The 57,671-nt window shown below is 68.9% G+C and carries 48 protein-coding genes (1 of these 48 running past the window's edge); 20 read left to right on the top strand and 28 right to left on the bottom strand.

What is annotated here, in order from left to right; genetic code table 11:
* Nucleotides 1-184: 184 nt before the first annotated feature.
* The 3 genes from C8K30_RS14185 to C8K30_RS14195 form a co-directional block, all read right to left on the bottom strand.
* Nucleotides 185-1,198 (bottom strand): aldo/keto reductase family protein, encoded by a 1,014-nt coding sequence (locus tag C8K30_RS14185; protein WP_108493573.1) that lies wholly within the window; start codon nt 1,196-1,198, stop codon nt 185-187.
* Nucleotides 1,199-1,298: 100 nt separating this feature from the next.
* On the bottom strand, nt 1,299-3,161 hold the full coding sequence (locus C8K30_RS30975; RefSeq protein WP_199230487.1) for a SigE family RNA polymerase sigma factor: 1,863 nt from the start codon (nt 3,159-3,161) through the stop codon (nt 1,299-1,301).
* Nucleotides 3,162-3,217: 56 nt separating this feature from the next.
* Complete coding sequence (locus C8K30_RS14195) at nt 3,218-3,913, bottom strand: YitT family protein (protein WP_108493574.1); 696 nt, start codon at nt 3,911-3,913, stop codon at nt 3,218-3,220.
* 60 nt (nt 3,914-3,973) lie between these two features.
* Here C8K30_RS14195 and C8K30_RS14200 point away from each other — a divergent pair, with 60 nt between their 5' ends.
* Nucleotides 3,974-5,491 (top strand): PLP-dependent aminotransferase family protein, encoded by a 1,518-nt coding sequence (locus C8K30_RS14200; protein WP_108493575.1) that lies wholly within the window; start codon nt 3,974-3,976, stop codon nt 5,489-5,491.
* On the opposite strand, the gene C8K30_RS14205 is transcribed toward C8K30_RS14200, so the two are convergent.
* The 5 genes from C8K30_RS14205 to C8K30_RS14225 are packed head-to-tail and all read right to left on the bottom strand — an operon-like array spanning nt 5,476 to nt 8,388.
* Nucleotides 5,476-6,276 (bottom strand): putative hydro-lyase, encoded by an 801-nt coding sequence (locus C8K30_RS14205; RefSeq protein ID WP_108493576.1) that lies wholly within the window; start codon nt 6,274-6,276, stop codon nt 5,476-5,478. The genes C8K30_RS14200 and C8K30_RS14205 overlap by 16 nt on opposite strands.
* A 30-nt stretch (nt 6,277-6,306) precedes the next feature.
* The gene (locus tag C8K30_RS14210) at nt 6,307-6,516 is read right to left on the bottom strand and encodes a hypothetical protein (RefSeq protein WP_199230488.1); all 210 of its coding nucleotides are present in this window, start codon (nt 6,514-6,516) and stop codon (nt 6,307-6,309) included.
* Nucleotides 6,513-7,604: a quinone-dependent dihydroorotate dehydrogenase gene (locus tag C8K30_RS14215; protein WP_108493577.1), complete on the bottom strand. Its 1,092-nt coding sequence runs from the start codon at nt 7,602-7,604 to the stop codon at nt 6,513-6,515. Before C8K30_RS14215 ends, C8K30_RS14210 begins: the two co-directional genes overlap by 4 nt.
* A complete protein-coding gene (locus tag C8K30_RS14220; RefSeq protein WP_165919641.1) occupies nt 7,601-8,029 on the bottom strand; it encodes a hypothetical protein in 429 nt (142 codons plus the stop codon). The genes C8K30_RS14215 and C8K30_RS14220 overlap by 4 nt, the downstream gene beginning before the upstream one ends.
* Nucleotides 8,029-8,388, bottom strand: coding sequence for a hypothetical protein (locus tag C8K30_RS14225; protein WP_108493578.1), 360 nt, complete (start codon nt 8,386-8,388; stop codon nt 8,029-8,031). Before C8K30_RS14225 ends, C8K30_RS14220 begins: the two co-directional genes overlap by 1 nt.
* A gap of 144 nt (nt 8,389-8,532) precedes the next feature.
* On the opposite strand from C8K30_RS14225, the gene C8K30_RS14230 reads away from it, so the two are divergent.
* Nucleotides 8,533-10,050 carry a leucyl aminopeptidase gene (locus tag C8K30_RS14230; RefSeq protein WP_108493579.1) on the top strand — a complete coding sequence of 506 codons (1,518 nt, stop codon included), beginning with the start codon at nt 8,533-8,535 and terminating at the stop codon, nt 10,048-10,050.
* 32 nt (nt 10,051-10,082) lie between these two features.
* Nucleotides 10,083-10,757 carry a hypothetical protein gene (locus C8K30_RS14235; RefSeq protein ID WP_108493580.1) on the top strand — a complete coding sequence of 225 codons (675 nt, stop codon included), beginning with the start codon at nt 10,083-10,085 and terminating at the stop codon, nt 10,755-10,757.
* Nucleotides 10,758-10,818: 61 nt separating this feature from the next.
* Here C8K30_RS14235 and C8K30_RS14240 read toward each other — a convergent pair whose 3' ends face one another.
* Entirely contained in the window at nt 10,819-11,172 is a 354-nt protein-coding gene (locus C8K30_RS14240) for an oxidoreductase (RefSeq protein ID WP_108493581.1), read from the bottom strand.
* 270 nt (nt 11,173-11,442) lie between these two features.
* Here C8K30_RS14240 and lpdA point away from each other — a divergent pair, with 270 nt between their 5' ends.
* From lpdA to C8K30_RS14255, 3 genes are all read left to right on the top strand, one after another.
* Complete coding sequence (lpdA, locus tag C8K30_RS14245) at nt 11,443-12,861, top strand: dihydrolipoyl dehydrogenase (RefSeq protein ID WP_108493582.1); 1,419 nt, start codon at nt 11,443-11,445, stop codon at nt 12,859-12,861.
* 29 nt (nt 12,862-12,890) lie between these two features.
* Entirely contained in the window at nt 12,891-14,714 is a 1,824-nt protein-coding gene (gene sucB, locus C8K30_RS14250) for a 2-oxoglutarate dehydrogenase, E2 component, dihydrolipoamide succinyltransferase (protein WP_108493583.1), read from the top strand.
* A gap of 241 nt (nt 14,715-14,955) precedes the next feature.
* The gene (locus C8K30_RS14255; protein WP_108493584.1) at nt 14,956-15,888 is read left to right on the top strand and encodes a TIGR01777 family oxidoreductase; all 933 of its coding nucleotides are present in this window, start codon (nt 14,956-14,958) and stop codon (nt 15,886-15,888) included.
* 6 nt (nt 15,889-15,894) lie between these two features.
* Here C8K30_RS14255 and C8K30_RS14260 read toward each other — a convergent pair whose 3' ends face one another.
* Both C8K30_RS14260 and C8K30_RS14265 read right to left on the bottom strand, forming a co-directional pair.
* Nucleotides 15,895-17,361 (bottom strand): hypothetical protein, encoded by a 1,467-nt coding sequence (locus tag C8K30_RS14260; protein WP_108493585.1) that lies wholly within the window; start codon nt 17,359-17,361, stop codon nt 15,895-15,897.
* Nucleotides 17,362-17,493: 132 nt separating this feature from the next.
* Complete coding sequence (locus C8K30_RS14265) at nt 17,494-18,582, bottom strand: Gfo/Idh/MocA family oxidoreductase (protein WP_108493586.1); 1,089 nt, start codon at nt 18,580-18,582, stop codon at nt 17,494-17,496.
* 168 nt (nt 18,583-18,750) lie between these two features.
* Here C8K30_RS14265 and C8K30_RS14270 point away from each other — a divergent pair, with 168 nt between their 5' ends.
* The 6 genes from C8K30_RS14270 (at nt 18,751) to glnA (ending at nt 25,551) form a co-directional block, all read left to right on the top strand.
* Entirely contained in the window at nt 18,751-19,464 is a 714-nt protein-coding gene (locus C8K30_RS14270; protein ID WP_108493587.1) for an HNH endonuclease family protein, read from the top strand.
* Nucleotides 19,465-19,911: 447 nt separating this feature from the next.
* Nucleotides 19,912-20,925 (top strand): type IV toxin-antitoxin system AbiEi family antitoxin domain-containing protein, encoded by a 1,014-nt coding sequence (locus C8K30_RS14275; protein ID WP_108493588.1) that lies wholly within the window; start codon nt 19,912-19,914, stop codon nt 20,923-20,925.
* Between the two features lie 173 nt (nt 20,926-21,098).
* Nucleotides 21,099-21,815: a lipoyl(octanoyl) transferase LipB gene (lipB, locus tag C8K30_RS14280; RefSeq protein WP_108493589.1), complete on the top strand. Its 717-nt coding sequence runs from the start codon at nt 21,099-21,101 to the stop codon at nt 21,813-21,815.
* 151 nt (nt 21,816-21,966) lie between these two features.
* Nucleotides 21,967-22,968, top strand: a complete 1,002-nt coding sequence (gene lipA, locus C8K30_RS14285) for a lipoyl synthase (protein ID WP_108493590.1) — start codon at nt 21,967-21,969, stop codon at nt 22,966-22,968.
* Nucleotides 22,969-23,010: 42 nt separating this feature from the next.
* Nucleotides 23,011-23,748 carry a DUF4191 domain-containing protein gene (locus C8K30_RS14290; RefSeq protein ID WP_108493591.1) on the top strand — a complete coding sequence of 246 codons (738 nt, stop codon included), beginning with the start codon at nt 23,011-23,013 and terminating at the stop codon, nt 23,746-23,748.
* Between the two features lie 378 nt (nt 23,749-24,126).
* Nucleotides 24,127-25,551 carry a type I glutamate--ammonia ligase gene (gene glnA, locus C8K30_RS14295; RefSeq protein WP_108493592.1) on the top strand — a complete coding sequence of 475 codons (1,425 nt, stop codon included), beginning with the start codon at nt 24,127-24,129 and terminating at the stop codon, nt 25,549-25,551.
* On the opposite strand, the gene xerC is transcribed toward glnA, so the two are convergent.
* Nucleotides 25,548-26,711, bottom strand: a complete 1,164-nt coding sequence (gene xerC / locus C8K30_RS14300; protein WP_108493593.1) for a tyrosine recombinase XerC — start codon at nt 26,709-26,711, stop codon at nt 25,548-25,550. The two genes, glnA and xerC, sit on opposite strands and share 4 nt — an antisense overlap.
* Entirely contained in the window at nt 26,686-27,267 is a 582-nt protein-coding gene (locus tag C8K30_RS14305) for a helix-turn-helix domain-containing protein (protein WP_108493594.1), read from the bottom strand. The genes xerC and C8K30_RS14305 overlap by 26 nt, the downstream gene beginning before the upstream one ends.
* 93 nt (nt 27,268-27,360) lie before the next feature.
* Here C8K30_RS14305 and C8K30_RS14310 point away from each other — a divergent pair, with 93 nt between their 5' ends.
* Together C8K30_RS14310 and mobF are read left to right on the top strand one after the other, a co-directional pair.
* A complete protein-coding gene (locus C8K30_RS14310; RefSeq protein WP_108493932.1) occupies nt 27,361-27,564 on the top strand; it encodes an AlpA family transcriptional regulator in 204 nt (67 codons plus the stop codon).
* Nucleotides 27,565-28,005: 441 nt separating this feature from the next.
* Nucleotides 28,006-31,650 (top strand): MobF family relaxase, encoded by a 3,645-nt coding sequence (mobF, locus tag C8K30_RS14315; protein ID WP_108493595.1) that lies wholly within the window; start codon nt 28,006-28,008, stop codon nt 31,648-31,650.
* A gap of 47 nt (nt 31,651-31,697) precedes the next feature.
* Here the strand turns inward: mobF and C8K30_RS30330 are convergent, their stop codons facing one another.
* From C8K30_RS30330 to C8K30_RS14355, 9 genes are all read right to left on the bottom strand, one after another.
* Nucleotides 31,698-32,546 (bottom strand): hypothetical protein, encoded by an 849-nt coding sequence (locus tag C8K30_RS30330; protein WP_146197473.1) that lies wholly within the window; start codon nt 32,544-32,546, stop codon nt 31,698-31,700.
* Nucleotides 32,543-34,048 carry an AAA family ATPase gene (locus C8K30_RS14320; protein ID WP_146197474.1) on the bottom strand — a complete coding sequence of 502 codons (1,506 nt, stop codon included), beginning with the start codon at nt 34,046-34,048 and terminating at the stop codon, nt 32,543-32,545. Before C8K30_RS14320 ends, C8K30_RS30330 begins: the two co-directional genes overlap by 4 nt.
* Nucleotides 34,049-34,894: 846 nt before the next feature.
* Nucleotides 34,895-35,938 carry a serine hydrolase gene (locus tag C8K30_RS14325; RefSeq protein WP_108493597.1) on the bottom strand — a complete coding sequence of 348 codons (1,044 nt, stop codon included), beginning with the start codon at nt 35,936-35,938 and terminating at the stop codon, nt 34,895-34,897.
* 79 nt (nt 35,939-36,017) lie between these two features.
* Nucleotides 36,018-37,103, bottom strand: coding sequence for a glycosyltransferase family 4 protein (locus C8K30_RS14330; RefSeq protein WP_108493598.1), 1,086 nt, complete (start codon nt 37,101-37,103; stop codon nt 36,018-36,020).
* Nucleotides 37,100-37,636, bottom strand: a complete 537-nt coding sequence (locus C8K30_RS31825; protein WP_108493599.1) for a deoxycytidine triphosphate deaminase — start codon at nt 37,634-37,636, stop codon at nt 37,100-37,102. The genes C8K30_RS14330 and C8K30_RS31825 overlap by 4 nt, the downstream gene beginning before the upstream one ends.
* A complete protein-coding gene (gene dcd / locus C8K30_RS14340; protein ID WP_108493600.1) occupies nt 37,633-38,166 on the bottom strand; it encodes a dCTP deaminase in 534 nt (177 codons plus the stop codon). The genes C8K30_RS31825 and dcd overlap by 4 nt, the downstream gene beginning before the upstream one ends.
* A complete protein-coding gene (locus C8K30_RS14345) occupies nt 38,163-39,341 on the bottom strand; it encodes a metallophosphoesterase (protein ID WP_199230490.1) in 1,179 nt (392 codons plus the stop codon). Before C8K30_RS14345 ends, dcd begins: the two co-directional genes overlap by 4 nt.
* A gap of 23 nt (nt 39,342-39,364) precedes the next feature.
* The gene (locus tag C8K30_RS14350) at nt 39,365-40,705 is read right to left on the bottom strand and encodes a hypothetical protein (RefSeq protein WP_199230491.1); all 1,341 of its coding nucleotides are present in this window, start codon (nt 40,703-40,705) and stop codon (nt 39,365-39,367) included.
* Between the two features lie 192 nt (nt 40,706-40,897).
* The gene (locus C8K30_RS14355) at nt 40,898-42,028 is read right to left on the bottom strand and encodes an HAD family hydrolase (protein WP_158281012.1); all 1,131 of its coding nucleotides are present in this window, start codon (nt 42,026-42,028) and stop codon (nt 40,898-40,900) included.
* Between C8K30_RS14355 and C8K30_RS30710 the strand changes: the two genes are divergently transcribed.
* Together C8K30_RS30710 and C8K30_RS14365 are read left to right on the top strand one after the other, a co-directional pair.
* The gene (locus tag C8K30_RS30710) at nt 42,022-42,456 is read left to right on the top strand and encodes a hypothetical protein (RefSeq protein WP_158281013.1); all 435 of its coding nucleotides are present in this window, start codon (nt 42,022-42,024) and stop codon (nt 42,454-42,456) included. The genes C8K30_RS14355 and C8K30_RS30710 overlap by 7 nt on opposite strands.
* Nucleotides 42,457-42,578: 122 nt before the next feature.
* Entirely contained in the window at nt 42,579-43,757 is a 1,179-nt protein-coding gene (locus C8K30_RS14365) for a hypothetical protein (RefSeq protein WP_146197477.1), read from the top strand.
* Here C8K30_RS14365 and C8K30_RS14370 read toward each other — a convergent pair.
* The 4 genes from C8K30_RS14370 to C8K30_RS14385 form a co-directional block, all read right to left on the bottom strand.
* Nucleotides 43,737-44,297, bottom strand: a complete 561-nt coding sequence (locus tag C8K30_RS14370; protein ID WP_199230492.1) for an NUDIX hydrolase — start codon at nt 44,295-44,297, stop codon at nt 43,737-43,739. The two genes, C8K30_RS14365 and C8K30_RS14370, sit on opposite strands and share 21 nt — an antisense overlap.
* Nucleotides 44,298-44,344: 47 nt before the next feature.
* On the bottom strand, nt 44,345-45,166 hold the full coding sequence (locus C8K30_RS30335; protein WP_146197478.1) for a hypothetical protein: 822 nt from the start codon (nt 45,164-45,166) through the stop codon (nt 44,345-44,347).
* A 114-nt stretch (nt 45,167-45,280) separates the two neighbouring features.
* Nucleotides 45,281-47,074: a zinc-ribbon domain-containing protein gene (locus C8K30_RS14380; RefSeq protein WP_199230493.1), complete on the bottom strand. Its 1,794-nt coding sequence runs from the start codon at nt 47,072-47,074 to the stop codon at nt 45,281-45,283.
* 371 nt (nt 47,075-47,445) lie between these two features.
* Entirely contained in the window at nt 47,446-49,866 is a 2,421-nt protein-coding gene (locus C8K30_RS14385; protein WP_108493608.1) for an ATP-binding protein, read from the bottom strand.
* A gap of 268 nt (nt 49,867-50,134) precedes the next feature.
* On the opposite strand from C8K30_RS14385, the gene C8K30_RS14390 reads away from it, so the two are divergent.
* Nucleotides 50,135-50,578, top strand: coding sequence for a hypothetical protein (locus C8K30_RS14390; protein WP_108493609.1), 444 nt, complete (start codon nt 50,135-50,137; stop codon nt 50,576-50,578).
* A gap of 233 nt (nt 50,579-50,811) precedes the next feature.
* Here the strand turns inward: C8K30_RS14390 and C8K30_RS14395 are convergent, their stop codons facing one another.
* Nucleotides 50,812-52,338: a peptide ligase PGM1-related protein gene (locus C8K30_RS14395; RefSeq protein ID WP_146197479.1), complete on the bottom strand. Its 1,527-nt coding sequence runs from the start codon at nt 52,336-52,338 to the stop codon at nt 50,812-50,814.
* Nucleotides 52,339-52,498: 160 nt separating this feature from the next.
* Here C8K30_RS14395 and C8K30_RS14400 point away from each other — a divergent pair, with 160 nt between their 5' ends.
* The 3 genes from C8K30_RS14400 to C8K30_RS14410 all read left to right on the top strand — a co-directional run bounded on the left by C8K30_RS14400 (nt 52,499) and on the right by C8K30_RS14410 (nt 55,047).
* Nucleotides 52,499-53,341 carry a class II glutamine amidotransferase gene (locus C8K30_RS14400; RefSeq protein ID WP_108493611.1) on the top strand — a complete coding sequence of 281 codons (843 nt, stop codon included), beginning with the start codon at nt 52,499-52,501 and terminating at the stop codon, nt 53,339-53,341.
* Complete coding sequence (locus tag C8K30_RS14405; protein WP_108493612.1) at nt 53,338-53,763, top strand: hypothetical protein; 426 nt, start codon at nt 53,338-53,340, stop codon at nt 53,761-53,763. Before C8K30_RS14400 ends, C8K30_RS14405 begins: the two co-directional genes overlap by 4 nt.
* A 93-nt stretch (nt 53,764-53,856) precedes the next feature.
* A complete protein-coding gene (locus tag C8K30_RS14410) occupies nt 53,857-55,047 on the top strand; it encodes a sodium:proton antiporter (RefSeq protein ID WP_108493613.1) in 1,191 nt (396 codons plus the stop codon).
* Between the two features lie 48 nt (nt 55,048-55,095).
* Here C8K30_RS14410 and C8K30_RS14415 read toward each other — a convergent pair whose 3' ends face one another.
* Nucleotides 55,096-57,671, bottom strand: the 3' portion of a protein-coding gene (locus C8K30_RS14415) for a cation-translocating P-type ATPase (RefSeq protein ID WP_108493614.1). Its footprint extends 196 nt past the window's final position; the window shows 2,576 of its 2,772 coding nt (coding positions 197-2,772); its start codon lies off the right edge, out of view; the stop codon is at nt 55,096-55,098.

Genomic DNA, 57,671 nt, shown 5'->3' on the forward strand with positions numbered 1-57,671 from the left:
CCGCCAGCTCAAGCGCTACCTCACCCGCAAGATCTACCGACTCCTGACCCGGACCAACACCCTCGCACCCACCACTTGACGAACATAGAAGCGTCTGACAGCAACCGACCTCGGATTCGTCGTGTCACCCTGCCGGGTCGCTCCGAGGGACTACCTCGGAGCTACCCCGGCAGGTCAGGCCGGATCAGGCCGGGCGCTTCTTGGGCATGCCCTCGAGCGTCTTGGCCGGGTCGCGCACGACGACACCGTCCAGGGCCTCGTCGATCTGCTTCAGCAGCTCGGCAGGGATGGTCACGCCCGACGCCTTCACGTTCTCCGCTACCTGCTCGGGGCGCGACGCGCCCACGAGCGCAGCGGCCACGTTGTCGTTCTGCAGCACCCATGCGACGGAGAGCTGCGCCATGGACAGGCCCAGCTCGTCGGCGACCGGCTTGAGGTTCTGCACGGCGGCCAGGGTCTCGTCGGTCATGAAGCGGCTGATCGTCTGGGCGCCGCCCTTCTCGTCCGTCGCCCGCGAGCCGGCCGGCGCCGGCTGGCCCGGCAGGTACTTGCCGGACAGCACGCCCTGCGCCATCGGCGACCACACGATCTGCGAGACACCGACCTCCTTCGAGGCCGGCACCACCTCGTCCTCGATGACGCGCCACAGCATCGAGTACTGCGGCTGCGAGGAGATCAGCTGGAAGCCGAGCTCCCTCGCCAGGGCGGCGCCGTCGCGGATCTGGTCGGCGGTCCACTCGGAGACGCCGATGTAGAGGGCCTTGCCCTGGCGGACGACATCGGCGAACGCCTGCATCGTCTCCTCGAGCGGGGTCTCCACGTCGAACCGGTGGGCCTGGTACAGGTCGACGTAGTCGGTGCCGAGGCGCGTCAGGGAGCCGTTGATGGACTCCATGATGTGCTTGCGCGACAGGCCGACATCGTTGGGGCCCTTAGGCCCGGTGGGCCAGTAGACCTTCGTGAAGATCTCCAGGGACTCGCGACGCTCGCCCTTCAGCGCGTCGCCGAGGACCTGCTCCGCCGCCGTGTTCGCGTACACGTCAGCGGTGTCGAAGGTGGTGATTCCGGCGTCGAGAGCGGCGCGGACGCACGCCGTGGCGACGTCGTTCTCGACCTGCGAGCCGTGGGTGAGCCAGTTGCCGTACGTGATCTCCGAGATCTTGAGACCACTGTTGCCGAGGTACCGATAGTTGACCATGGCATCACCCTATGACAGCGTTCGAATCGCTTTGACCCGGTTTCGCGCACCGGAACGGCCAAGCCCGCGGAGCGCGCGGATCGAGGCCGCCACTTCGCGCTCAGTGCTCGAACCTGGCCCGGTACAGCGACGCCGTGCCGGCGTCCACGTCGCGCACCGACCAGGCGACGAGGTTCCCCGCGATCCCTACCGAGAAGCCCGAGGCACCCTCGTCCAGGACCTGGGGTCGCCCGTCGCCGAGCGCGTCGGCGACCAGGTACGCGGTGCCGGCGCCGTCACGCACCGTGCTCCACGCCACGTCGCCCGCCGATACGTCGATCGAGATCACGGCGTCCCCAGCGGCTCCCGGTTCGAAGGCCCGCTCCCGCCCGGTCCTGCGGTCCAGCACGTGGACCGCTGCGCCGTCGTTCCACGCCACGAGCCTGTCGGACACCGCGAGCCGGGTGCCCCAGCCGGAAGTCTCTCCGGGGCCGACCGGGGTGGCGGGCCGGATGATCTCCGTGCGCCCGTCGTCCCGGAAGGAGGTGATGACGTGCCGCGTGACACCGTCCGCGCCCGTCGTCGCCGTCGTGGTGACCACCTCGTCGTCGTGGGTCGCGAACGTCCGCGCCCCCGTCGCGACGACCTGCTCGTCTCCCTCGCCGTCCGCATCCTTCGCCCAGACCTTGCTGAGGTACTCGCCGTCCGGCCCCGCGCCGTTGGTCATCCAGACGGCTCGTCCGGCGGTGAGCCCGACCCACGGGTCGCCGAGGATCTCGCCGTCCGCCGAGAGGTCCGAGTCGAGGTGCTCCGCCACCGTGACCGGCGACCCGGCTGCTCCGTCGTACACGCGGATCGCCCACACTCCCGGGTCCCCGCCGTCGACCACCGGTGTCTCGACCCAGGCCAACCGGTCACCCTGGCGCACCGCATTGAAGAAGATCGGGGAGCTCCGGCCGTCGACCGTTCCCGACCCCACGTAGTCGCCGCGGTGCGGGATCCCATCCTCCTGGATCTCAACGGACTCGACGACGGACGAACCGGCGTAATCAGGCGCTCCGGGCGTCCCGGACCCCGGGAAGGTCTTCACCATGAAGTACGAGCCGTCCTCGGCGAGCGTTGCCGTGGAGGTGTCGTCGCCGAACACGGCGAAGGTCTCGCGCAGCGGCTCCACCTCCGCGGCAGGAACGGTAGGGGCGGCGGTCAGGCCCGGCGCGGGCTCCGCGTCCTCGAACAGCCGCTCGATCCCCGTCACCTCCCGGAACCACTCGCTCCCCGGCAGAGCGATCTCCCCCAGGCCCGGCACCCGCACCGGTCCCGCCAGGAACCACACCAGCAGCAGCGCGGCGGCGCCCGACGCCGCGCCCTGCGCCACGCGGCGACGGCGCAGCGCCGCCCGGCTACCGCGCAGCACAGCGGCGGCGTCGACGACCGGCGCGTCGACGACCTCCAGATCGGCGCCCGCGACCAGGCCACGCAGGCGTTCCAGCGCACGGGCGTTGGTCGCCTTGACCGTGCCGACGCTCCGGCCGAGCTCCGCCGCGACGTCCGCCTCCGAGAGGTCCAGCAGGTGCCGGAGCACGACGACGCGCCGCTGCTGTGGTGCGAGTCTCGAGAGGGCCCGCACGAGCGCGTCCCGCAGCGCCACCTCGCCGGATCCGTCCTGGGCGGCCCCTACCGGGATGTGGTCGTCGCCCGGTATCACCTCACGCCGGATGTGCCGCCAGGTGTCGATGCGCTGGTTCACCAGGATGCGCCGGGCGTACGCACGAGGTTCGCCGTCTCGCACCCTGTCCCAGACGCGGTAGGTGCGCTCGAACGCGGTCTGCACCAGGTCGTCCGCCCGGTGGCTGTCGCCGGCCAGGAGGTACGCGGTGCGGTAGAGGTAGGGTCCGGCCGTCTCGACGAACGCGACGAAGTCGTCGTCGCGCGACCGCGCCACACGGACGGTGGTGCGCTCGGTCTCTTCGGTATCGATGCTCATATCCTCCACCACGATCGAGGAGGCTCTGAGGTTTATCGGCCGACGGCGAGAGCCGCCTATCCCACGAGGCCGCGCGGCGCGAGCCACCGCGCGGCGATCTGCACGACCGGGCCGACCCCGAAGGCGAACACCACGGTCGCCCAGCCGAACGTGCCGCCCAGCAGCACGCCGAGCACCACCACCGTGACCTCGATGACGGTCTTGACCAGCCAGACGGGCCAGCCGGTCAGCTGCACCACCCCGGTCATCAGCCCGTCGCGCGGCCCCGGCCCGAGCCGGGCCCCCACGTACGCGGCGGTGCTCACCCCGAGGAGCACGATCCCGCCCAGGGCCAGGCCGGTCCCCGCCGCGAGCGCCGGGGTGGGCAGCAGCCGCTCCAGCAGCCACAGGGTCGGGTCGATCACCAGGCTGATCACGATGATGTTGGCGACCGTCCCGATGCCCGGCTTCTGCCGCAGCGGGATCCACGCGAGCATCACCAGCAGCCCGATCCCGAGCACCACCCACCCGTAGGCCAGGCCGGTGCGGTCCACGATGCCCTGGTCCAGCACCGCCCACGGCATCGCGCCCTGGCCCGAGTGCAGCATCATCGCCGTGGCGACGCCGAAGCCCACGAGCCCAAGCAGGAGCTGGGTGCCGCGGCGTACGGGGCGCATCGGGACGGGACGTGCGCCCTGCTCGGCGGTCTGCTCCGGGGAGGTGGCTGCGGTCTCCGAGGCGGGTTCGGCCGGGCGGCCGGTGGTCGTCGTCATGCACCCATGGTGCGGGGCATTGGCCTTGTCATCCATGGCCAATTCCGCAACAGTGGCCCCATGTCCGCCGCGACTCCCACCGTGCTGCGCCAGCTCTCCCCCGCCACAACCGCCCGCCTGCTCGGCACGTGGCACGCGGGCGGACCGGCCTACGTCGCCCTCGCCGACGCGCTGCGCGCCGCAGTGCTGTCCGGCACGCTCGCGCCGCACACCCGCCTGCCCAGCGAACGCGAGCTCGCGGCAACGCTCCGCGTCTCGCGCACCACGACGTCCGGCGCGTACGCGCGGCTCCGGGAGCTCGGCTTCGCGGTCAGCCGCGTCGGGTCGGGCACGGTCACCACGCTGCCGCAGCGCGCCGTCGGCCCGGGCCCGGGCAGACCGGCCGGCGGCGACGCCCCCGTGGCCGACGACGCCCTGCGGGGCGCGACGCCGGCCGGCGTGCGGTCCGGCGTCGGGCACCTGGACCTGTGGCAGGCGACGCCGCCCGCGCCACCCGAGCTGCACGAGGCGTTCGCGCGCGCCCTGGAGGGGCTGCCCGCCTACCTCGACTCGGGCGGGTACGAGCCCTACGGCCTCGCGCCGCTTCGCGAGGCGATCGCCGCCCGCTACCGCGAGCGCGGCGTGCCGACCACTGCCGACGAGATCCTCGTCACGACCGGCGCCCAGCAGGCGATCTCCTTGCTCGCGCACACGCACCTGCACCCGGGCGACCGCGCAGTGGTGGAGTCGCCCACCTACTTCCACGCCATGGAGGCCATGCGCGACGCCGGGGGCCGCGTGGTCGGCGTGCCCACCGGACCGCTCGACGTCGACCTGCTCGCCTCGACCGTGCGCCGCTCCCGGCCGCGGCTCGTGTATCTCGTGCCGGACTTCCAGAACCCGACGGGCTTCGTCATGTCCGAGAGCCAGCGGGCGGCGGTCCGGGAGATCGCCGACCGGTACGGCGTGACCGTCGTGGGCGACGAGACGCTCGTCGAGCTCGGGCTGTCCGGCGAGTGGGCGGACGGCGCGACACCGCCGGCGTTCGCCGGGGACGGCGCGTCGCCGCACGTGGTGTCGGTGGGGTCGGCCTCGAAGGCGTTCTGGGGCGGGCTCCGCGTGGGCTGGGTCCGGGCACACCCGCAGGTGATCGCGCACCTCGCGCGGGCGCGGCAGTCGGCGGACATCGCGACGGCGGTGCTGGAGCAGCTCGCCGTGACGGAGCTGCTCGGGCGCCGCGCCGAGGTCATGGCCGGGCGGCGCCACCTGCTGCGCGAGCGGCGCGATCTCCTCGTCCACAAGCTCCAGGAGTCGCTGCCCTGGGACGTCCCGACGCCGCCGGGCGGGCTGTTCTGCTGGGTCGACCTGGGCCTGCCGGTCGCGCAAGCCTTCGCGGCGGCGGCCGCGGCGGAGGGCGCGCTCGTCGCGGCCGGGCCGATCTTCAGCCCCGACAGCGCCGGCGCCACCTCACGCGTGCGGCTCACCTTCACGCGGTCGCCCGCGGAGCTGACCGAGGCCGTGCCCCGGCTGGTCCGGGCATGGGGGCGGGTCGCTGGGCGGCAGCGTTCCGCCGGCTCCGCTCGTCACGGCACCACGTAGGCCGAGTCCCGGGCGTCCGTGATCGCCATGTGCCCCGGTGCGTGGCCGATCGCGAACGACGGGCGCGACCGCATCACCGCCGCCTGCGGGGTCACCCCGCAAGCCCAGAACACGGGGATCTCGCCGTCGCGCACCTCCACCGGGTCGCCGAAGTCCGGGACCGCCAGGTCGGTGATGCCCAGCGCCGCCGGGTCGCCCACGTGCACGGGCGCGCCGTGGACGGCGGGATACCGCGAGGTGATCCGGACGGCGTCGGCCACCTGGCTCGCCGGGACCGGTCGCATCGACACCACGAGCGGTCCCGACAGGGCTCCCGCCGGCCGGCACTCGCGGTTGGTGCGATACATGGGCACGTTGGAGCCGGCCTCGATGTGCCGCACGGGCACCCCGGCGTCGAGCAGCGCGGCCTCGAACGTGAAGCTGCAGCCCACCAGGAAGGCGACCAGGTCGTCGCGCCACAGGTGCGTGACCGAGGTGAGGTCCTCGACCGGCTCGCCGTCGCGATACACCCGGTAGGCGGGCAGGTCGGTGCGCAGGTCCCCCGCGAAGATCGACGCCGACGTCTGCCCGGGCTCGGTCACGTCCAGCACCGGGCACGGCTTGGGGTTGCGCTGCGCGAACAGCAGGAAGTCGTACGCGTCGGCGCGCGGCAGGGCAATCAGGTTGGCCTGGGTCCAGCCCGCGGACCAGCCCGACGTCGGCACGCGCAGCCCGGCACGAAAACGTGCCCTGGCCTGGTCAGGGGTGAGCTGGTTCGGGGCGATCTCGGCGGCAGGGAGGTCCATCGGACCATCATGCCGCCGGTCGCCGCCGGTTCAGGGGACCCGCAGGTCCACGCCCGGTGCGGCCCGGGTGCCGTCATGCAGCAGGGTCGCCTGTACCGCACCGGCCTCGGCCAGCTCGCGCCAGTGCTCGCCGAGCCACTGCTCGGCGTCGTACTGCGCGGTGAAGACGGGCGTGACGGGCTCGCTCAGGAGACGCCCCTCGGCGTCGTCCAGGGCCCACTCCCACTGCGGACGGATCACTCAAGCCTCCCACTTGCTGTCGAGCCGGCCGAACGGGTCAGCGCGCGGTTGATCCGCGACGCCCACAGCGGCCCCTCGTAGACGAATGACGTGTAACCCTGGGTCAGGTCGGCTCCGGCGCGCAGGTAGGCGCGGACGTCGTCGGCGCGGGTGATACCCCCCACGCCGATGATGACCGGACCCGTGCCGAGCCGCTTGCGCAGCCGCGCGACCACCTCGATTCCCCGGCCCAGCAGCGGCGGACCGGACAGCCCGCCGGGGCCGCGGTCGTGGCCGATGGTCGTGTTGACCGCGACGACGCCGTCCAGCCCCAGCTCGAGCACGAGGTCGGCGACGGCGTCGACGTCGGCGTCCGCGAGGTCCGGGGCGATCTTCACCAGGAGCGGGACGCGCCGCCCGGCGCCCGTGGACACCGTGGCGTTGGCCTCGTCGGCGGCGGCGCGCACCGCCTGCAGGATGGGGCGCAAAGACTCGGTGGCCTGCAGGTCACGCAGGCCGGGAGTGTTCGGGGACGAGACGTTGACCACGAGGTAGTCCGCCCAGGGAGCCAGGAGGCGGGCCGACGTCGCGTAGTCGGCGGCGGCGTCCTCGGGCGGCGTCACCTTGGACTTGCCGATGTTGGCGCCGACCACAATCGCGCGCCCCGCGGCGGTGCGGCGCAGCGCGCGCAGCTGGTCCGCGGCGGCGGCCGCGCCCTCGTTGTTGAAGCCCATCCGGTTGCGCACGCCCCGCACGTCCAGCTCGCGCCACATGCGCGGCTTCTCGTTGCCGGGCTGCGGGCGGGCGGTGACGGTGCCGATCTCGACGAACCCGAAGCCGAGCATCGTCAGGCCCCGGACCGCTCGCGCGTTCTTGTCGAACCCTCCGGCGAGGCCGAACGGCGCGGGCACGACCCGGCCGAAGAGCCGCACGCTGCCCGGGCCCCCGGCGCGCTGGCCCAGGTAGGGGGCGACGGCGCCCTGCACGATGTCGCGCAGCACCGGCATCTTCCCTGCACGCTCGATCATCGAGAACGCGAGCTCGTGCGCACGTTCCGGGTCCATCCGACGGAAGGCGCCGTTGAACAACAGCGAGTACGGCCAGCTCATGCGGTCCTCTCCTCGGACGTGCTGCGCGACGTCCGCCACAGCCACCACAACCCCACGAAGGGCAGGACAAGCGGCACGTAACCGTAGCCCTGGCCGAACCCGGACCAGACGGTCGACTCGCCGAACAGGTCCGGGTCGGCGAGCGACAGCGCACCGACCGTGACGACGCCGACCGCCTCGATCCCGACGGTGATCCAGGCGGTCACCCGCCAGGCCGGGGTGCCGATCGCGAGCGCGAACGTCGCGACCACGTACACGGCGGCCGCGAGCGTGGAGAGCGTGTACGCCACGGGCGCCTCGCCGAACTTCACGACCAGCTCGTAGGACGACCGGCCGAGAGCCGCGAACGCCAGGATCCCGTACACGGTCACCAGCACGCGGCCGAAGCCCCGACCGGTCCGCCGTCCGGCTGTCCGTTCCGTCATCACGCCCCCATCCAGATCTGCCACATGCGCCACTCCAGGAAGGCCACCGTCAGGGACGCCACCAGCAGCACCACCGAGCTCCACTTGGTGCGCTCGGCAAACGCCCACGCGGCGGCGATCGGCAGGATCACCAGGGTGGTCGCGTAGTAGCCCCAGAACAGCAGCGGGTCGCTCGCACCGGCGCCGGTGGCGCCCTGCACGATCGCGACCACGCCCTGCACCAGCACGAAGAGCTCGATCGCGGCGCCGCCCCACAGCTGGTTCAGGATGACCGCGCGGTCGCGGGCCACGAACCAGCCGGCCCACCCGGCCAGGGCCACGCACAGCGCGACCACGAGGAGCAGGAGGGCAAGGATCACGTCCCGCAGACTACCGGGCGGTACCTGCGGGGCGGCAATCGGATCGTGCGTGACCTGCGCCTCTTCGAGGGCTGCCCGGCCCCCGCCCGGCCCCCGCCCGGCTCCAAGAACAGGGAGTCAGAGGCCCGGGATACGATCGGCCTCGTGACCGACGTGACCCTCTCCAGCAAGAATCCCACCGCCGTGAAGGCCGAAGCGCTAGTGGTGGCGACCGCCCAGACGTCGGACGGCGTAGCCGTCGTGTCCGACCTGCTCCCGACCGACCTGCTGACGCAGCTCGAGACGCTCGCGCCGCAGCTCGGCGTCACCGGCGCGCGCGACGAGGTCCGCAGGATCCCCGCCGGCTCCAAGCTCGCCGCCGACGTGCTGGTCCTGACCGGCCTGGGTGAGCGCGCCGAGGACGGCACCTTCACCACCGAGACCCTGCGCCGCGCCGCGGGCGCCGCGACCCGCGAGCTGGCGGGCCTCAAGTCCGCCGCCATCGCGCTGCCCGCCTCGGACGACGCCGAGATCACCGCCGTCACCGAGGGCGCGCTGCTGGGCGCCTACGCCTTCAACCGCTACCGCAGCACCGGCAAGGACGCCGGGAAGGACGCGAAGAACGGCAAGGACCCGGTCGCCGCGCTCGAGATCCTCACCCCGCTGCACAAGAACGCGAAGGCCAAGGTCGCCGCCGAGCGCGCAGAGATCGTCGCCGCGGCCGTCCACGCCGCCCGCGACCTGGTCAACACCGCGCCCAACGAGCTGTACCCGGCCACGTTCGCCGACGCCGCGAAGGCCGCCGCCAAGGACGTGAAGCAGGTCAAGGTGACCGTCCTGGACGACAAGCAGCTCGCGTCGGGCGGCTACGGCGGGCTCACCGCCGTCGGGCAGGGCTCGACCCGCGGTCCGCGCCTCGTCAAGGTCGCCTACACGCCGGCCAAGCCGGCCGCGAAGGTCGCGCTCGTGGGCAAGGGCATCACGTTCGACTCGGGCGGCATCTCGATCAAGCCGGCCGCCGGCATGGAGGCCATGAAGTCCGACATGGCCGGCGCCGCCGCCGTCCTGTCCACAGTGGTCGCCGCCGCGAAGCTGAACCTGCCGGTCGCCGTGACGGGCTACCTCTGCCTCGCCGAGAACATGCCGGGCGGCAACGCGCAGCGCCCCGCCGACGTCATCACCATCTACGGCGGCAAGACCGTCGAGGTGCTGAACACCGACGCCGAGGGCCGCATCGTCATGGCCGACGGCCTCGTGTCCGCCGTCGAGGACGGCCACGACGTCGTGCTCGACATCGCCACCCTCACCGGCGCTCAGATGGTCGCGCTCGGCACCCGCACCTCCGCCGTCATGGGCACCGACGAGGTGCGCGACGAGGTCAAGGCCGCCGCCGACGCCACGGGCGAGCTCTTCTGGCCGATGCCGCTCCCGGAGGAGCTCAAGTCGAACATCAAGTCCAAGGTGGCCGACGTCGCGAACTCGGGGCCGCGCTGGGGCGGCATGCTCAATGCCGGCCTGTTCCTGAAGACCTTCGTGGGCGACCACCCGTGGGCCCACCTGGACATCGCCGGCCCGGCCTTCAACGAGGGCGGCGCACACGGCTACACGCCCGGGGGCGGCACCGGCGTGGGCGTCCGCACCCTGCTGAGCTTCCTCGAGGGCCGAGCTTCCGCGACGAAGTAGCCGCAGAAAATACGCGTCTGGGCGACCGGAGAATGACGGAGTTCGAAGAGAATCTGGTGGCGATGCTGCATGAGCTGAGGGGCGCTCCTGGCATCGAGGTGGACATCGACAAGCAAGGTGATGTCGCCGACGAGTTCGGCGATGCCGAAAGCGCCTTTCAGCTGGTCGCCGACTGGTTCGGCATGCCCTTGCGTCCGTCGCTGCAGCGCCGCTACATGCGATTCTCGCAATTCTGGTGCCACTGGCGGTACAAGGCCGGAGGCATGACCTTCCCCGGCGAGATGCGCATGTCCTATCTGCTTGCCGCCCTGGGCACGCCCACCCCTCCGCTGGGCGGCGCCGGCTCCTCGACGTCCGAGCGGCAGCTCTACGAACAGCTGCGAGTTCTGGATGATCGTCCAGAAAGCGGCACGGGAGCCCTTGCGGCCATCAGGCTTCAGCCAAGCGTGGACAGCCCGGAGATCTGGTACTACGACCCGGCGCACGGGACCTTCAAGATGGATGTCGACTACTGCCAGTATCTTGACGCGATCCTGGTCACCAAGGGGACCTCGGGATGGCAGTACCTCTTCACTGAAGCGCCGCTTGCATCCCGTGAGTTCGTGGGGCCCGTCACCAATCTCAAGTCGATGCTCGAAGTTTTCCCCGAGGTATTTCCCGCACACGACTACGAGCCACTTCGGCAGCGACTTTTGGAGCGCTTGTAGCTGGATGTCAGGGCATCCCCAAACCCATTCGCTCCGGTCCCTGTCGAGGCCGCGAGCAGAACTACTTCGGCTTGCGCTGGGCGCTGTTCCAGTCGCGCATCCGCTGGGGGTAGCCGGTGAACCGGACGTTGTACACCGGCACCCCGAGCTGGTTCGCGATGTCGAACGCGGTGCGCTCGTCGGGCACCCGGCGTCGGGTCCACTCTCCAGTGCTCGCCACGAGCAGGATGGTGCTGGGGATCTGCGCCGTCGGGGGCTCCACGTAGGCCTCGACACCGACCCGCGACCCGATGAACTCACCGAGGTGCGCCAGGGTCTGACGGCGCGCGTCGTTGCCGCTGGGGCGCGGTCCGCTGCCGGGGGTGGACCGTCGCTGGAAGAAACGCGCGAGCGAGCTACGGGACTGGCGGGGCATGAAAAGAGGGTACTAGCGAGATCCGCGCCGGCCTAGGCAACCCAGCGCAGATCCAGGGAAACCCACACTCCTGTTACAGGCCGCCCACCAGTCACAGCCCAACTCGCCCGTCAATGTCGCCACGGTCACACCCGTCAAGCCGGGTACACGATTGGGGCCACGCCCGCTGAAGTGTCAAGATGGCATGCGGTACCAACTATCTGCACGCAGCCTGCTGGATCGCATGCAGGGACGCCCGCAGAGTCAACGCAGTCAACGAGGAGCCAGCACGTGCCTACGCATGACAATCCGGCCACGTTCGACGTCGTCGTGCTCGGCGGAGGAAGCGGCGGCTACGCCACCGCGCTCCGGGCGGCACAGCTGGGTCTGAGCGTGGCCCTCGTGGAAGAGGGCAAGCTGGGCGGCACCTGCCTGCACGTGGGCTGCGTCCCTACCAAGGCCCTGCTCCACGCGGCCGAGGTGGCCGACGCCGCCGCGCACAGCGCGCAGTTCGGCGTCCGGGCCTCGCTGGACGGCATCGACATGCCCGGCGTGCTCGCCTACAAGGACTCGGTGGTAGCCGGCCTGTACAAGGGTCTGCAGGGGCTGATCGCCTCCCGGAAGATCACCGTCGTCGAGGGGCACGGCACGCTCGCCTCCCCCGGCGTCGTCGAGGTAACCGCCGCGGACGGCGCGAAGAGCAGCTACACCGGCACCCACGTGGTGCTCGCTACCGGCTCGTATGCCCGGAGCCTGCCCGGCCTGGAGCTCGGCGGCCGCGTCATCACCTCCGACCAGGCCCTCACGCTCGACACGGTGCCCAAGTCGGTCGTCGTGCTCGGCGGCGGCGTGATCGGCGTCGAGTTCGCGAGCGTCTGGAAGTCCTTCGGCGCCGACGTGCAGATCGTCGAGGCGCTGCCCCACCTCGTCCCGAACGAGGACGTCGCCCTGTCGAAGGCGCTGGAACGCGCGTTCCGCAAGCGCGGCATCAAGTTCTCCCTGGGCGATCGCTTCGCCCAGGTCAAGCAGTCCGACGACGGCGTCAAGGTCGAGCTGGAGTCGGGCACCACGTTCGACGCCGAGCTGCTGCTCGTCGCCGTCGGGCGCGGTGCGCGGACCGCCGACCTCGGCTTCGAGGCGGCCGGCGTGCGCATCGACCGCGGCTTCGTCCTGACCGACGAGCTGCTCCGTACCGGTGTCGCGACGCCGGCCGGCGGGCAGGTCTGGGCCGTCGGCGACATCGTGCCCGGCCTGCAGCTGGCCCACCGCGGGTTCGCGCAGGGCATCTTCGTGGCCGAGCAGATCGCGGGCCTGACGCCCGCGCCGATCGACGAGGCCGGGATCCCGCGCGTCACCTACTGCGAGCCCGAGGTGGCGTCCGTCGGCGTCACCGAGGCGCGGGCCGCCGAGCTGTACGGACCGGACCAGGTGGAGACCATCGAGTACAACCTCGCGGGCAACGGCAAGAGCAAGATCCTGGGAACCCAGGGCTTCGCGAAGCTGGTGCGCCGCAAGGACGGGCCCGTGGTCGGTATGCACCTGATCGGCTCGCGGGTGGGCGAGCTGATCGGCGAGGGCCAGCTCATCGTCGGCTGGGAGGCGTTCCCTGAGGACGTCGCCTCGCTCGTCCACGCACATCCCACCCAGAACGAGGCACTCGGAGAGGCACACATGGCGCTGGCCGGTAAGCCTCTGCACGCCCACAACTGACCAGAACGAACAAGGAGACCCCACAGGTCATGTCTGAGAACGTGCAGCTGCCGGCCCTCGGCGAATCCGTTACCGAGGGCACTGTCACCCGCTGGCTCAAGGCTGTCGGCGACGAGGTCGCCGTCGACGAGCCGCTGCTCGAGGTGTCGACCGACAAGGTCGACACCGAGATCCCGTCGCCCATCGCGGGCGTCCTCGAGCAGATCCTCGTCCAGGAGGACGACACCGTTGAGGTCGGTGCCATCCTCGCCGTCATCGGCGACGGCTCAGGTTCGGGTGCCGCCCCGGCCGCGCCCGCCGCCGAGCCGGCCGTCGCCGAGGCGCCCGCCCCCGAGCCGACGCCGGAGGTGGCCGGGCCCGCTCCCGCCGAGGCGCCCGCCGCGGAGGAGTCTCCCGCGCCTGCCCCCGCCGCCGCGCTTGCCGAGGCCCCTGCTGCCGGTGCGGGTACCGAGGTCCCGCTGCCCGCGCTGGGCGAGTCGGTCACCGAAGGCACCGTGACGCGCTGGCTCAAGGAGGTCGGCGACGAGGTCGCCGTCGACGAGCCGCTGCTCGAGGTATCGACCGACAAGGTCGACACCGAGATCCCGTCGCCCGTCGCGGGGACGCTCCAGGAGATCCTGGTCAAGGAGGACGAGACCGTCGAGGTCGGCGCCATCCTGGCCCGCGTCGGTTCCGGCGCCGCCGCTCCGGCCGCTGCCCCGGCCCCCGCCGCTCCGGCGCCGGCTCCTGTCGCCGAGGCTGCTGCTCCGGCGCCGGCACCGGCGGCTCCCGCCCCGGCTGCACCTGCTCCGGCACCCGCGCCTGCCCCGGTCGCGCCGGCACCTGCCCCGGCCCCGGTCGCCGCGGCAGCCGCCGCACCCGCGGCTCCGGCACCCGCGCCCGCCGCCGCACCGGTGTCGGCCGGCCGCACCATCGGCTCCTACCTGACCCCGCTCGTGCGCAAGCTCGCCGCGGAGAAGGGCGTCGACGTCGCCGAGGTGAAGGGCACCGGCGTCGGCGGCCGGATCCGCAAGGAGGACGTGCTCGCCGCGGCCGAGGCCAAGGCCGCTCCGGCTCCCTCCGCACCTGCGGCGACGGCTGCCCCGGCGGCGACCGCGCCGTCGGCCCCGGCCAAGCTCGAGGTGTCGCCGCTGCGTGGCACCACCGAGAAGATGTCGCGCCTGCGCAAGATCGTCGCCGAGCGGATGCTCGAGGCGGTACAGACGCAGGCCCAGCTGACCACGGTCATGGAGGTCGACGTCACCCGCGTCGCGCAGCTGCGGGCCAAGGCCAAGGCGTCGTTCGCCGCGCGCGAGGGCGCCAAGCTGACGTTCCTGCCGTTCTTCACGCTGGCCGCCGTCGAGGCGCTCAAGGCGTACCCGAAGATCAACGCCACCATCGACACCGAGAAGGGCGAGATCACCTATCACGCCTCGGAGAACGTCGGCATCGCCGTCGACACCGAGCGTGGCCTCGTGGTCCCGGTCATCAAGAACGCGGGCGACCTGAACCTGGCCGGCATCGCGCGGCAGATCCAGGACCTGGGTGCCCGCACGCGGGGCAACAAGGTGGGTCCCGACGAGCTGTCGGGCTCGACGTTCAACATCACGAACACGGGCTCGGGCGGCTCCCTCATGGACACGCCGATCGTCCCGGTCGGCCACGCGGCCATCCTGGGCACGGGCACCATCACGAAGCGCCCCGTCGTCGTGACCGACGCCGACGGCAACGAGAGCATCGCGGTGCGCTCGATGGCGTACATCTTCCTGTCCTACGACCACCGCCTGGTCGACGGCGCGGATGCCGCCCGCTTCCTCACCGCCATCAAGAACCGGGTCGAGGAGGGCGCGTTCGAGTCGGAGGTCGGTCTCTGACGGAGACCCTCGGGTCCGCCGGCTAGCGCCGACCGGAGCTTCGAGCACTTAGCGTCGAGCAGTTGGCTGTGGCCGGTTCCGGGTTCGGGACCGGCCACTGTCGTATGCCGGCTCGCAGGTCCGGCGCTCAGGTCCTGCAGGCACGTCCTGCAGGCACGTCCTGCAGGCACGTCCGGCGGGCACGTCCGGCGGGCACGTCCGGCGGGCCGCACCCGCGCCGGGCACGCTGTAGGTTCGCCGCATGGACGTAGTGGTGGCCGGCTCGCACGGTCTCATCGGCTCCGCGCTGGTCGCGGACCTCGTCGCCGGCGGCCACGGCGTGCGGCGCCTGGTGCGCCGCGGCGCCGCGCCGTCCGACGGCGCCCGCGCGGCCCACGAGGACCCCGCCGAGGCCGGTGTCCGGGACGTGCAGTGGGACCCGCGGACCGGCGAGCTGGACGCGGCCACCCTGGAGGGCGCGGACGCCGTCGTGAACCTGGCCGGTGCCGGGATCGGCGACCATCGCTGGACCCGGGCCTACAAGCAGACCCTCCTCGGCTCGCGCACCACCACCACGAGCCTGCTCGCCCGCACCATCGCCCGGCTCGACACCCCGCCCGTGCTGGTCAACAGCTCAGCGATCGGGGCGTACGGGAACCGCGGGGACGAGGTGCTCACCGAGGCGTCGGAGCGCGGGGACGACTTTCTTGCGGACCTGGTCAAGGCGTGGGAGAACGCCACCGCGCCCGCCGCCGAGGCGGGGGCCCGCGTCGTCTGGCTGCGCAACGGCTTGGTGCTGGCGCCGTCGGGCGGCGCGCTCGGCAAGCTGCTGCCGCTGCTGCGCCTCGGCGTCGGCGGGCCGCTCGGCAGCGGCCGCCAGTGGTGGAGCTGGATCACCCTGGCCGACGAGGTCGCGGCGATCCGGCACGTCATCGACACGGACGTCCGCGGCCCCGTCAACGCCGTGGCCCCCGAGCCCACCACGAACCGGGCCCTGACCCGCGCGCTGGCGGAGGCCCTGCACCGGCCGGCGGCCCTCGCGGTGCCCCGGTTCGCGCTACGGATCGCCGTCGGACAGTTCGCCGGCGACCTCGTGGCCTCCCAGCGGGTAGTGCCCGCCGTGCTGAACCGGACGGGCTTCACCTGGACGCACGCGAGCCCTGAGGACGCCGCCCGCTGGGTCGTGGAGCGCTGAGCGGGGTCAGCGCACCTCGCTGACCCGCCAGCCACCCGGCGTCCACACCAGCGTCAGGTCGGCCGACTCCTGCGATGCGGGTACCGCCGTCTCACCGCTGTCGGACACCTGCATGTGCGCCGTGATCGTGTACTGGATCCGGACCACCGCCTCGATGAGCACCTTCCCGGCGGGCTGCTCCCCTTCGGTGGCCACCGTCTCGGACGTGCTGCTGCGCGACGTCGTGGTCGCGCTGTGCAGGTCCGACGCGGCACCGGGGCCCACCGTCACGAGCTTTGTCGACTGCACCTCGGCGGACGCGCCGACCACCTGTGCCTTGTTCTGCTTGAGCTCGTCGAGGACCTGCTGGTCGGCCAGGTAGGCCGGCGAGCCCTCGACGTTGACCGTGCTGATGTCGGACACGGCGCCCGCCAGCAGGGCGAGGCGGCGCTCGGTGAGCTCGACCGCCGCACCGGCCGGGTCCTTGGCGTTGGCGATCGGGCTGATGCCGCCCCAGGCCTGTGCCGAGGCCTCCGGCGACGGCGCCGCGACCGCCGGCTCCTCGCCGCCGAACACCTCGGGCAGGGCCGTCACCCCCACCGTGATCCCAGCTACGAGCCCGGCCGCGATCATGGCCGTCGCGAACACGGAGCCGGAGGTGACCCGTGGCCGAGCGGCCGTCTCGCCAGGCCGCGTCGTCCCGCCGGGGCGGCCCGTGACGGGCATCGTCGCCCGACGCCGCGCCGTCGCCGCCCAGGACCTGGCGTCCACCGCCGCGATCGAGCCGGTGAGGGTCTTGGCCGCGGAGCGCCAGGCCGACGGCGTGTGGGCGCCGAGCGGCACGTGGCCCGCGATCGGGACCGGGCCGCTGAGAGCCGCAGAGACCAGCGCCGAACCGTGCGGGAGCCGGACGGGCTCGGGCTGCACGGCGTCGTGCGCGAGCGCCGCGAGCGTGCCCGGCTCGGGCCGGTCGCGCGGGTCCTCCGCGCGGGCGCGGGCCAGCACGGCCCGCAGCGCCTCGTCGGCCGCGGAGTTCAGGCTGGGGCCGGGGAAGCCCAGCACCGACTCCACGAGCGTGGCCAGAGACGTGACGTCGACCGGGTCGTCGCTGTGGTCCGGGAGCGTCACACGCGGCCGCAGCATCGCGCTGCCGTCGGTACGCAGGAGCACGTCCGTCGGCCGGACGCCGCCGTGGACGAGGCCCACGCTGTGCAGCGCGGCGAGCGCCTGCGCGATCGCGACAGTGATCCCCGACCCCTCGGCGGCGGTCAGGGGTCCCCGCGAGCCGACGGCGGTCGGCAGGTCGACCGCCCCCGTCCGCGACAGCCGGACGTCGAGGTTGTCCGGGCCGTTCGGGGAGATCGCGATGAGCGGCACGAGGTGTGGGTGGTCAAGTGTCGCGAGGGTGTCCAGTCGGCGCACCAGGAGGTCCCGTGCCGCGGCCTCGGTGGGGACGGCTACGCGGACCAGTTCCGCGGATTCGATGTAGTGCACCCGTTCATGAGAACCCCGTCGTTCGGAGCCCGCCCTTTATCCACAGGATTTGCCGAATCAAACAGCCTGTGGGTGAAGCCGCGAATGCATGGATCAAACCTGGACCGGGCCCGGCGGGGCGCCTCCGGCGACTCACACGTCGATGAGGCGCCCCTCCTTGGCCGAGACCCGGGCCGCGTCCAGGACCTCCGCGGTCCGGACGGCGTCGGCGGGGTCCACGGGTACCTCGGCCTCACCCGCGAGCCAGTCGGCGACGGCGGTGTAGAAGTCCGCGTGCCCGCCGCGGGGCTGCGGCACGGCCGTTCGCTCCCGGCCGCGCACGAGCCAGCCGTGGGTGCCCTCGGGCTGTTCGCCGTCGAGCACGTCGAAGGGTGAGGCGTCACCCTCGAAGGAGTTGACGAGGTATGCGCCGCCGTCCCCGAGGACGCGCGTGCGCGGGCCGGGCGCGCCGACGAGGGAACCGGCCCACAGCCGGGAGACCACGCCCTTGGCGGGCGGCTCGACCCCGAACAGGACGTCGGCCGCGGCGGTCCGCCCCGGGACCGCTCCCGGCTTGCTGCCCGGCGCCGCGTGGTGCAGCACGAGGAACACGTCGTCCTCGGTGGGGGTCGAGAGCGCGCGCGTCTCCGCGTACACGGAGACGACCGGGCCGAACAGCTGGGTCGCCGAGTCGACGAGGTGCGGGCCGAGGTCGAGCAGGAGCCCGCCGCCGAGGACGTCGTTCTCCTTCCACCGCTGCTGCGGCTTGGGCCGCCAGCGCTCCCAGTGCCGCTCGAAGGTGTGCACCTTGCCGAGGTCGCCCCGCTCCAGCAGGGCCGCGAGGGTCAGCTGCTCCGGGTCCCAGCGCCGGTTCTGGAACACGGTGAACGGCGTGCCCGACGACGACGCCGCGCTCACCACCCGCCGTGCCTCCGCCGCCGTGGTGGCTATGGGCTTGTCCAGCACGAAGGGCTTGCCCGCCACGGAGACGGCGTTGGCGTGCTCGGCGTGCAGCGACGACGGGCTGGCGATGACCACCAGGTCGTAGAGACCGGTCTCGGCGAGCATCGACGGGAGGTCGTTGAACAGCCGTGCACCCGGCCAGTCGCCGGCCGCCTGGACCCGCCGTCCCGAGTCGCGCGCGACGACCGCTGTTACCGCCATTCCCGCTGCTCGCACCAGGCGGGCGTGAATTTGCCTGCCCGCACCTCCGTAGCCGACAATCCCGATCCGAAGAGCCATGGCCCCATCGTGCCCCGCGGGACGCGGCAACGCGAGATCACTGGTCAGCGGCTCAAGCCCCGTAACACAACTCTGGCAGACTGGGGCAAGACGTACGTTTCGCACGTTTTTACTCTTGTCCGGCCATCTGCGGCCCGGACAAAACCGGCCGACAGAATGAGGGGGCTCGTGTCCGCCACAGCCAGGAAGTCCAGCCAGACCCGTAAGACCCTGCAGCTCGTCCTGATCGCCGTCGCGGCGCTCGTGCTCGCCGGCAACTTCATCGTCAAGTCCCTGGGGGACGACGTCGCCCCCGCCGAGGGCGCCGAGGGCTCGGCCCTCGCGACGCTGGACACGCTCACGGTGCAGGACTCCGCCACCGAGGACGGCTACGACCGCGAGGCCGACTTCGGCAGTGCCTGGCAGGACGCCGACGACAACGGCTGCGACACCCGCAACGACATCCTCCAGCGCGACCTCGAGGACATCGTGCTGACCGAAGGCGACACGTGCGAGGTCGCGTCCGGCACGCTCGACGACCCGTACACGGGCGAGACCATCAACTTCGAGCGCGGCGAGAACTCCGGCGACGTGCAGATCGACCACGTGATCGCCCTGATGAACGCCTGGACCACCGGCGCGGCGGACTGGGACGAGGACAAGCGCGTCCAGTTCGCGAACGACCCGCTGAACCTCATCGCCTCCGACGGCCCCGCCAACATGGGCAAGGGCGCGAAGGATGCCGCCGAGTGGCTGCCCGAGAACCAGGCGTTCCGCTGCGAGTACGTCGCCCGCCAGATCGCGGTGAAGGCCACGTACGAGCTGTGGGTCACGCCCGCCGAGCACGACGCCATGGAGGACGTCCTGACAAGCTGCCCGGCGGAACCCCTCCCTACCTCCTGAGCCCCTCACCGCCCCACCCCCGGCCCCCGGCCCCCGGCCCCCGGCCCCCGGCCCCCGGCCCCATCCTGACCGGCTCATGCTGACTGGCCCATACTGATCCGGCTCATACTGATCCGGCTCATGCTGACCGGTTCACGCTGACCGGTTCACGCTGACCGGCACATGCTGACTGAGGTTCAGCAGGCGCTGGACGACCACATTCGGGCCGGAGGTGGTCGCCTGCCGCCTGCTGAATCTCGGTCAGCGCCGAGTGCCCCGCCGGCACGGCAGCTTGGCGCATCGTCAGCCCTGTGCCGTCGCCCGCGCGATTGCCCGACGGCGGCCGCAGCCCCTCTCCCCGGGAAGTCGCCGCCGCGAGCGCGACCACAGCCCGACATCTGGCTCTGTTGTGCACAGCCGCCGCACAGCGGTGGCCGAGTGCGGGTGCAACGCTGGTCTGATCGGGACATGCACCGGCTGAACACCGTCCCGCAGGCCATACATGACCTGGCCGCCCGCCAGGAGGGCCTCGTCGCGGTCCGGCAGTGCTATGCGGCGGGTGTCGACCGGCGCCGGATCGGCAGGCTCGTCGAGCACGGCGTCTGGCGCCGGGAGGGAACTCGCCTCATCGACACCGATCCCACTCCACCGGCCACGAGACGGCGGGAGGACTACTTCGACCACATCCGGCGCCGGGCCGCTGTCAAAGGCCTGCTCGTCTTCCCGGGATCGGGGGCGGTCGGGGCTGCCGCGCTCGCCCTCCATGGCGTGTCCGGCCTCCCGCGCCACATCGATCCGGAGGTCTCGTTTCCTCGGGGCGTGCACCGCAAGGGACATGACGGGGTGATCGTGCGGCAGTACGGAAACTTCCGGACGCAGCAATACCGCGGATGGCGCATCGCACAGATCGAGCACGCCCTCGCCCAGGGGCTGCCTGGCCTGACCAGGGACGAAGGCGTCGCCGCCCTCAGCAGCACGCTGCACACGGGACAGATCAGCCACGACGGACTCGCCACGGTCAGGCACCTGCTCCGGTGGCGCAGGGGATCCAGTCAAGTCCTTGGCTGGACCGACCTCGCGAGCCGCCACGACGAGTCCCCCGCCGAAAGCTCCGCCCGGCTCTCCTGCATCGACAACGCCGTGCCACCTGACCGGTGCCAGGCCGAGTTCTGGAAGGACGGCAAGTTCCTCGCCCGGTGCGACTTCGCGTGGCTCCTGCCCGACGGCCGGTGGCTCGTCGTGGAGATCGACGGCGTTGGCCCACACTCCACCCCCGAGGCACTGGTCAGGGACGCGCCGCGGCAGAACGCACTGCTGGCGACCGGGAGGATCGTGATGCTGCGCTTCAAGCCTGCCGACAACGACCGGCCCGGAGGGATCGGGGCAGTGGTCGCCGCCAGGCTCCAGGCACTGGGCCGCCGGCCAACGTCGCCCGACCCCCCACCCGACGACGTCAGCCCCAACGGTCCGGTAACCCTCTGACCCACGCCCGCTGCTGAGCCAGATTCAGCAGGCGGAAGACGACCACATCCGGGCCGGAGACGGTCGTATTCAGCCTGCTGAATCTCAGCCAGTAGGTGTGGGGCGGGGCCGGGCGGGCCGGGGGTTGCGCGCGGGTCCGGGGTGGGCGGCGGTGGAGGCTTAGGCTTGCGGGCATGGACATCCGCCACCTCACCGGGCACGTCGAGTACCACGAGGGCTGGGACCTGCAGCGACGCACCCACGAGGGCGTCCGTGCCGAGGAGCTGGCCGACACGGTCTTCTTCCTCGAGCACGCGTCCGTCTACACGGCGGGCGCTCGCACGCACCGCGACGAGTACCCGACCGACGGCACCGTGGTCATCAAGGTCGACCGCGGCGGCAAGATCACCTGGCACGGGCCGGGGCAGATCGTGGCCTACCCGATCGTCAAGCTGGCCAAGCCGTTCGACGTCGTCGAGTACGTCCGCACGCTGGAGCAGGCGGTGATGGACGTGTGCGCCGCCGTCGGCGTCGAGACCATGCGGGTCGAGGGCCGCTCCGGCGTCTGGGTCGCCGCCGACTCCCCCGACGTGCCGAACCCGCGGCTCGAACGCAAGGTGTGCGCCATCGGGGCGCGGGTCGCCAAGGGTGTGACCATGCACGGCCTGGCCCTGAACTGCGACGCCGACCTGGCCGCGTTCGACCACATCGTCCCGTGCGGCATCCCCGCCGAGGACGCCGACGTGACGTCGCTGACCGCCGAGCTCGGCCGGCAGGTCACGGTCGACGAGGTCCGGCCCCTGCTGGAGGCGGCCCTGATCGAGCGCCTCGCGCCGCTGCTCGCCCGGGAGGGCGCGCCGTCCGGCACACCGGCCCGAACGCCGTCCGAAACCGTCGCCGCGACAGCCTGACCAACAGCCTGACCAACCGCTTGACCAACAACGCGACGAACCATGCGCCGAGCCGCGTGACGAACGCCACGTGCCGCCGCCGGGACGGCCGCGCAAGCGCGGGCGCCCGAGGCTTAGGCTGGGCGAACCCGCTGACCTGGGAGGGATCTGCGTGACCATCGCACCTGAAGGCCGACGCATGTTGCGCATCGAAGCGCGCAACTCGGCCACGCCCATCGAGAAGAAGCCCGAGTGGATCAAGACCCGGGCCGTGATGGGACCCGAGTACCGCGACATGAAATCGCTCGTCAAGGGCGAGGGCCTGCACACGGTGTGCGAGGAGGCCGGCTGTCCCAACATCTTCGAGTGCTGGGAGGACCGCGAGGCCACCTTCCTCATCGGTGGTGACCAGTGCACGCGCCGCTGCGACTTCTGCCAGATCGACACGGGCAAGCCCGCCGACTTCGACAAGGACGAGCCGCGCCGCGTCGCCGAGTCCGTCCGCACCATGGGCCTGAAGTACTCGACCGTCACGGGCGTCGCCCGCGACGACCTGGCCGACGGCGGCGCCTGGCTCTACGCGGAGACCGTCCGCCAGATCCACGCGCTCAACCCCGGCACCGGCGTCGAGCTGCTGATCCCGGACTTCAACGCCATCCCCGAGCTGCTGGACGCCGTCAACGAGTCCCGCCCCGAGGTGCTCGCGCACAACGTCGAGACCGTGCCGCGGATCTTCAAGCAGATCCGGCCGGCGTTCACCTACGAGCGGTCGCTCTCGGTCATCACCCGGGCCCGCGACGCCGGCCTGGTCACCAAGTCGAACCTGATCCTCGGCATGGGCGAGACGGTCGACGAGGTCAAGCAGGCGCTGCAGGACCTGCACGACGCCGGTTGCGACATCATCACGATCACCCAGTACCTGCGCCCGTCGCTGCGCCACCACCCGGTGGACCGCTGGGTGCGGCCCGAGGAGTTCGTGGAGCTGTCCGAGACGGCGGAGGAGATCGGCTTCCTCGGCGTCATGGCGGGGCCGCTGGTGCGTTCCTCGTACCGCGCGGGCCGGCTGTGGGGCCAGGCGATGACCAAGCACGGCCGGGCGATCCCCGAGGCGCTCTCGCACCTCGCGCAGCCCACCACCTCCCGTCAGGAGGCGGCGAGCCTGCTGGCGCGCTGACCCGGCACGCCGAACCCTCGCAGCGCACTAGAATCGATGACCATGGCCCGAACCTCGTCCGGAGGCGAAGCGCGCGACGACGCGTCCGTCACCAAGCAGAAGAAGCCCAAGAAGCGCCGCTGGTATCACCAGCTGTGGGACGTCTACCAGATGACCCGCAAGCAGAACCCGCTCGTCACCTGGTGGATGCTCGCCTCGTTCCTCGGCGTGGTGGCGGTCGCGCTGCTCATCGGCGTCCTGGCGGGCCCCTGGGTCTACGCGCTGGTGATCGGTGTGCCGTTCGGCGTGCTCGCTGCGATGTTCGTGCTGTCGCGCAGCGCGGAGAAGGCCGCCTACACGCAGATCGCCGGCCAGCCCGGTGCGGCCCGTGCCGCGCTCGGCACCGTCCGCGGTGGCTGGACGTTCGAGGACGAGCCGGTCGCCGTCGACGCGCGCAACCAGGACTTCGTGTTCCGGGGCGTCGGCCGGGCCGGTGTGGTGCTCGTCTCCGAGGGCCCGTCGCACCGCGTGACGCGCCTGCTCGACCAGGAGCGCAAGAAGGTCAGCCGCATCCTGTCCAACGTGCCGGTCACGCTGATCCAGTGCGGCGACGGCGAGGGGCAGGTGCCGCTGACGAAGGTGGCACGCGCCGTCACCAGGCTCAAGTCGACCCTGACCCGGGCCGAGGTGGCCGAGATCAGCAAGCGCCTCAAGGCCATCGGCGGCATGAAGCTCCCGATCCCGAAGGGCATCGACCCGAACCGCGCCCGCCCCGACCGCAAGGGCATGCGCGGCCGCTGACCGGCCACGACCGCCGTCCGGCCACGACCGCCGTCCGGCCGCCAACCGCCGTCCGGCAGCGGCCGGATGGCCCTGGCAGAGGGCGCCTTCCGCACGGAAGGCGCCCTTTTGCCTGCCTTTCATCCGTCCGATGGACGGACGCCGCCAGGCCACGCCATGTGAGTTCTGGCACGCTGGGGTCGGCTGTCGGAGCCACCACCAGCGCATCTCGCCCCGGTTACACGGGCGAGAGGCGCGAGAAACAATCCGGCAACAATCAGTAACCCGAGAGAAACCACCGGCCCATAGGTTCGTGGCGATCCGCGTGCAACCCTGCCCAGCCCATTCGGCACAGTGCGACGGACTCCCCTGGACTTATCGAGCGAGCAAGGAGCGCAGATGTTCAACAACGCCGAGGAGGCGATCGCCTTCACCCGCAACGAGGGGGTGGAGTTCGTCGACGTCCGGTTCATCGACCTGCCGGGTGTCACTCAGCACTTCAACATCCCGGTCGAGCAGTTCGACGAGGACGCCTTCAGCGAGGGCCTCATGTTCGACGGCTCGTCCATCCGCGGGTTCCAGGCGATCCACGAGTCCGACATGAAGCTCGTGCCGGACATTGCGACGGCGTTCATCGACCCGTTCCGCAAGGCCAAGACGCTGATCGTGAACTTCTCGATCGTGGACCCGTTCACGAACGAGCCCTACGCCCGCGACCCGCGCAACATCGCGGCCAAGGCCGAGGCCTACCTGAAGTCCACCGGCATCGCCGACACCGTGTTCTTCGGTGCCGAGGCCGAGTTCTACGTGTTCGACGACGTGCGCTTCAAGACGTCCGCGAACGAGAGCTTCTACTCCATCGACTCCGTCGAGGCCGCGTGGAACACGGGCCGCGAGGAGGAGGGTGGCAACCTCGGGTACAAGACCCGCTACAAGGGCGGCTACTTCCCCACCTCGCCGAGCGACCGCTTCGCGGACCTGCGCGACGACATGGTCAAGACCCTCGGCCAGGTCGGTCTCTCCGTCGAGCGCGCGCACCACGAGGTGGGCACCGCCGGCCAGCAGGAGATCAACTACCGGTTCAACAGCCTGCTGCACGCCGCCGACGACCTGATGAAGTTCAAGTACGTCATCAAGAACGTCGCGTTCGACGCCGGCAAGTCGGCCACGTTCATGCCGAAGCCGATCTTCGGCGACAACGGCTCGGGCATGCACTCGCACCAGTCCCTCTGGAAGAACGGCGAGCCGCTGTTCTACGACGAGAAGGGCTACGGCGGCCTGTCCGACATCGCCCGCTGGTACATCGGCGGCATCCTGAAGCACGCGCCGTCCCTGCTCGCCTTCACCAACCCGTCGGTGAACTCGTACCACCGCCTGGTGCCCGGCTTCGAGGCTCCCGTGAACCTCGTCTACTCGGCCCGTAACCGTTCCGCCTCGATCCGTATCCCGATCACGGGTACGTCGCCGAAGGCGAAGCGCATCGAGTTCCGCGCGCCCGACCCGTCGTCGAACCCGTACCTGGCGTTCTCGGCGATGCTGATGGCCGGCCTCGACGGCATCAAGAACCGCATCGAGCCGCCGGCCCCGGTCGACAAGGACCTGTACGAGCTGCCGCCGGAGGAGCACGAGCAGATCGCGCAGGTGCCGACCTCGCTCCCGGGCGTGCTCGACGCGCTCGAGGCCGACCACGAGTTCCTCACCGCCGGTGACGTGTTCACCGAGGACCTGATCGAGACCTGGATCGCCTACAAGCGCGAGAACGAGATCGACCCGATCCGCCTGCGGCCGCACCCGCACGAGTTCGAGCTCTACTACGACATCTAAGCCTGATCGGCTAGATTCCGGGCTTTCGGGGCCTTCTTTGACCCCTTAGTCCACGAAGAGTCCACGCGAGCCGCAAGCACCTTCCCGGTGGCAGTTCGCGTGGACTCTTCTGTGTCCGGCCACAGGTGCGCGTAGGTGTCGAGTGTCGTCTTCGCACTCGCGTGCCGGAGGCGTGCCTGGACCACCTTCACGTCCGAGCCCTCGGAGATGAGCAGCGAGGCGTAGTAGTGCCTCAGGTCGTGGAACCGGAACTCGTCCGGCAGTCCCTTGACTCCCTCCCCCTCGGCGTCCTTGTACGTCGCGGCCAACCGAGCAGCGCGCACCGCTCGCTGGATCTGCCAAGGGCCGACCTGCTCCCCCGCTTCGTCGGCGATCATCCACGCTGACGCTGGGCGCCCAACCATCGAGGCCGACAGCACCTCGATGAGTTCGCGCGCTACCGGGATGGGCGTCTTGGACTCGTCGGTCTTCAAGTCCTCAGCCGGGTACTGGACGGCCTGATTGATGATCGCCCGCAGGAAGTCAACATCCGCGACACGAAGACCGCATACCTCGGCAACCCGCAGTCCGGCGAACGCGCCCAGGAGGATCGCGGGCCGCAAGTGCTCAGGCATCGCGTCGTGCAGCGCCCACATCTGGTCCGTGGTCGCGATGAACGCCCGCTGCTTGCCGGACGGCGGAGCAGTGCGCCGCGAGCATGGATTGACCGGCAGGATGCCGTCCAAGACCGCGTCGGTAAGGATCTGCGAGAGCCGTGCGTGAAGCGCATAAACGTAGGACGCCTCGGCACCGCCATCCGCCAGCGCGCCGGTCCACGCCTTCACGTCCGAGGGCTTCAAATTCCGCAGCTTGCGCCCGCCGAAGGTTTCCTTGATCTTCGCGACGTGCGTGCGCGCCTGCCTGACCGTAGACGGCTTCTTGACCGCGTAGCCTTCGAGCCAGCGGTCGCACCACTGGCCGACCGTCATTCGCGCGTTCTTCGGGTCCGTCCACTTACCCGTCCGAAGCGCTGTCTTCTGCTCGTCGATCCAGTCCTCGCCGTCCTTCTTCCGGTCATGGTGGGTTGTGTGCTGCTTGGGAACGCCCTTGTGCCGCTCGCAGCCTTCACACGTGAAGACTGCTCGCCACCTTCCACTAGGTCGCTTCGTGACCGATGCCATCGGCGTCTCCTTCCGTAGAGTCCAGGTCGCCTCGGGTAAGGACTCGGGCTAGTTCCTCGGGTGTCAGGGATTCGAGGTTGAGCGGTGTGAGCTGCTCGCTGTCGAGGATCACTCGGGTCATGTGGATCAGCTTGTCGAGGGTGTGCTGATCGAGGGCTTGCGCTGCGGCTTGGGGGCGTTCCCAGCCGGGGACCTTCGCCGCTTCCTCGATGGCGGCCAGGAGTCCTCGTCGTTCGCGTTCGAACCCGATGAGCACTTTGATAGCACTGGCGGCGTGGAACGCGACCTGGCGTGCCCGGTAGCCGACCTCACGGCTCGCAGCGGCTTGTTCGGGTTCCTGGATGAGGTCTTCGAGGCGGACGTTCAGTTCGTCAGCGAGGTCGATCGCTTCGGCGAGTTTGAGTGGTCGTTCTCCTTTCTCGATGGCTGAGGCGGTGGCCTGGGACCACTTCCAGCCTCGGTTGCGCATGGCGCGGGCGAGGGCTTGCTGGCTGCGGACGCCGCGCCGGCTGGTGAGGTTCTTGCCGATGTGGATGTCTCGTTCGTCTGCTGACACACTCCAACAGTATCGGCTATTCTTGTTGACGACCACACGGAATCATGATGAAATTAATCTCCAAGCACCTGAAAACCGAGGAGGGTGGTCGTCGTGGAGTCTGATCCGTTGCTGCGCACCCGGGAGGTCTCTGACCTGCTGGGCGTGCCCGAGAACACGCTGCGGTGGTGGCGATACATCGGGAAGGGCCCGGACTCGTTCCGGCTCGGCCCGCGCCGGGTGGTCTACCGGCGCTCGAAGGTGATGGCCTGGCTCGCGGCACAGGAGGCGGCCGGTGCCAAGCACACGATGGCCTGACTCCTCTCGGGGTAGGCGGATGAACGGGGCTCGGACACTTCGGTGTCCGAGCCCCGTTGTCGTTGGCGGCAACGCGATCGGCTTGCGTCAGCCGGTCTCGGCGCTGCGCCCTGCGACCACGGGGCGGGTCGTACTCCCGCTGCGGCGGGGGTCCCACCCCCGCGACTCATCCCACCCGCCCTTCCCCACCCACACCTTCCCAACCTTCCCAACCATCCCCCTCTCCACCCCGCCCACCTCCACCCCCCTCATCCCCTCCCACCCCTTCCCCCACCTCCCCAACCCCACCCCCTCCACCACCTCCCCCCTTCCCCTCACCTCCCCACAATCCAGCACACCTCAGGCAGTTGAGGAACGACGGCGCCGTTGGCGTTGGCACGTGCGGGCACTGTTGGCGTGCGGCTCGCTCACGCGGAATCGCGTCCGAGGTGGTGGCCGCTCATGGCGGTGACGGTGCACGCGATGAGCGTGGGTGAAGGGACCGACTACCTGACCCGGTCGGTGGCCAACGCCGACCGCGACACTCCCAGCCCCGAGGGCGAGGGCCCCGGGATGGATCCGGTGATCGCGTACTACACCGAGACGGGCACCCCGCCCGGGTACTGGCTCGGACGCGGCATCGACGACCTCGGCGGCGGAGGCGCACTGGTGGCGGGTGACCGGGTGACCACGACGCAGCTCCAGCGTCTCCTGGACGCGGGCCGCGACCCAGTCACCACGGAACCCTTGGGCCGCGCGTACCCGAAGATCGTCCCGCTGGGCGAGCGGATCGAGAAGCGCACCGCCACCCTCGACCCCGGCCTGAGCCCGACCGAGCGGCAGGCCGCGGTGGACCAGATCACCCAGGACGAGCAGTGGGCCGGGAAACGCCACGCGGTAGGCGGGTTCGACCTGACCTTCTCGCCGATGAAGTCGGTCTCGGTCCTGTGGGGCCTGTCAGACCGCACCACCCAGGCCCTGATCCTGGGAGCGCACCGCGCCGCCGTGACCGAGACCCTCCGGTTCATCGAGGACCACGTAGCCGCCACCCGGACCGGCACCGATGCGGGAGACGGGTCGATCGCCCAGGTCGACGTCACCGGCCTGATCGCCACGGCGTTTGACCACTGGGACTCCCGAGCCCACGACCCGCAGCTGCACACGCACCTGGTGATAGCGAACAAGGTCCGCGCGGTGACCGACGGGAAATGGCGCACCCTGGACTCGCGGGCGCTGTTCAACGCGAACGTCGCGTTCAGCGAGCACTACGACGCGGTCCTTGCCGACCGGTTGACCGCCAGCCTCGGCGTCCAGTGGGAACGACGCCCCGCACGGGGCAAGAACCGCAACCCCGGGTTCGAGATCGTCGGGGTGAGTGACGAGCTGATCGAAGAGTTCTCGACCCGGTCGGCCGACATCGAACCCGCGACTGACAAGTTGATCGCGGAGTATCGGGAGAAGCACGGGCGGATGCCGTCGCGGGGCACGATCAACCGGCTGCGCGAGCAAGCGAATCTGGCCACGCGCCCGCCCAAGTCGATCGAGTCCCTGGCCGACCTGTCCGCCCAGTGGCGCGACCGCGCCGCACGCATCCTGGGACAGGACCCCGGCCAGTGGGCGCGGGACCTGATCGCCAGGTCGGTGGACGAGCCGGGCCGGTCGTTCACCGCCCACGACGTCCCGAACGAGGTCATCGAGAAGGCGGCTGCTGTCGTGCTGCGCGTGGTCGGGGACAAGCGGGCCACCTGGAAGCACTGGCACCTCTGGGCCGAAGCCGAACGCCAGACCAAGCACTGGCGCCTGACTACCCACCACGACCGCGTCGAGACCGTGGCCCGGATCGTCGCCACCGCCGAAGGCGCCTCGGTCCTGCTGACGCCGCCGGAACTGGCCCCCACCCCGGACTTCCTGCTCCGGGCGGACGGCACCACCACACTGCGCCCCAAGCACTCCCAGGTCTTCACCTCGCAGGCCGTCCTGAACGCCGAGACCCGCCTCCTGGCGGCGATGATCGAGCGCACTGCACCCCACGTAGACACAAATGAGTTCCGGGCCGTGCTCGCCGAAGGCGTGCGGCAGGGCGTGCTGGACGCGTCCCAGGCCGAAGCCGTGATCGCCGTCGCAGGTTCGGGGCGGCGCCTGGACCTGCTGGTCGGACCGGCCGGGACCGGGAAGACGACGACGCTGCGGGCGCTGCGGGCAATGTGGGAGCAGCAGCACGGCCCCGGCACCGTCGTGGGCCTCGCGCCGTCCGCAGCGGCGGCCGACGTCCTGGGCACGGAGCTGGGGATCGAGTGCGAGAACACTGCCATGTGGCTCACCCGCCACCGCCACGGCCGCGCCGAGTTCGAGGCGGGGCAACTGGTGATCGTGGACGAGGCATCCCTGGCCGGGACTCACACCCTGGACCGGATCACGAGGCTCGCGGCCGAGGCCGGCGCGAAGGTGCTCCTGGTCGGCGACCCCGCCCAGCTCCCCGCCGTCGAGACCGGCGGCGCCCTGAACCTCCTGGTCTCCGAACGCGCCCGCACCACCGAAGACGTCCCCACCCTGACCGACGTCCACCGCTTCCACGCCGACTGGGAGAAGCACGCCACCCTGCGCCTGCGCGACGGCGACCCCGACGTCCTGAACCTCTACACCGACCACGGGCGCATCCAGGCCGGGACTACCGACGACATGACCGACGCCGCCTACACCGCATGGAAGGCCGACACCCGGGCCGGACGCTCGTCGGTCCTGGTCGTGCCCGACAACGCGACGATGAACGACCTCAACCGCCGCGCCCGCGCCGAACGCGTCCTGGCCGGACACGTCTCCGACGGCCGACACGTCCACCTCGCCGGACAGACCCGGGCGTCAGCCGGGGACCTGGTCATCACCCGGGACAACGACCGCCACCTCCGCTACGGGCGCGAGGGGTGGGTCCGCAACGGCGACCGCTGGAGGATCCTCCACGTTCACCGGGACGGCTCGGTCACCGTGCAACGCGTCGACCTCGAACCACACACCAACCCGCGCCCCGACCGCGACGGCGCGCCGTCCTGGGGGATCGTCCGCCTGCCCGCCGCCTACGTGACCGAGCACGTCGACCTCGGGTACGCGATCACCGCACACCGCGCCCAGGGACTGACCGTCGACACCGCCCACACCGTCGCCAGCCCGACGATGAGCCGCGAGAACCTGTACGTCGCCCTCACCCGAGGCCGCACGACGAACACCGTGTTCGTCCCGGTCGACCAGCCCGACCGCGACCACAACCACGAACACGCCATCGGAGCGGCGATCGACCCGGACATGCCCGAGCTGACCGCCGCGCGCGCCATGCTGGCGGGGATCCTGCACCGGGTCGGCGCCGAACCCTCCGCACACCAGTCCCGTCAGGACGAGGAACACCGCTGGGGATCGATCGCACAGCTCGCCGCCGAGTACGACACCATCGCCAGCCACGCCCAACGCCCACACTGGACCCAACTGGTCGCGCACACCCTGGCCGGGGAAGGCTTCACCCGACGCGATATCGCCCAGGTCGTGGAGTCCGACGCGTTCGGGCCGCTATGCGCCGAACTGCGCCGAGCCGAAGCCGACGGCCACGACGTGACCCGCCTGCTACCCCGGCTCGCCGCCGCCCGCAGCCTGCACGACGCCGACGACATCGCCGCCGTCCTGCACCACCGCCTCACCCACACTGCAACGCGCACATCCACCGTGCGGAACCGGATCGCTGGCCTCATCCCACAAGCCCAAGGACAGTTCCCCGACGACGTCCGCGAAGCCCTCGACCGCCGCGCCGAACTCATCGAGGACCGCGCCCGAACCCTCGCCGGGCAAGCCCTCCGCGACCGCCAACCCTGGACCCGACACCTACCACCACGCCCCCACGGCCCCGCCGAGCGCGCATGGCAGAACACCGTCGCCGCCCTGGCCGCCTACCGCGACCGCTACGCGATCACGACGGACGACCCATTCGGCGAACCGCCCACCACGCTCACCCAACGCGACGACGCACGACGCATCCGCAATATGGTCCAAGACGTGGCAAGCACTGACCACGCGCCCAATCGGCGGACCATACTGGAACGCTCCACTGGTCCTGACCTCGGGTGAGTTGCGTGCGCCGACTTTGGCGACCGCGCCAAGACCTCCATGACAACTCAGCCTGTGAGAACTTGGCGCCAGAACGACTCATCTGTGCCGAGGGCAGCTTGAAGGCATGCGTCCCAGTACCAAGGGCCGTAGGTTTTCAGTTTTGCTGCGGCGATGCTCGAGTGCCGGTCGAGTGCCATGTCAATAGAGAGTCGGCTTGCCCGGGCCACGTAGACAGAGGATCCGAGTTCTCCGACGCAGGCCCTCCTCAGCCTGAGCAGGAGGCCGAGCCGCTCATAGTGCGATTCGACAATCGCGGCGATATTTGGTGGTACGTGCGTGCCGAACCGGATCTGAACGTCCAGTGTCGGATTGCCACTCACGACATCCAGGTCAACCACGAGTTCCACGCCCGCCATCATCTCGCGGTCGAAGTAGGGATGCAGGAACGGCAGGTGCGCCAATGAGATGTGGGACGCCGACGCCTTAAGCTGATTGCAGTGGCCGCAACAATACACAAGGTTGGTTGGCAGAATTGCGAATTGAGGAAACGGGCACTTGCCCTTCTTTGGAGCGAAGTGGTCGAATTGCGTTGCCTCACTGATTCCGCAGTACGGGCATTTGCTCCCAGTAGGCTCGACGGTCTCGTGGATCCGCGCCCGATCACGTCGGTGGGCAGAGCGTCGCTGAAAGCGCTCATACGCGTCACGCATAGTGTCGGACTCTGCCTCGCTCAGTGAAAGAAGCGGCTGATCCGAACGCGGCCTAAAACTCGCGCTGTAGTGTGGATACTCCGCAGACACCGTCTCACGGAGGTACTCGGGAATCGATTGCGCCTGCGCACCGCGGGTCCTCAGCCTGGCAGCTCTGTCTAACAAATCGTTTGCGTCGATGTCTGGCTGATCGACGAAGATCATGAGCCGCCCTCCCGCCACCGACCGTTTACGTACGCCCAAGCCTCAACGCCAAGCCCGAGCGGAAACAGGCCCTCAACTTCGGCGGCGGTATGGCCGACCAAAAGCCGATCAAGTTTTGCGTGGTAGTCGGTGGCATCAGCACTAAGATGAAATACGTCACGGACGATCGCTCCAATATTTTCCCCGAACGTCTCTATCCCCGGTCCGCGCACGACGCGGTCTCCGGACTGGTTCGTCAGAACTTGGACAGCGTGGGCAGGGAGTTCCTGCAGGACGACCGGTGAGTGCGTTGCGACCACCGCTTGTGAGCCTGTTTCGTTCAGGAGTTCTTCCATTGCGTTCATCAGCGCCGCCAGCAAGGAAGGGTGAAGGTGCGACTCTGGTTCATCAAACAGGACCAGCGACTCCGGCTTTAGGTATGCGCATAGATGAAAGATCGCGCAGATGACGATTTTGTGGCCCGAACTCATGCTGGGAAAACTCTCCACGACCCATTGGCTGCTCGTGTCATCCGGAAGTATCTGCGCAAACGATGGCTCTCTTCGGAGGGTTGCGAGCGCGCGTAACGTGAGCCGGCGGTTCAGTTTCAATGCTCTGCTCAGCGCTCTCGTTGCTTCGTCGGCGAGGACTCCCGGCTTTTTCAATTGTTCGACACCTGCAGAACTAATGTCGCGTAGCCCGCAATACGAGTACCCAAAAACCTCCGTCTTTCGACTCCCGCTTATCCCACCGAGTCTCTTTGACTGGTTTTGTGGGAGCTCGAATGTGTCGAATGCGCTATAGGAGACCATGATCACAGCGGCGAATTTTGGTGCTTGGCCGACGAACTGGCCGTATTCTGAACGGAAGCGACGCGCTGCTCTGGTCTTCTGGTCCGAGTGAGCAATCAGTGCGAGCCTTGCCAAGCTGGTGGTCTTCCCGGTCCCGTTGTAGCCGATAATTGCTGCGATCCTGCTCTGAATTCCGTTCGCAGGAGCGAAGGAAAAGCGGAGATCGATTGCGGGATCTCCTTGCGCTCTAATTCGAACCATGAAGTCGCGCGGAGCTCCGTGAAATGGAGCGTCCTCCAGGACGAGCGCAGCGTGCTCTAGGGCTAAGGAGGCGGAGTCGAAGCGCAAGATTGATGTCACCCACACTTCCTGAGAACTAAAGTGGGCGCGAGCTTCAATATCATGTGTTGCGTCTCGCATTGTTCGTAGATATTCGGAACGAACTGTTGCAGGTAGCCGCGCCAGTGCCTCGTAGTAGGAAATGCTCTGGCCCAGGGATACGTAGTCGCGCCCTAGCTCATCTTCTAGGGCCTCGAGGTTCGACCGTGTTCGCTCACCAGATTCTTGGCCATAAAAGCCAATTTTTACGTCGCCCAGATCGATTCTTGTTAAGTTGGCCAGGTGTAGTCTCACTTCAAATGTCGTCTTGAAGCCGTAGTCATCCCAATTGTCGGATATTAGATGAATGGCCATTCGTTCCGGCGGCGGTGGTGTGTCGACAAAGATCTGCACGTGAACCCTTCTGAATGGCTGTTGAGGCCGCTTCTTTCCTGACGAAAGTCACTTGCTCACAACGTGTACCCGTGGGCTCGTCGACATCGACGAAGTCCCTCCCGGCCGAGCGATAGGGATATTGTGGACATCGCGATGCCACGAAGGAGCGCCAAGTCGCTCGTTTCACCCGGGTGATGTCACTCGGGTGACTCCGATGCCCGCTCCGGGCGTGTTGCTAACTCTGAGACGGGTTCATCCGGCCGAGCGAGCCCGCGCAACACACCCAGCAGTCATTCGGACATAGGCGCGTACCCGTGCCGCCAGGTCGTGATAGTCGCCGTGGCGAGTGGGTCGAGGATGCGTGGCGCAGCGAGGAAGCTGGGAGAGTCGCCTGGCTGGCGTGTCGAGGATGCTGGCATCGCCGCTGCACTCCGGCAGCAAGTCGAGCACGGCGCCACTCGCTCTATGGCTCGGGCGTCGAGCTGGATCGCCGGCCTCATCCCACGCGTCTTGAGCAAAGTCTCGGCGCTGTCCGCAAGCCTTCGAACGACGCGCTGAACGTATCGAGGACCGCGCATGCCCTCGCCGAAACAAGGACTTCCGCGACCGCCGACCCCCGTCTCCGGCGAACGCGGATGGCAGAACACCGTCGTTGCCGCCGCCGCCTGTTGCGTCCGCCGCAGACAGCTAGTTGGGCAACACGCCCAACACTCTCACTCAACGCGACGACGCCCGTCGGCTCATGAACCGGAGTAGGAGCGTTGGCAATCGCCGAGACGAGAGTCGCCGCGACGGTGATAATCGGGCAGTGAGTGGTCCGGGCACGTAGCACGGTGACCATATGCGATCCAACGCCCTGCCGGATCAGCCGAAGACGGTCTCGCGAAATTGGTCGCGGAGGGTGGCGAGGGGTTCGCGGTCCCGGGTGTAGTAGAGCTTGTTGGTCAGCAGTACGGCCCACCGGTCCTGCTTCGGGTTCAGCCACATGGCGGTGCCGGTGAAGCCGTAGTGTGTCCAACTCTGGTCAGCGGGGTCGGTGCCGGGAGCTGGGTGCCAGAACAGGCCCCGTGCCGGTTCCAGGCTGCCGGTGTGGACGTTGAGGGACTCGCGCGTCCAGTCGGGGCCGAAGCCCGGAGGCGTCGCGGCGGTGCCGGGATCCAGCAGGTAGCGCAGCAGCACGGTGAGGTCGTCGAGGGTGGAGAACGCTCCGGCGATGCCGCACACGCCGCCGAGGAGGCGGGCGGAGAAGTCGTGAGCGATGCCCTTGAGGTGTGTGCCGGTCTCCTCGTCGAGTTCGGTTGGGGCGCAGCGCGCGACCGTTGCCGTCGGCAGAGGTCCATAGCGGGTCTCCCGCATGCCGAGCGGGCTCCAGACACGGTCGGTGGCGAGATGGTCCAGCGGCTCGCCGCTGAGGTACTCGGCGAGGTAGCCGAGGATGAGTGCGGCACGGTCGGTGTACTCCACGGCCTGGCTCGGTGGGCGGTGCAACGCCTCGTGCAGGACACCGCTTCGGATGGCGTCATGGTTGGTGCCGTAGAGGTTCTTGAGTTGGGCGCGCAGCGGTAGCCCAGCGGTGTGGGTGAGGAGCTGGTGGGCATTCACCTGGCCGAGCGGGTATCCGGCGACGTCAGGCCAGAACTGGCCGAGAGGCTCGTCGAGGTCCAGGTGGTTGTCCTGCCAGAGGGTCCCGATGGTGCTCCAGACGGCGAGGATCTTGGTGAGGCTCGCGACGTCGAACACGGTGTCCGGCGTCATGGGCTCGTCGGAACGTGTCGGGTCCAGGAGGCCGGTGGTGCCGCGGTCGATCACGCCGTCCGCGTTGCCGACGGCCCACACTGCACCGGGGTAGACGCCGTCGTTGACTCCTGCGGTCACCAGGCCGTGGAGGTGTTCGGTGGTGGAGGGCATCGGTTCCTCTGCTTCGTGGGATAGGCCGTCCTGGTCAGCGTAGGGGCGGTAAGGACGGCATAGCTGGATCTGTCTGTGGTCAGGAGAGGCTGTCGCCGAGGTGACTCAACGAGGCGGCGGCAGCGGACAAGGGGAATCGAGCGGCGTTGGCGCGGGCGGCAGCTCGGAGGTCGTCGGCCAGGCCGGACACCGCGAGGTGACGCAGGTTGGCCGCGACGTGGTTCGGGTCGGTGAAGCCGGTGGGCAGGGCGGCCTCGCCGAGCGTCTCGTCGAGTCCAGGCACGGGTTGGTAGAGCACGGGAAGTCCGCAGGCTTGCGCTTCGAGGGCGACCAGGCCCATGGCCTCCAGGGTGGTGGAGGGCATGAGCAGCGCGTCATGGTCCGCAAATGCCTTCCACAGTTCAGGCCGAGGAAGCCACCCGAGGTAGTGAACGTCGAGCCCGGCCCGGTGCAGGGCAGGCCGGAGCGCCCGGAACTCGTGGGGCGGCGCGGCGATGCTGAGCGTGAAGTTCGTGGCCACTCCGAGGGCTTGGGTGAGGCGGTCGGCGCCCTTCTCGGGCGTCAGCCTGCCCGCGTACAGGAGTCGTTGCCTGCCCTCCGGGGACGAGCGTCGTGGAGGCGGTCCGGCGAGGAGGTGGTCGGGGATGCCCCAGGGGATCTTCACGACCCGGGCGGCGTCGGGGGCGAGCGTGCGGAGGCGGTCTGCCATCGCGGAGGTGGGTACGACGATCGCGTCCGCGCGACGGACCGTGTCGCGTAGGACTCGCAGTTGGTCGGGGTGGGTCTCGGCGAAGAGCAAGTCGGTCCCGTGGACCAGGGCAATCGTCGGATGGTCCGGGAGCGTTCGCAGGAGCGCCGGAGTGGCACCGAAGGTGAGGTGTTGCAGGTGGAGGACGTCGACATCCTCGGGGTCGAGCACATCGGCCAGGGCGCGGTGCAGTGCCGTGACGTACTGCGTGAAGCCGGGCTCGTCGATGCACTTGCCGTCGACCGCGAGCAGGTCCAGACCCGGCACGGCTGAGGGCCCGTTGTGGACGGCGTCGAGCATGAATGCTCGTGCAGGGATGAGCGGCTCGGTACCGGTGTACAGGTCGCGGAACAGTTCCACGCTGCCGCCGGGGCTCGCGGCGGGTAGGTCGAGGAAGGTCGCCACACGAGCGGTCATGAGGTGCCCTCCTGGAACTCTTCGTGGAGCCGGGAGATGTCGATGCCGTCGGTGGAGGTGTACTTGCGGCCGAGCTGCTGGTAGCTGGCCGTTGGCCCATAGGTGCGCAGGAAGATCAACTTGCCGAACGTCATCCCGGGGTAGACACGAACGGGTCTGACGGCGCGGATCTCCAGCGTCCAGCGGATCGCGTGCCCGACATGGCCCAGGGGCGCGGAGACATGGACCCAGATACCGAGGCAACCGGTGACACGGTCGCCGTTGAGCATCTGGGCGTACCTGTCAGATGCCGTCCGCTCCAGGGTCACCCCGAGGTACAGGACCCCGGGCTCCAGGACGTACCCCGACTCGGGGATAGTGACCTCGGTGAACGGCGTTGGTATGGCGGCGTCCAGGTCCGTCGTGCAGACCCGAAGGGTGGATCCGAGTCGCCAGTCGTACGCGTTCGCGGACAGCCGGTCCGGGTCGAACGGATCGATGGTGATGTCCCCGGCTGCTATGGCTGTGGCGATGGCGGGGCCGGTCAGGATCATGAGGCCGCCGAGTGGGGGATGTCGTGCCAGTAGCGTGAGGCCTGCGGTCCCTGCGCTGCCTGGTACTTGCCCGCGTACAACTCGAGCGGGCCGGCGGCGACGAAGAACATGATCTGTCCGATCTTCATCCCGGCGTAGACGCGCAGGGGGCGCGTGGGGGCGAGCATGAGGGTCCACTGGCCGTGGAAGCCGATGTCGCCGATCGGAGCGGTGATCTCCACGAAAAGACCGAGCCGCCCGACGGAGGACCGTCCGAACAGCAGCGGCACGAACACATCCGAGCCGACCTCCTCCAGCGTGTGCCCGAGGTACAGCTCGTTCGGCTGCAGAACGTACCCCTTCGGACCCATCTCGATGGTGGACGTCGGGTTCGGCCGATGCGCATCGATCACCGGGTCCACGTACGTCATCAGGGTTGGGCCGAGGCGCACGTTGTAGCTGTTCGGGTTGACCTGCGCGGGCTCGAACGGCGTGACCCGCAACCGCCCGTCGCGCACTGATGCGGTGATCTCGGGACCGGTAAGGATCATGGCGTTACCTCCTGGCAGAGGACATGACGGACGGCCTGGCTGAGTTCGAGAACTGTCGTGGGCGGACCTTCAAGGGGAAGCGTCTCGGCGAGGTAGTCCGTGGTCAGGACGGTGCTCACCCGACCGCCGGCCCGGTCGGGTTCGACGACCAAGGGACCGGCCCTCTCCGCGAACTCAGCGAGCAGCGCTGAGAGATCTACCTCGGGCTCGACTCGGGCATGCACGATGCGATTGCCGAACGGCTCGATGGCCAACAGGTTGTCGGCGGTCAGTGCCTGCCCGAGATGAACCTGTCGCAGCGCGGACTCGTTGAGGATCGCCACGGCAGACGGCGCGCTCCTTGGAAGCCATCTGGCGACCTGTTCGAGCACGGCCATGCGGTCAAGGGCGCGGCCTCTCCAGCGGTGATCGAGCGGGCCGATACGTGTCGTCAACTGGTCGCGGAGTAATTCGATCTGGCGGCCGAAAGACTCCAACGCTGCCGGAACCGTGTCGGTGGGTTCGAACCGAGCGGTACGCGCGTCCCAACCGCTCCCGGCTGGTGCAGCGGTCGAGAACCCGGACGCGAGTTCAGCCCCCTTGACGACGACGGTTGAGCCGACCCGCTCGGGTCCGTGACGTTCGCTGTGGCAGTGGCCTGCGAAGATGACGTCGAGGAACGGGCAAGCTTCGGCGAGGCGGAGGTCTTGCTCGAAGCCGGAGTGCGACAGCAGCACCCACGCGTCGACCTCATGACGGTGCTTCTGCCACACGTCCGTGAGCGCGACGGCAGGGTCGATGACGCGGTGCCCAGAGCGTTCGCTCACAGGGATCGCCGTGAACGCCTGCACGCCGATGACGGCGGTCACCGCTACCCGCTGTCCGCCGATTGTCGTCCGGTGCAGGCCGCGGAACAGTGTCTCGCCGCTCGACCCCTCGACGACGTTGGCGCACACGGTCATCTCGCGCAGGCCAGGCTGCAGATGGTGACGCCAGCCGTGGTTGCCCGGGACGAAGACGTCGTAGAGCGAGACCAGGATCTCCGTCTCGATCCGGCCCTGGCCGAGACGGTAGTAGCCGGTCCCCTCGAAGAAGTCCCCGCAGTCCACGACCAGAGCGTTGCGCCGTGCACGGTGCAGCCCAGCGAGCAACGGCCCGACCCCGCCGAGCTGAGAGTGCACGTCGGTCGTCGCCACGATCCGCTCCAGGACGCGTTCGCTCATAGGAGCTCCTGGAGGTCTGCGCCCAGCGCACGGAGCTTGCCGGGCAGGTCGGCGTGGCCACGCCGAAGCTGCGCCAGCCCGGTCACCGTCGTCTCGCCGTGGGCGGCCAAGGCCGCGACCAGCAGGGCCGAACCCGTCCGGATGTCCGTGGCCTCCGCAGTTCCTCCCACCAGATGCTGCGGTCCGGTCAAGCGGGCTGTCGTCGCGGTCAGCGGCTCAATGTCCGCACCCAGGTGAGCGAGTTGCGCCAACAGGTTTCCGTGCCGCCCGGGGTTGATCGAATCGCCGAACTCATGCATGCCGGGCAACCCAAGCGCCAGGGCCATCAGCGCCGGTTCGAAGTCGGCGTCCAAGCCCTCCGGGTCCAGGGACGCGCTCACTCGCAGACCGTGGCCGCCCCGCTCACCACCGTCGAGAACGGCGAGCGCGTCGTTCTCGACGTCGACATGAACGCCGACGCCGTTGAGGAGCAGCCCGACGTACTGGATGTCACGACCCGTGACTCCCTCGACGCGCCCGCTGCCGCCCGTGGCCGCGATCGCGCACGCCAGCGTGCCTGCCTCGATCTTGTCTCCGGGGACCAGCCACGACACCGGATGGGCATTGGTCTCGTGCGGCGGGGCCATCCGGAGGCGGGAAGCGAGTAGATCGATGTGCCAGCCGGCGGAGCGCAGACCATCGAGGGTGCCTGTGAACTCCGGGGAGAGATTCGGGTTGCCCAGTTCCAGCCGCACACGTCCCACGACGGCGCGGAGCACGGCCACGACGCTCGCGCCCCGGGAACGGAACGGGAGATCTATCGTCACCTGGTCCGGGGTCTCCCGCGCCGTTACGTGGTAGCCGCTGGCGTCAAGCTCGACCGTGTCACCGAATGCGGCGTAGACGTCGAAGTGCAGGTCCATGCCGCGATCCCCGATCCGGCAGCCACCAGGCCAGGGCAAGTCGGCACGACCATGGGCCGCCAGGAGCGCGGGCACCAGGTAGTACGACGCCCGGATGGTCCCAGCGAGATCCAGCCCTCCAAGACGGCGCTCTGACGCCAGGCGCACGGTCACGGACTGCTGATCGTCCGGTGCACGGTCAACTCGAAAGCCAGCGTGCTCCAGGAGCGTGAGCATCACGCTCACATCCGCGCTCGACGGGATGTTCGACACCTGCACCGGCCCTTCGGTGACCGCAGCACAGGCGAGCAGCGGGAGTGCCGCGTTCTTCGAGCCATCCACTCGGACCCTGCCCGACAAACGATGCCCGGGACGAACGACGACAGCGGCTGTCTGTGCGCCGCCCCAGCCGCGGGCTCGCAGAGAGTGCTCAGTCATGTTCGCGATCTCGCTCACAGTTCTCCCCTGGTCGGGAACTTCGCGGAGTTGCACGGCAGGCCATGGTGGCTCCCCTTCGGGTGTGCGGAGTGTTCTCAGGGCGGCTGAGGCTCCCGGGAGGTCGGGAGCCTCAGCCTGGGGTCCGCCGTCTGGGGGCGGCTCGCGGCCAGGTCGGGGCAGAATCGGCCGCAAGATCGAGGGGTCAGGTCTCTACAGATCGCTCAGGGGCAGTTCGAAGCCCGCCGGGCCGTTCCCATTGACGCTGCGCCACTGGGCGCGTCGGCGGCCCTCGTCCCCACGCGGGAACGGCAAGCCCGCCTCCAGTGCTGCGGTCTCGATCGCGCGCATGGTGATACCTACGCCGGATGGGATTGGAGCGTGCCTGACCCATTGACCGGCTTGGAGCGTCCATGCCTCGCAACGGGACAGGTCGGGTCCCGTGCCGTGCCACACCCGCAGGACCACGGGGCCCGGTGCACTGGCCTCGGCAGTAGCGATCTGCGCGGCCACCGGTGGCAACGAGCTGTCCACGTCCGGGACGAGCGAGCGCAGCACCGGCAGCACCCCGCTATCCGCGATGGTGCCGGTCGTCTCGTCGGCGGCGCTGCGGACGATCGCGGGCGCGTGCCCCATCGCGACCGAGCGCCCGGCCCACTCCAGCATGGTCAAATCGTTGATGCCGTCCCCGACCGCAACAGTGCAGTCGGCGGGGATACGCAGATGCTTGCGTATGTCGTCGAGTGCGACCGCTTTGTTCACGTCCAGCGCCGTTATGTCGGCCCAGTCGGCGCCCATCGGCGCGACCGTGACACCGGTCGCGGCCAGCGCGTCGGTGTATCGGCGGATGCCCGGTCCGGCGAGCACGATCCGGGTAGCAGGCTGTGCCGTCAGGTCGTCCAGCAGAGCGAGCTTCTGCTGCCCGTTGAGTTCCCCCGGCTCGAACGGCGTGCCCGTACGCCAGCCCCAGCCGACCTCTTCCACCGCGACCCGCACCGCCGGAACCAGGTCCATGGCGCGGCGGATCACCGGCCCGGGGTCGAACGTGCGGGCGGCAACGACGTCATACCCCGACGGCGCGGCCGGGTCCAGCCGTACGGTCACAGCGCCGTTGGAACCGACCGCCCACCCATCGGTGAGCCCCAGCCGCACCGCGATCGGGATGAGCCCGGGCAACGATCGCCCCGAGGAGAGCACCACCTTGTGTCCTGCGGCGCGGACCAGGTCCAGAGCCCCCACGGTTCCGGATGGCACCTTCCCGTCGACGTCGAGGAGCGTCCCGTCGATGTCGAGGGCGACGAGACGGCGAACTGTGGTGTGGGTGCTGGTGGGGCGTGATGTCACTGTTCCACTTCTCACTGACGGGTGTCCTGGGCGCTCTTGAACGTGCGGCAAGCGGCTCATTTCCGGTGCCCTCACTGGAGGAGTCCTACGGGCTGGCGAAGCACGGATCGGATCTGGACTTCGAGCCCGTCGACGATTCCGGTCCACAACGTGTGTCCGGGGACGAACATCCGATGATCCAGAGGGAAGTCGCACCCGACGGCCCGAGCGATCTGCTCGCCCTCGGCGAGGTCCGCAGGATGCAGGCAGATGCGGTCACTGGTGAAGGTGACCAGCTCGATCCGACCCATGCCGATGTCCGCCATCAGACGCGCGGCCACGGCGAGCGCGTGACCGATCGTTGCTCCGGCGTCTGTGCTGGTGTTCGTGTCGAACGAGTTCAACGTGATCACCGTCCTTTCTTGCCCCGGCTGAGGGGTGCCGTGTAGCCAAGGACCACTGTTGCTGGCGCGGCGCACCGTGGGAGGGGCAGACTGGGCGGCAGACTGGAGACCTGGGTCGGGCAGGAGCCGATCACCACACGGGATGCTTGGGAGGGGGTGGGGCAGCGGTGGCGACCCCCAACGAGCGTCTTCGGCGGCTCCGCACCGAGAAGCCTTCCCTCGCCGATCCGGCGCGGCCCATGAGCCGCGCCGAACTTGCCGAGCTGGTGAACCTGCACCTCTGGAGGACGACCGGTCGTCGCGCCGCCCTCGACGCAGACGCGATATCCCGGTACGAACGCGGGATCGTCAACTGGCCCAGCAAGACTTACCGGGCCGCCTTCCGTGCGGTGCTCGACGTGACGACCGACGCCGAGTTGGGCTTCTACCCGAGCCCACGCGGACCGAAGGCGCGACCGGACACAGCCGATGACGACATCATGGGCTGGCTCCAGCGCGCGTCGTCCGTCGACCAGACGACCATCACGACCATGGCGGCCCGGACGGAGGATATCCGCCTAGGTGACCGCGGACAGTCCAGCGTGGCGACGAGCCAAGCGCTCAAGGAGCACTTGGACGTCCTGTGGTCGCTGCGCGCATACAGCCTGGAACCGTCGATGCGCGAGGTACTGGCGAGCGTCTACAGCGATACCGCGTCGTTGGCCGGCTGGGTGTATCTGGACAGCGGGAACATCAAGGAAGCCTGGCGCTTGCATGAGGCGGCGAAGGACGCTGGTCGCGAGAGTTCGGCCAGGGCGGATCTCGCGCACGCCACCGCGCAACAGGCCTACGTCCTCGTAGATACGGATCAGCCCCAGTACGCGCTGCGCATTGCGGAGCACGCAATCACCGTCGGCGCCACGGCGCTATCCGGTCCAGTGCGGTCCTGGCTCCACGGGGTTGCGGGCGAGGTCGCCGCAATTGTTGGCGAGACGACCGCGAGCATGGAACATTTCGACCGGGCCGTAGCCCTACTGTCGGGCGACACGCGCGACCCGGACGCGCCTTACATCATGCTCGACGAATACAGCCTCGCCCGCTGGCGCGGAGCAGCACTCGCCCGCCTCGGCGACGAAGAAGCTATCGCCGACCTGCACTTCGCCCTGAGCGGCATGGATCCCAACCACCTACGCGCCGGGGCCCAGCTCAACGTGGATCTCGCGCATTCCCTCGTCGCGGCAGGCCACACGCCAGAAGCTGTGCAGGCGCTTGACACGGCTCGCGGGCTTGCTAAACGAGCCGGATCGGCGCGGCAGAAACGCCGAATCAAGAACCTTCAGTCACGTCTAGGCGTCCAGGCCAGCTAGGACCGCCAGAAGCCCGACGAGCGTTCCAGAGCCCAGCACCTCTCTGGCCCGGATCAGCTCTGCAATTCGCGTCAGGGAAACCCACTCGACTACGGCCGCTTCTTCGGCGTCCGTCGGTTCACCGATCTGCTCGGCGCCGTGGAAGACGAAGACCTCGTGCGGGGTATCCACCATCCCCGGCATCGGCTGAAAGCCTGCGACCGGGCGTCCCTCGCCCCGGGGCTTCCAGCCCGTCTCCTCGATGGTCTCCCGGACCGCAGCGACGTGTGTCGACTCGTCATGCCCAACGATGCCGCCTGGAGCGTCCCATCCGATCTGGTGAGTGGCGAAGCGGTGACGCCGCAGCAGCAGCACGTGTTCGCGCGCGTCATCCAGGACGATGGCGGTGGACACGGTCTGGAGTCGCACCACGTGGTGCCAGAACCGTCGGCCGTCGGGCGGTTCGATCTCCACCTGCACAAGCCGGACCCAGGGGTTGTCGTAGAGCAACCGCTCGCCGAACACTCGGGTCAGCGGCACACCGGCATCGTCGTCGCTCACGCTCCCACTCTGACACGTCATCAGCCCAAGTCAGAACCGGCCGAGGGCTATCGGCCCTCTCCTCTGCCGAGCGCTTGGATCAAGTGTGCGACACGCTGCTGATCGGGCATCGGCCAGTAGAGATGTCGCGGTTCGAACAAGCAGTGGAGGGCGCCGGCAGCTCCAAGTTCTTCAACAACTTCGAGTGGACTCGCGAGCAGCAAACCCAGTGGCGCCACGCGGTCGCGGGCCCTGAGGATTCCCTTGTCGCACGTCAGGAAGACATGCATTCCCGCTATAAGGGCATCCCGGACCAGTGCACGGTCGTTGCCCGCAGGCACCGCCGACAGTGCGTCGTCAAGGTCGTGATCTGAGATTCCCATCGGTAGGACTGGTTCCCCGTGCCCATCTTCGGCGTCCTCGACAAGAGAAATAGCAGCACAGAATTCTTCCCACGCATGAATACGCTGCTGCTTTCTGGTTTGGGCGAGCGGCTTCCTTTTCGAGTCGTCAATGACGCCCGGGAGAATGTGAAATCGAATGTCCCTTAGCACCCAAAGGCTAACGATCATCTGAAGACCTTCGAGTTCCTCTCCCTGCTCGGTGGGCATCAGTTCCGGTAGCGATTCGCCCTCCCAGAGCTGTACGCCAAATTCGAAATAGTCAACGAGTAAGTTGGTATCCCATGCCACTTGCAGCGGTCCTTGCCCGCTACGGCCGAGGAACAGCGACGGACCATCGTCGTACCGGAAGTGAGGCCCTTCGGGAGGGTGGACATCGCGCGGAAGCTGCAGCCCACCCGCTCGTATCCGACCGATCGTGTCGCTAGCGAGCCAGACGCCTTGTTCTTCCTGAGCGCTGGCCTGTCCGGTGCGGGCATGACGAGTCATGGGGCAATAATGGCACTTGGCAATGGTGCCGTGGGCCCGCTCCTACCGATGGAGTATCCCTACGACCGTGCCCTTGGGGCCCGGTTCGGGTTCCCGCATCGGCTGGCTGGTTCGCTACGGTCGCCGCTGCGTTCCAGCTGTAGGCAGCCAGGCGGCGATCTCCGCGATGACATTGGCGGGGTCCAGGGCCGCTGCATATACGACGATCTCGCGGTATCGCTCCGACTTGATTGTCAACGGCGGAAGTGGATGTTCGCGCAGACGAACGAGGTGATGTCCGGCGGTGAGCAGGTCAAAGGACTTCGCGACGTCGACGTCGGCCTTTTTTGAGTGCCAGTAGGACCCGTCGTACTCGATCACGAGGAGGCCACCGTCTGGTAGGTCGATCGTGACGTCGGGGTGCCACACAGCTCGGGTAGTAAACGCCCGGTGCCGCAGTGGCTTGCCGGAGGCGGCGTTGCCAAACCGATCGCGAGCGGCTTGGAGGATCTCTAGCTCCGGTGCAGATTTTCCGGCCTGCTTGCACATTGGGCAGCCTGATCCGGAGGTCCGTGAGGCCAGCGATGCCTCCCAGGTGTGCTCCTGGTCTTGTGGACAGACCCAGCGGGGTACGAACGACAGGGTCGCCGTGGGGCGCACGTGCCAGGCTGTGACGGGATTGTCAGGCGCCCACTGCTGAGCCAGTGCGGGAAAGTGGTAGGCCAGGGAGTCCAGGATCGTGCGGCACTCGGGGCAACGCAGTCGCTGGCGCTTGTCACGTTCGGCCGGTGTTGCCGTCCATTCGTGACCGCAGCTCTCCTCGCGCCACCACACGGTGCGTCTGGAGGTCGGTGGGATGCGAGCCTGGTCCAGGTCCTGGTTCTTCGTTGGGTGCCACTGGGCAGCGATCTCTGAGTTCATGCCGTAGGCGGCAGGGTCGGCTTCGAGTGCGGCGAGGGTGTTCTGGGTGGTGCGCTGTCCGCGGCAGTGGGGGCAGCCGGCGGTCAGATAGCGCAGCGGGCTCAGTCGTGGATGGTGCCCTGCCAGGCAGCGGAAGCGGCGTAGTTCCCAATCGCCCGCGACCATCACGGTTGCGGGGTCCGTTTCGTCGTCCCACGCCTGAAGAAGTTCCGGGAGTTCGCTAACCGGGGTGTGCTTGTAGGTGTTGATCGCGGCGCTCCATGCAGCCTGTCGTCGTGGCTCGCAGACCGGGCACTCAACGCCGCCGGTCATGTCGAGCACCCTCTTCTCAAACTGATGCCCACACTCGGGACATTGCCACCAGACAACACGCCGCGCCTTGGGTGTGGCAGTCGCCCACGACTCCGCGGAGTTGCGCGCGTGGTTCCACCAGTCGATTGCGGGGCTGTCCGAGTCTTTAAGCAGGACTTTTGCCTTCTTCGGCGACGCTTCGCTTGAGGCGCTGCGCCGAGGATTGACCTGACACTGGCAGCCCCAGCCGATGTCCCCCAGACGGCTGGCGGACAACCGCCCGCAGTACACACACCGCACATGATGTGGGTCGTCGGGGAGCGAGGGGTCGGTCAGCCTGCCGAGGTACTCGTATCCGTTCTTCTCGGCCAGCGCCCTTGCGTCTTCGATGAGTACGGACTCGGTGCGGGCGTAGGGGCCCTGCATATGGCGCGTCGTCGCGGCCCAGTCTCGCCAGTAGCAAGCACGGCACGTCGGTGTCTTGATTTTGTTGTTGTCCAGGACGTACACGAGCCGGTAGTGCGCGAGGCACCCGCATTGGATGCACCTCGTCAGCCACCATGCTGTCGGCCTGCCCGGGAACGGTTCCATGGGCTCAAGCCCTGCGACGGCAAGGATCGCGATGATGTGCTCATCGCACCACGCAGGCTTAGTCCGGGTCGTGAAGGCGGCGGGCGTCGAGCAACCGGGCTCGGCACATGGGGTCTGGACGGGCACAGCCGAAAGGTACGGCGCAAGCACATGCATTGTCTCGGAACTAGGAGAATCTCACCCATGTCGCGAGGAGGCGAACGCCCCAGCGCTCCGACCGAGAGTCGGGCGTCTGCGCGAGGATACGCCGCGTGGCAGTGGCAGTTGCAGATGACATCGTGGGGCGGGCGCGCGTGCACATTGGGTACACATGAACGCCGTCACGGCCCGTCTGCCACCAACTTCACCACCGCACCGTGCCTTTGAACAAACCCCGGAATTTCAACGATCTCGCGGTGCCCAACCAACCCGTCGGACACCGCGAGACATACCGGCGCACCCTCCGGGAGAACCCGGCGTACGGACCAGCTCATCCGCATTCACCGCTGCGAGCTGCGCTAGTCGGTCTGTTCGACCAGTGCATTCGTCGCGAACCATTTCTGCACGGCCGTCCAACTGCTCTGCACATCGTCGGCGTCCGGGAACAGGCGGGATCCCATGTTGCCGTAGTAGCGCAGGTGCTCCCGCAGCTGCCGCTGCTCCTCCACTCCGAGCGGCCCCTGCTTCAACCACCGCAGTCCGTAGATCAGGTACACGGCGTAAGTGTGCGGGGAGTGATTCTGAGGATTTTGCATGATCGGGACGAGCAGACCGAACGCTTCTGCGACTTGGATCGCCGCTTCCGAAGACGTCGCTGCAGTAAGGGCACGCTTAAGCAGTAGCATCGCCCAGGCGGTGTCAATCAGGACGTCGCCGCTGGCGAGGGCACGGGCTTGCCGAAGGAAGTTGTCTGCAGCGGACAGGTCGCCGTAGTCGGTCTCGAAGCTCCCCCGTTGCAGCCAAAAATGCGGGTCGCGAGACAGCCACGCCTCTGCGGCGCCGTAGATGCGTTGCACCTCGGCAGTCTCACCAACCTGCCTCTTCAGGTTCTGGTGGTTGATCAACCGAATCAGCAGCCTCCCATACCTGGTTCGGCGGGCGTCGAGGGGCTGGTAGTGCGCTGCGACAAGAAAGATCAGGTCCGTTATCCAGGCTTCGAGGAGCCCTTCCGCCCGGAAGTAGTCGACCGCCGACTCCGCGACCACCCGATGCCTGGCCTGGTAGCCATGCCCGGTCGGATGCAGCAGGCGGGAGCTCTCCAACCGCTGCAGCGCCTGGAGAGCATCGTTCGGTTCGTAGGTGCGGCCTGCGGCATAGAGTAGATCCTGCCGCGAAAGAGGCTTGTTGTCCGCCCACGCCGAGGTGCACACAACCCCGTACAGGGTCAGTTGGGCCCCTGTCAGGGAACGGCATTCTGCGGCGATCTTACTGTGGAAGCGTTCCCCAGACGTGGCCTCAATGAGAGTAACCAGCAGCTGCCGGTCGTCGTGTTCGGTGATCTTGCGGATCTGTTCCGCGTGGCTCAGCGCGACAAGTGCACCGAGCCGATGCCCGCGGTCGAGTTCGGCAAGCAGCGCGGCCGCGTCGTTATCGCTAAGGCGCGCCTGTTTCAGCAGCTTGTCCAACGGGAGCCGTTCGTCATATCTCAGCTGATAGAACCGGGCGCTTCGAACGCCGACCACGACAACGAGGGCGTCCACGTCCCGTTGGAGCCCGCGCAGCAATCCAGCGGCTTCTCCGCCAAACCGGTCGACGTCGTCCACGAACAGGTAGTCCGGTGCCCGGTCCTTTACCTCACGTCGCAGCTCAGCGATCGGCAATTCGGTCTCACGTCCCAGCCACAGCACAGAGTTCCCGCGAGCGGCGAGTATGGCAGCCGCCTTCATCAACGACGTCGTCTTCCCAGATCCGGCACTGCCGACCACACCGACGGTTCCCTCGCTCAGCTGGTCGATAGAGTCCGTGAGTTCGACGTCGAACTCGAACATCGCCGAGTACCCATCGGTGATGTCGCCCCACCTTGGCGCCGAACCGAGCAGGTAGTCCGGGCTGCCGGGCTTGGCGACACGAACACTTTCCGCCACGTCCTGGAGCGAGTCATCACCCGGTCGACGCTCCTTGATCTGTGCCGCCGATAGTAGTCGCGGCGCGGCTGGGGCGATGGTGGTGTCGAAGAACTCCTCTTCGGTCTGTCCGATGTGTTTGAAGTTCAGTCCGTCGAGCATCGCCTTCCGCCCAACATCCAAGCGCGGCGCGACAAGCCAGGAGCGCGGCCGCAGTTCCTTGGCTGAGCCGCGCTGTCCACGGAGAGTCAGGTAGTGCCAGAGCGGCGGTTCGTCCAACACCGACCCAATCACCACAACCGGGCGGGCGGCGAGATCCGCGACGAACTCCAGGTACCACGGGTCAGCGGCGGCGGTTCGGGCGGCAAAGTCCCACGGACCGAACGTCAGCTTCGGGAAGTCCTGCAGCCGGCCGTTGACGTGCACCACCGGGAGTCGGTCGCTGCGCAGCAACCCTGGCGTGGCATCTAGGGCGGACACGATCTGCAATCGGGAACCGGGCATCAGGTCAGCGACCGCTTCGTCACCGTCATCGATGTTGAGGGTGTAGATCCGATGCCACGGCAGCGAGAACCACGTCTTGTATCGCTCCGGGAGAAGATCCCGATCGATCCGAAAGTGCCGCTCCAGCTGATCCCGGAGCAGTTTTGGCGACTTCGCCATCGACGTGTCATAGACCATGCTCAGTGCCGTGTCGGGGTCGAACTCCTCGTCGACGCCGAACGCAATTGGCCAGATGCTCTTGGAGAGCTCCGAGCCGATCGGCAGCGAGTCACCGAATTGATCGGTCATGGCGCGGGAAAAGCCCGCCCCGGTCAGTAGCACTGCCTCGCCACTCAGGATGGCGTTGACGATCTGCGCGCCATCTATTGGCATGGCTTGTCAACCTGTGCGGCTTGGAATGCGCGCTTAGCGTCGTAACTGCTCATGTACCGACGGTGCCACGGCGCGAGGATCCAGTGGCCTCGACGCCGGGTGAACCTCCGGATGATATTCGCCCGGCGGTCACCGCAGACCGGCCGACATCGGTAGTGAGCATCGAGTCCGCAGACAGCCCGGTGGCCGATCCGTAGCCATCCGGAGTTCCGAGGCACAGCGTGCCCCGCACGAGTTACCCGAACAACACTCGAAGGAGAGAACCATCGTGGACACCAACGTCCTGGACAACGCACAGCGCGCCCGTCTCGTCGCAGCCATGCCATCGGGCAGTGACACAGGGGTCACCGAGATTCTGCTTGAGCGATGCAACACCCTGGCCGAGGCCGAGAGGATCCTCCGGCACGTGACACCAACCTTCCCCCTGCCACAGGCGGTCCCGCTGCCGACGTGGGTGAACGAGAACGGCTCCTGGGGCTGGGACGCCGACGAGCGGAGCTGGTCGCGCCCCGTGGCCCGCGCCGGTGCGAGTGGCTTCGCCATCGGCGCATTCCAGGTAGTGAAGGAGGACGGCGAACTCGCCGAGCTCTCTGCCCCTTCCCTCTTGCCCGCCTCGGACGATGAGGTCGCCGGGGTCACACCCCAGCAACTGGCGGATCTCGGGCAGTGGCTCATCGATGTCGCCGCGATCCTCGATTCCACCGAGGCGTAGGACAGCAAAACGAATGGGCCGGGATCACAAGGTCACCGGCTCTTCGGCGTCCCCGCTGCGTGGGCAGGCACCGCGTCGCCTTCGTGGTCGAGTCCAAGAAAAGTCCACAAGATGTCCGGCCACAGCCCGAATCGACCGGCACTGGCCAACGCAGAAACCGCTAGATTCCAACGATCCCAACGTGACCAGCACCGGCCGTCTGCCAGGTCCGACTTCGAGCTCTACTACGACATCTAGGCCTGTCGTTCGTCAATACCCCCGGATCCGAGCGTGGATCCGGGGGTATCGCGCGTCTCAGGGAGGCCCCGATCGTGACGCGAGGCGGGCGTCTCCATCGCGGCAACTGCCGCCCGGTGGAGCCGTTCGGCGTGGTCGGGTGAGCGGCCGATCGTCGTGAGTCCGATCCGACCGTCGATGTCGAGCCCGACGAAGCTGTGGAGGATCGCGCCGACTCCGGACCGTGGGTCGAACTCCAGCCCGGCCGAGCGGACGGCATCGATGACGTCGTCAGCGGCGCGCCCGCGCCAGGCAGGATCGACGACGTTGTCGGTCGAGCGGTAGCAGCGTTCAGAACCGTCCTCGGCCGACCAGCTGCCCGTCTCGGCGTCGTAGTGCCCTGGAACCAGGTTGTGCAGCAGGGAGAGCGGGTGCGAGGTGCCGGTCTTGCGCAGGTTGATCTCGAGGCCGTGTACCTGCCACCCCGACGAGGGGGATCGTGTTGCCGCGAAGTCGACGCAGAAGCGGCCCATCGCACCCTGGTCCGCGAGAAGCTCGCCCACGGCCTTGCCGTACGACATGAGGTGGCTGCCGTAGTCCGGGTTCGCCGGGAACCGACATCCCAGGTACACCTGTCCGCCGGCACCGCCGAGGAACTGTTCGTGGGTGGAGATGACTTCCACGTGGCGGACCGGTGCGATGTCGACCTGCACGCTGGGGCTGGCGAACTCGTGCCCGGTGACGAGCTCCTCGACGACGGCTCCGCCCGCGAGGTCGGAGAGGTACCACGGCTCCAGGGACTCCACGACCGCCCGCAGCTCGGCGGCGGTGGGCGAGCTCGCGAACCGGACCACGCGGTTACCGTGCCCCGTGCCGCTGTTGTCCAGCTTGATGACCACCCCGGCGGCGTCGGGATGCTGCCGCCTGATGGCCTCCGCGGCTGCCAGGACGTCGGCGACGGAGCGGACGTCTTCCTGTCCGAGCGGAATCGGCACTCCGGCGCTGCGCATGATTCTTCGGCCGTTGCTCTTGAACCCGAGCGGCCACAGGCGCGGCGCGGTGCCGTTGAGCGGCAGCCCTAGGCGGCGGGCGACGTCCATCTCCAGCTGCGTGACGTTCCACGGCTCGATATAGGCCAGGCGGCCGGACGTCATCGTCCGGATCCTCGCCATGAGGTCCGGCCGGTCCAAGAGCTTCGAGGTGATCGAACGCGGGGTCGGGTCGGGGACCTCGACGAGCCGGATCCGTGCCCGCGTGTCGTTTCGGCGGTCCGCCGGCACGAAGGACAGGTAGTACTCGAGCACGCGCTCCGTGGGGGCTTTGGCCGTCACGAAGATCATCTCCGACTCCGGCACCCGCGGAAGCATCAGCATGGTCAGCAGCTGTCGATGCTCCAGGGCAGGGATGCGCGCGCCGTACTGCGCCAGCAGCGACGGGTCCACGCTGTACGACGGGAGAACCACCACGGTGTGGGGCACGCGGGACCGGGGCTGGTTTGCCGACCTCGCGCGGGCCAGTCGCGCCTGTGAGTTGAAGGCTCCCATGTCCCTCCGATCCTGGTCTCAGGTGCTGGGGATCGCCGGGCGGGCGTAGGTCGACAGTGGGAGACCAGGCTATGGGCCCGTTGCGGGTTCGACCTCACCCACTTTGGATGACCCGCGGCGTCTGTCCCCGACGCACACTGGAACGGAGAGTGAGGTTGATATGTGTCGTTGGCTCGCGTATTCAGGTTCGCCGGTACTTCTGGAAGATCTTCTCTACAAGCCTGAGAACTCGCTCGTGGTGCAGAGCAAGCACTCACGGCTGGGCGTGGAGACGATCAACGGTGACGGTTTCGGTGTCGGCTGGTACGGCGCCCCGGAGACACCGGGCATCTACCACAGCACCGAGCCGGCATGGAACGACCGCAATCTGCAAGAACTCTCGGCCCATGCGGCCGCCGGGCGAGTCTTCGCTCACATCCGCGCGTCGACCGGCACGGCGGTCCAGCAGACCAACTGTCATCCCTTCCGCCACGGCCGCTGGCTCTGGATGCACAACGGGGCCATCGCGGACTTCAAGCTGCTGAAGCGCGATCTGGTCCTGGCCGTCGATCCTGCTCTCTACACGGAGATCGAGGGGTCGACGGACTCGGAGCTCTTCTTCTTCCTGGCCCTGACGTTCGGACTCGAAGAAGACCCACCGGCAGCAGTCGCCCGAGCAGTCGGTCTCATCGAGGAGACAGGGCGACGACACGGCATCCAGTACCCGATCCAGATGACGGTGGCCACCACCGACGGGACTACCACGTGGGCGTTCCGCTACTCCAGCGAGGGCATGTCCCGGTCGCTGTTCCACAGCACCGACATCTCCACGCTCCGCCTTCAGTACCCCGACAACCCCGTGCTGCACGAGCTCTCCGAGGACGCACGGCTCGTGGTGTCCGAACCGCTCGGGGGCCTGCACGGAGCCTGGCAAGAGGTGCCGGAGTCCACGTGCCTCGTCGTCCGGGGTGGCAGCGAGGAGCTGCACGGGTTCTCACCCACGCATGGAAAGGATCCGAAATGACTCAGCAACCCGCAGCGAGCCACCTGGCAGGTAGCGAAGCTCCAAGCGCCTGGGCAACCGGCTTCATCATCTTCGCAGCCGTGATGATGATGCTGTCCGGAGCGTTCCAGGCCCTCGCCGGGCTCGTGGCCCTGTTCGAGGACGAGTTCTACGTCACGACGTCCGACTATCTGCTGCAGCTCGACACCACCACCTGGGGGTGGATCCACCTGCTGCTCGGCCTGCTCGTGGTGATCGCGAGCTTCGCGGTCCTGGGCGGCAGGATCTGGGGTCGCGTCATCGGAGTCATCCTGGCCGCCATCAGCGCCCTGGCGAACTTCGTCTTCATCCCCTACTACCCCGTGTGGTCCCTGGTGGTCATCACCCTGGACGTGTTCGTCATCTGGGCGCTCACCGCGCACGGACGCGACATCGTCCGATGACAGCTCTCTGAACGGTCGGCGACGACGAACGGTCGGCAACGACGAACCGTCGGCGACGACGCCGTGCCCGTCGGGTGAACGGAGAGCTGTCGCGTGGAGATCCTGCCGGTGTGCGTGGCGCTCGCCACGATCTTCGTCTGGTGCGCGCTGGCCGGTCGTCTCGAACGCACGGGCCTGACCGCTCCGATCGTGTTCGTCGCGGCCGGCTTCGTGCTGGTCGAGGTCTTCGATCCGCACGACCTCGGTCTCGAACCTGAGCTGGTCAAGCTGATCGCCGAGGTGACGCTGGTCTGGATCCTGTTCGGGGACGCTTCCGGGGTCCGCTGGCGCGAGTTCCGCCGCGACCTCGGCACGTACTGGCGCCTGCTCGGGATCGGGCTCCCCCTCACCATGGCGCTCGGGACAGGCGTCGCGCTGGTGGTCCTCGGCCTCGACCCGTGGCCCGCCCTGCTGGTCGGCGCCGCACTCGCACCCACCGATGCGGCCCTGGGGGCGAGCGTCATGTCCAACCAACGGGTGCCCGGCAGGGTGCGCAGCGCACTCAACGTCGAGAGCGGGCTCAACGACGGGATCGCCACACCGATCGTCCTGGTGGCCATCGCCGGAACCGCGGCCGCCGAGGGGATCACCGGGGTGGAGAGCCCGGGGCGCGCGGTGCTCTCGCTGGTCGTGGGAGTCGCGGGCGGCGCGCTGATCGGTGGGCTGGGCGCCTGGGCGACCAAGCGAGCCCGGGACCTGGGATGGCTGCGCGACAAGCTCGACGGGGTCGCTGTCCTGGCCCTGGCTCTGCTCGCCTATGCCGGGGCCCTGTTGATCGACGGCAACGGCTTCGTCGCAGCCTTCGTCGCCGGGTTGGTCTTCGGCAACGTCGCGGGGCGCCGCCAGGAGGAGGAGGTGACCTTCGTCGAGCAGTCCGGGAACCTCGCCTCGATGATCAGCTGGCTGGTCTTCGGTGCCCTGGCCGTGCCGGTGATCGTCGAGCGGTGGAGCTGGAGCGTGCTCGCCTGCGTCGCCCTGAGTCTCACGGTCGTGCGCATGCTCCCCGTCCTCGTGTCGTTGCTCGGCGCCGGGTTCGACCGCTATTCGGTCGCCTTCATCGGCTGGTTCGGCCCCCGTGGGCTCGCCTCGGTCATCTTCGCCCTGCTCGCCCTGGAGGGACTCGGGGACGCCGGCCAGGAGGTCGTCGCCGTCATCTCGCTCACGGTCCTGGTCAGCGTCGTCGTCCACGGGTTCAGCGCCAGACCGCTGTCGACAAGATTCCCCGAGGTGTCCAGGACGGCCTAGCGGCCCGTCAAGACGGCGCAGCCTCCCGCACCGGGCTTCGACGCCGCGTCAGGCCGCCCGCGCGATCACAGCCCCGGGTACGGTCCGGGCCGCACCGACGTCGGCCGCGCGCCGGCGGAGGAAGAGCTTGATGATCTCCTCGACGACGAGCAGGCTCGCCGCGAGCGCGAGGCAGATGCCCCACTGCCCCGCGTCGAGCTCAGTGGTGCCGAAGATCCGTTCGAGCAGGTCGATGGTCGTGACCAGCACGATGGCCAGCAGTGCCAGGCCGTAGCGGCGCAGCTGCGCGACTCCGGGCACCGCGTCGCGGTCGAAGATCGTGCCGAGCTGGTCGCGGGAGAGCAGACCGGCGATCACGTGGAAGATCGACAGCGTCGTGAGCAGCATGGTCCCCGCGACGACGGGGCCGCCCGGACCGACGCCGATCTGGTAGGCCACCAGCGAGCCGGCCGTCATGACCGCGCCCTGGATGCATAGCCGGATCCAGCTGGTCCGGGACAGGACGGGCGCGCTGACCGGGCGCGGGGGCCTGCCCATCAGGCCCTTGGTGGCCTGGTCGAAGCCGAGCGCGACAGCGATCGGGATGTCGATGACCATGTTGAGCCACAGGATCTGCAGCGGGTTCAGGGGCGTGCCGGCCGCGATGTTCAGGACGCCCGCGACCAGGAAGATGGCGATGTACGCCACCAGCGTGGACATCTGGAAGCGCAGGTACTTCACGAGGTTGTCGTACAGCGAGCGGCCGTAGGAGACGGCGCCCACGATGGTCGCGAAGTTGTCGTCGGTCAGGATCATCACCGCGGCCTCCTTGGAGACCTCGGTTCCGGTGATGCCCATGGCGACGCCGATGTCGGCGGCCTTCAGCGCGGGCGCGTCGTTCACGCCGTCGCCGGTCATCGCGACGACGTCGCCCGACCGCTTGAGCAGCTGGACCAGCCGGATCTTGTCCTCGGGCGCGACCCGGGCGACCACCCCGATGTCGTCGAGCTGGGCCAGGAGCTCGTCGTCGCTCAGGGCCGCGAACTCGGCCCCCGTCAGGGCCCGGCCCTCGATGCCGAGCTCCCCGGCGATGGCGGCAGCGGTGGTGGCGTGGTCACCCGTGATCATCCGGACCCGGATCCCCGCCGAGTGGCACTCCGCGATCGCCGCCTTGGCCTCCGGGCGCGGCGGGTCCACGATGCCCACCATCGCCAGCAGCGTCAGGTCGGTGACCAGGCCGATCAGGTTCCCGTCGCCGCCCGGTCGCGCGGCGTCGAAGGTCGCGTGGTCGAAGTCGCGCTGGGCGACGACCATCACGCGCTCGCCGGAGTTCGCCATCCGGTCGTTCGCCTCGAGCGCCAGGCCTCGGTTCTGGTCGGTGATCGGCACGATGGTGCCGTCCGGGGTCCGGTAGGTGGCACCGCGCGCGACCAGCACGTCCGGGGCGCCCTTGACGTAGCAGCGCACCACGGGGCGCCCGTCGTCCGCGGTCATGTCGTGGAAGGTGGCCATGAACTTGTACTCGGAGTCGAACGGCACCTCGGCGACACGGGGAAAGTCCCGCCGGGTGGCGTCGATGTCGAGCCCGCCCTTGGCGCCGAGCACGATCAGCGCGCCCTCGGTGGGGTCGCCGATCAGGCTGTCGCCGTCGAGGACCGCGTCCGCGCACAGGATCATCGGCAGCAGGTACGGGTCGAGGTCGATGTTGGAGCCGCCGACGTGCCGGATCTCGCCGGCGGTGCCATAGCCCTCGCCCGTGACGGTGAACCCGTTGTAGCCGGGGATCGCCAGCTCCCGGGCGGTCATCTTGTTCAGGGTCAGCGTCCCGGTCTTGTCCGAGCAGATCGCCGACGTCGCACCGAGCGTCTCCACCGCGGGCAGCCGCTTGACTATCGCGTTGCGGCGCGCGATCTCGCGGGTGCCCATGGAGAGCAGGGCCGTGACGACGGCGGGCAAACCGGTCGGGATCGCGGCCACCGCGAGCGCCACCCCGGTGATGAACAGGGTGTCGAACGACTCGCCTCGCACCAGCCCGAACACCACCACGAGGACCAGCGCGACGGCCGCGATGGACGCGATGATCCTGGACAGGCCGTCCAGCTGCTTCTGCAGCGGCGTCTTGTCCGCCTCGGTGCTGGCCAGCAGGTCGGCGATGTGCCCGATCTCGGTGTTCATGCCCGTCGTGGTGACGACAATCTCGCCGCGGCCGCGGGTGACCGAGGTGTTCATGTACGCCATGCAGGTCCGGTCGCCCAGCGGCACGTCGTCGCCCAGGACCGGGTCGGTCGACTTGCTCACCGGGAGGCTCTCCCCGGTCAGCGCGGCTTCCTCGATCTCCAGGGTGGCGGCGAGCATGACGCGGCCGTCCGCCGGCACCCGGTTTCCGGCCTCGACCAGCACGACGTCGCCCGGCACCAGCTCCCCTGCGTCGATCTCGACCGCCTGGCCGTCGCGCCGGACCCGGGCGACCGTCTTCATCATCTGCGCCAGCGCGGCGACGCTCTCCTCCGCCTTCGCCTCCTGCCGAAGGCCGATGACCGCGTTGAACAGGGTCAGTCCGGCCAGCACCAGGGAGGTGCCGACGTCGCCGGTGACCAGGAGGTTCACCACCGCCGCCACCAGCAGGACGATCTGCATGAAGTCGC

It is taken from the genome of Promicromonospora sp. AC04, from assembly GCF_003058225.1.
In the GTDB taxonomy this organism is placed as follows: domain Bacteria; phylum Actinomycetota; class Actinomycetes; order Actinomycetales; family Cellulomonadaceae; genus Promicromonospora.

Coding starts and splice junctions, on each gene's coding strand:
- C8K30_RS14205 (WP_108493576.1), bottom strand. CDS start 6,276: ATGGACCTCCCTGCCGCCGAGATCGCCCCGAACCAGCTCACCCCTGAC.
- C8K30_RS14290 (WP_108493591.1), top strand. CDS start 23,011: ATGGCCCGAACCTCGTCCGGAGGCGAAGCGCGCGACGACGCGTCCGTC.
- C8K30_RS14220 (WP_165919641.1), bottom strand. CDS start 8,029: ATGACGGAACGGACAGCCGGACGGCGGACCGGTCGGGGCTTCGGCCGC.
- lipB (WP_108493589.1), top strand. CDS start 21,099: ATGGACATCCGCCACCTCACCGGGCACGTCGAGTACCACGAGGGCTGG.
- C8K30_RS30710 (WP_158281013.1), top strand. CDS start 42,022: ATGTCACTGTTCCACTTCTCACTGACGGGTGTCCTGGGCGCTCTTGAA.
- glnA (WP_108493592.1), top strand. CDS start 24,127: ATGTTCAACAACGCCGAGGAGGCGATCGCCTTCACCCGCAACGAGGGG.
- C8K30_RS14195 (WP_108493574.1), bottom strand. CDS start 3,913: ATGACGACGACCACCGGCCGCCCGGCCGAACCCGCCTCGGAGACCGCA.
- C8K30_RS14235 (WP_108493580.1), top strand. CDS start 10,083: ATGACGGAGTTCGAAGAGAATCTGGTGGCGATGCTGCATGAGCTGAGG.
- C8K30_RS14275 (WP_108493588.1), top strand. CDS start 19,912: ATGCACCGGCTGAACACCGTCCCGCAGGCCATACATGACCTGGCCGCC.
- C8K30_RS14385 (WP_108493608.1), bottom strand. CDS start 49,866: ATGCCAATAGATGGCGCGCAGATCGTCAACGCCATCCTGAGTGGCGAG.
- C8K30_RS14330 (WP_108493598.1), bottom strand. CDS start 37,103: ATGACCGCTCGTGTGGCGACCTTCCTCGACCTACCCGCCGCGAGCCCC.
- sucB (WP_108493583.1), top strand. CDS start 12,891: ATGTCTGAGAACGTGCAGCTGCCGGCCCTCGGCGAATCCGTTACCGAG.
- C8K30_RS14265 (WP_108493586.1), bottom strand. CDS start 18,582: ATGGCTCTTCGGATCGGGATTGTCGGCTACGGAGGTGCGGGCAGGCAA.
- C8K30_RS14185 (WP_108493573.1), bottom strand. CDS start 1,198: ATGGTCAACTATCGGTACCTCGGCAACAGTGGTCTCAAGATCTCGGAG.
- C8K30_RS14200 (WP_108493575.1), top strand. CDS start 3,974: ATGTCCGCCGCGACTCCCACCGTGCTGCGCCAGCTCTCCCCCGCCACA.
- C8K30_RS30335 (WP_146197478.1), bottom strand. CDS start 45,166: ATGACTCGTCATGCCCGCACCGGACAGGCCAGCGCTCAGGAAGAACAA.
- C8K30_RS14405 (WP_108493612.1), top strand. CDS start 53,338: ATGACTCAGCAACCCGCAGCGAGCCACCTGGCAGGTAGCGAAGCTCCA.
- C8K30_RS30330 (WP_146197473.1), bottom strand. CDS start 32,546: ATGATCTTCGTCGATCAGCCAGACATCGACGCAAACGATTTGTTAGAC.
- C8K30_RS31825 (WP_108493599.1), bottom strand. CDS start 37,636: ATGATCCTGACCGGCCCCGCCATCGCCACAGCCATAGCAGCCGGGGAC.
- C8K30_RS14240 (WP_108493581.1), bottom strand. CDS start 11,172: ATGCCCCGCCAGTCCCGTAGCTCGCTCGCGCGTTTCTTCCAGCGACGG.
- C8K30_RS14400 (WP_108493611.1), top strand. CDS start 52,499: ATGTGTCGTTGGCTCGCGTATTCAGGTTCGCCGGTACTTCTGGAAGAT.
- C8K30_RS14395 (WP_146197479.1), bottom strand. CDS start 52,338: ATGGGAGCCTTCAACTCACAGGCGCGACTGGCCCGCGCGAGGTCGGCA.
- C8K30_RS14325 (WP_108493597.1), bottom strand. CDS start 35,938: ATGCCCTCCACCACCGAACACCTCCACGGCCTGGTGACCGCAGGAGTC.
- xerC (WP_108493593.1), bottom strand. CDS start 26,711: ATGGCATCGGTCACGAAGCGACCTAGTGGAAGGTGGCGAGCAGTCTTC.
- C8K30_RS14215 (WP_108493577.1), bottom strand. CDS start 7,604: ATGAGCTGGCCGTACTCGCTGTTGTTCAACGGCGCCTTCCGTCGGATG.
- C8K30_RS30975 (WP_199230487.1), bottom strand. CDS start 3,161: ATGAGCATCGATACCGAAGAGACCGAGCGCACCACCGTCCGTGTGGCG.
- mobF (WP_108493595.1), top strand. CDS start 28,006: ATGGCGGTGACGGTGCACGCGATGAGCGTGGGTGAAGGGACCGACTAC.
- dcd (WP_108493600.1), bottom strand. CDS start 38,166: ATGATCCTTACCGGTCCCGAGATCACCGCATCAGTGCGCGACGGGCGG.
- C8K30_RS14255 (WP_108493584.1), top strand. CDS start 14,956: ATGGACGTAGTGGTGGCCGGCTCGCACGGTCTCATCGGCTCCGCGCTG.